Annotated in this window: 53 protein-coding genes and 3 pseudogenes (2 of these 56 running past the window's edge); 18 read left to right on the top strand and 38 right to left on the bottom strand. The window is 71.6% G+C overall.

The annotated features are described in order from the left end of the window. Window positions 1-1,134, bottom strand: the 5' portion of a protein-coding gene (locus IO20_RS0124590; RefSeq protein WP_030553112.1) for an aspartate aminotransferase family protein. It extends 231 nt beyond the left edge of the window; the window shows 1,134 of its 1,365 coding nt (coding positions 1-1,134); its start codon is at window positions 1,132-1,134; the stop codon falls past the left edge of the window. Window positions 1,135-1,268: 134 nt separating this feature from the next. Between IO20_RS0124590 and IO20_RS0124585 the strand changes: the two genes are divergently transcribed. Next, window positions 1,269-1,874, top strand: a complete 606-nt coding sequence (locus IO20_RS0124585) for a DJ-1/PfpI family protein (RefSeq protein ID WP_030553113.1) — start codon at window positions 1,269-1,271, stop codon at window positions 1,872-1,874. Next, window positions 1,871-2,344 (top strand): MarR family winged helix-turn-helix transcriptional regulator, encoded by a 474-nt coding sequence (locus IO20_RS0124580; RefSeq protein ID WP_030553114.1) that lies wholly within the window; start codon window positions 1,871-1,873, stop codon window positions 2,342-2,344. The genes IO20_RS0124585 and IO20_RS0124580 overlap by 4 nt, the downstream gene beginning before the upstream one ends. 25 nt (window positions 2,345-2,369) lie before the next feature. Here IO20_RS0124580 and IO20_RS0124575 read toward each other — a convergent pair whose 3' ends face one another. The 4 genes from IO20_RS0124575 to IO20_RS0124560 form a co-directional block, all read right to left on the bottom strand. Continuing rightward, complete coding sequence (locus IO20_RS0124575) at window positions 2,370-2,768, bottom strand: type II toxin-antitoxin system VapC family toxin (RefSeq protein ID WP_030553115.1); 399 nt, start codon at window positions 2,766-2,768, stop codon at window positions 2,370-2,372. Next, the gene (locus IO20_RS0124570; RefSeq protein ID WP_030553116.1) at window positions 2,765-3,031 is read right to left on the bottom strand and encodes a hypothetical protein; all 267 of its coding nucleotides are present in this window, start codon (window positions 3,029-3,031) and stop codon (window positions 2,765-2,767) included. Before IO20_RS0124570 ends, IO20_RS0124575 begins: the two co-directional genes overlap by 4 nt. A 43-nt stretch (window positions 3,032-3,074) precedes the next feature. Beyond that, complete coding sequence (locus tag IO20_RS0124565) at window positions 3,075-3,575, bottom strand: VOC family protein (protein ID WP_030553117.1); 501 nt, start codon at window positions 3,573-3,575, stop codon at window positions 3,075-3,077. A gap of 85 nt (window positions 3,576-3,660) precedes the next feature. Further along, the gene (locus tag IO20_RS0124560) at window positions 3,661-4,077 is read right to left on the bottom strand and encodes a hypothetical protein (protein WP_030553119.1); all 417 of its coding nucleotides are present in this window, start codon (window positions 4,075-4,077) and stop codon (window positions 3,661-3,663) included. Between the two features lie 157 nt (window positions 4,078-4,234). Here IO20_RS0124560 and IO20_RS0124555 point away from each other — a divergent pair, with 157 nt between their 5' ends. After that, window positions 4,235-5,071 (top strand): helix-turn-helix domain-containing protein, encoded by an 837-nt coding sequence (locus IO20_RS0124555; protein ID WP_030553121.1) that lies wholly within the window; start codon window positions 4,235-4,237, stop codon window positions 5,069-5,071. Next, a complete protein-coding gene (locus IO20_RS0124550) occupies window positions 5,068-5,256 on the top strand; it encodes a DUF397 domain-containing protein (RefSeq protein ID WP_030553123.1) in 189 nt (62 codons plus the stop codon). Before IO20_RS0124555 ends, IO20_RS0124550 begins: the two co-directional genes overlap by 4 nt. On the opposite strand, the gene IO20_RS0124545 is transcribed toward IO20_RS0124550, so the two are convergent. Next, a complete protein-coding gene (locus tag IO20_RS0124545) occupies window positions 5,257-6,147 on the bottom strand; it encodes a glycoside hydrolase family 19 protein (protein WP_030553125.1) in 891 nt (296 codons plus the stop codon). A 227-nt stretch (window positions 6,148-6,374) separates the two neighbouring features. Next, a complete protein-coding gene (locus tag IO20_RS0124540; protein ID WP_030553126.1) occupies window positions 6,375-7,316 on the bottom strand; it encodes an NADP-dependent oxidoreductase in 942 nt (313 codons plus the stop codon). Window positions 7,317-7,512: 196 nt separating this feature from the next. Here IO20_RS0124540 and IO20_RS0124535 point away from each other — a divergent pair, with 196 nt between their 5' ends. Together IO20_RS0124535 and IO20_RS0124530 are read left to right on the top strand one after the other, a co-directional pair. Further along, window positions 7,513-9,081 carry a substrate-binding domain-containing protein gene (locus IO20_RS0124535; RefSeq protein WP_030553128.1) on the top strand — a complete coding sequence of 523 codons (1,569 nt, stop codon included), beginning with the start codon at window positions 7,513-7,515 and terminating at the stop codon, window positions 9,079-9,081. A 118-nt stretch (window positions 9,082-9,199) separates the two neighbouring features. Continuing rightward, window positions 9,200-11,110 (top strand): serine/threonine-protein kinase, encoded by a 1,911-nt coding sequence (locus IO20_RS0124530; RefSeq protein ID WP_030553130.1) that lies wholly within the window; start codon window positions 9,200-9,202, stop codon window positions 11,108-11,110. 8 nt (window positions 11,111-11,118) lie between these two features. Here IO20_RS0124530 and IO20_RS0124525 read toward each other — a convergent pair whose 3' ends face one another. The 3 genes from IO20_RS0124525 to IO20_RS0124515 form a co-directional block, all read right to left on the bottom strand. Beyond that, window positions 11,119-11,481, bottom strand: a complete 363-nt coding sequence (locus tag IO20_RS0124525) for a hypothetical protein (protein WP_030553132.1) — start codon at window positions 11,479-11,481, stop codon at window positions 11,119-11,121. Next, window positions 11,478-12,062, bottom strand: coding sequence for a DUF6232 family protein (locus tag IO20_RS0124520; protein ID WP_030553134.1), 585 nt, complete (start codon window positions 12,060-12,062; stop codon window positions 11,478-11,480). Before IO20_RS0124520 ends, IO20_RS0124525 begins: the two co-directional genes overlap by 4 nt. Window positions 12,063-12,137: 75 nt before the next feature. After that, the gene (locus tag IO20_RS0124515; RefSeq protein WP_030553136.1) at window positions 12,138-13,043 is read right to left on the bottom strand and encodes a LysR family transcriptional regulator; all 906 of its coding nucleotides are present in this window, start codon (window positions 13,041-13,043) and stop codon (window positions 12,138-12,140) included. A gap of 102 nt (window positions 13,044-13,145) precedes the next feature. On the opposite strand from IO20_RS0124515, the gene IO20_RS0124510 reads away from it, so the two are divergent. Next, a complete protein-coding gene (locus IO20_RS0124510; RefSeq protein ID WP_030553138.1) occupies window positions 13,146-13,976 on the top strand; it encodes an oxidoreductase in 831 nt (276 codons plus the stop codon). Between the two features lie 65 nt (window positions 13,977-14,041). Here the strand turns inward: IO20_RS0124510 and IO20_RS0124505 are convergent, their stop codons facing one another. Continuing rightward, entirely contained in the window at window positions 14,042-15,325 is a 1,284-nt protein-coding gene (locus IO20_RS0124505) for an adenylosuccinate synthase (RefSeq protein WP_030209822.1), read from the bottom strand. Between the two features lie 142 nt (window positions 15,326-15,467). On the opposite strand from IO20_RS0124505, the gene IO20_RS0124500 reads away from it, so the two are divergent. Both IO20_RS0124500 and IO20_RS0124495 read left to right on the top strand, forming a co-directional pair. Beyond that, window positions 15,468-16,277: a diacylglycerol kinase family protein gene (locus IO20_RS0124500; protein WP_030553140.1), complete on the top strand. Its 810-nt coding sequence runs from the start codon at window positions 15,468-15,470 to the stop codon at window positions 16,275-16,277. Between the two features lie 28 nt (window positions 16,278-16,305). Next, a complete protein-coding gene (locus IO20_RS0124495; protein ID WP_157850801.1) occupies window positions 16,306-17,577 on the top strand; it encodes a hypothetical protein in 1,272 nt (423 codons plus the stop codon). Here IO20_RS0124495 and IO20_RS0124490 read toward each other — a convergent pair. After that, on the bottom strand, window positions 17,550-18,077 hold the full coding sequence (locus IO20_RS0124490) for a GbsR/MarR family transcriptional regulator (RefSeq protein ID WP_245685021.1): 528 nt from the start codon (window positions 18,075-18,077) through the stop codon (window positions 17,550-17,552). The two genes, IO20_RS0124495 and IO20_RS0124490, sit on opposite strands and share 28 nt — an antisense overlap. Window positions 18,078-18,171: 94 nt before the next feature. On the opposite strand from IO20_RS0124490, the gene IO20_RS0124485 reads away from it, so the two are divergent. Continuing rightward, window positions 18,172-19,068 carry an ABC transporter ATP-binding protein gene (locus IO20_RS0124485; protein ID WP_030553144.1) on the top strand — a complete coding sequence of 299 codons (897 nt, stop codon included), beginning with the start codon at window positions 18,172-18,174 and terminating at the stop codon, window positions 19,066-19,068. Beyond that, window positions 19,065-20,639 carry an ABC transporter permease gene (locus IO20_RS0124480; RefSeq protein ID WP_030553146.1) on the top strand — a complete coding sequence of 525 codons (1,575 nt, stop codon included), beginning with the start codon at window positions 19,065-19,067 and terminating at the stop codon, window positions 20,637-20,639. Before IO20_RS0124485 ends, IO20_RS0124480 begins: the two co-directional genes overlap by 4 nt. 33 nt (window positions 20,640-20,672) lie before the next feature. Here IO20_RS0124480 and IO20_RS0124475 read toward each other — a convergent pair whose 3' ends face one another. The 18 genes and pseudogenes from IO20_RS0124475 to IO20_RS40815 form a co-directional block, all read right to left on the bottom strand. Further along, window positions 20,673-21,869: a cytochrome P450 gene (locus IO20_RS0124475; protein WP_030553148.1), complete on the bottom strand. Its 1,197-nt coding sequence runs from the start codon at window positions 21,867-21,869 to the stop codon at window positions 20,673-20,675. A gap of 28 nt (window positions 21,870-21,897) precedes the next feature. Further along, window positions 21,898-22,563: a response regulator gene (locus tag IO20_RS0124470; protein ID WP_030553150.1), complete on the bottom strand. Its 666-nt coding sequence runs from the start codon at window positions 22,561-22,563 to the stop codon at window positions 21,898-21,900. Further along, the gene (locus IO20_RS0124465; protein WP_030553152.1) at window positions 22,560-23,909 is read right to left on the bottom strand and encodes a sensor histidine kinase; all 1,350 of its coding nucleotides are present in this window, start codon (window positions 23,907-23,909) and stop codon (window positions 22,560-22,562) included. The genes IO20_RS0124470 and IO20_RS0124465 overlap by 4 nt, the downstream gene beginning before the upstream one ends. A gap of 83 nt (window positions 23,910-23,992) precedes the next feature. Further along, window positions 23,993-24,862 (bottom strand): alpha/beta hydrolase, encoded by an 870-nt coding sequence (locus IO20_RS0124460; RefSeq protein WP_030553153.1) that lies wholly within the window; start codon window positions 24,860-24,862, stop codon window positions 23,993-23,995. 103 nt (window positions 24,863-24,965) lie between these two features. Then, window positions 24,966-26,192, bottom strand: coding sequence for a kynureninase (gene kynU / locus IO20_RS0124455; RefSeq protein ID WP_030553155.1), 1,227 nt, complete (start codon window positions 26,190-26,192; stop codon window positions 24,966-24,968). Window positions 26,193-26,241: 49 nt separating this feature from the next. Continuing rightward, on the bottom strand, window positions 26,242-27,096 hold the full coding sequence (locus tag IO20_RS0124450; protein ID WP_030209848.1) for a tryptophan 2,3-dioxygenase family protein: 855 nt from the start codon (window positions 27,094-27,096) through the stop codon (window positions 26,242-26,244). Between the two features lie 124 nt (window positions 27,097-27,220). Further along, complete coding sequence (locus IO20_RS0124445; protein ID WP_030553157.1) at window positions 27,221-28,117, bottom strand: DUF3152 domain-containing protein; 897 nt, start codon at window positions 28,115-28,117, stop codon at window positions 27,221-27,223. 105 nt (window positions 28,118-28,222) lie between these two features. Beyond that, entirely contained in the window at window positions 28,223-28,636 is a 414-nt protein-coding gene (locus tag IO20_RS0124440; protein WP_030209858.1) for a DUF3151 domain-containing protein, read from the bottom strand. A 14-nt stretch (window positions 28,637-28,650) separates the two neighbouring features. After that, a complete protein-coding gene (locus IO20_RS0124435; RefSeq protein ID WP_030553159.1) occupies window positions 28,651-30,117 on the bottom strand; it encodes an MFS transporter in 1,467 nt (488 codons plus the stop codon). 88 nt (window positions 30,118-30,205) lie between these two features. Then, window positions 30,206-32,167: a YncE family protein gene (locus IO20_RS0124430; RefSeq protein WP_030553161.1), complete on the bottom strand. Its 1,962-nt coding sequence runs from the start codon at window positions 32,165-32,167 to the stop codon at window positions 30,206-30,208. A gap of 171 nt (window positions 32,168-32,338) precedes the next feature. Continuing rightward, a complete protein-coding gene (locus IO20_RS0124425) occupies window positions 32,339-33,499 on the bottom strand; it encodes a MalY/PatB family protein (RefSeq protein ID WP_030553164.1) in 1,161 nt (386 codons plus the stop codon). Between the two features lie 79 nt (window positions 33,500-33,578). Further along, window positions 33,579-34,535 (bottom strand): annotated as a pseudogene (gene fbaA, locus IO20_RS0124420) (class II fructose-bisphosphate aldolase); the annotation flags it as partial. A gap of 222 nt (window positions 34,536-34,757) precedes the next feature. Beyond that, complete coding sequence (gene pyrE, locus IO20_RS0124415) at window positions 34,758-35,297, bottom strand: orotate phosphoribosyltransferase (protein ID WP_030209870.1); 540 nt, start codon at window positions 35,295-35,297, stop codon at window positions 34,758-34,760. Between the two features lie 49 nt (window positions 35,298-35,346). Continuing rightward, window positions 35,347-36,132, bottom strand: coding sequence for an aldose epimerase family protein (locus IO20_RS0124410; protein WP_030553170.1), 786 nt, complete (start codon window positions 36,130-36,132; stop codon window positions 35,347-35,349). 84 nt (window positions 36,133-36,216) lie between these two features. Beyond that, on the bottom strand, window positions 36,217-37,092 hold the full coding sequence (locus IO20_RS0124405) for an SRPBCC family protein (RefSeq protein ID WP_030553171.1): 876 nt from the start codon (window positions 37,090-37,092) through the stop codon (window positions 36,217-36,219). 74 nt (window positions 37,093-37,166) lie between these two features. Further along, window positions 37,167-38,900, bottom strand: a complete 1,734-nt coding sequence (locus IO20_RS0124400; protein WP_030553173.1) for a spermidine synthase — start codon at window positions 38,898-38,900, stop codon at window positions 37,167-37,169. A 75-nt stretch (window positions 38,901-38,975) separates the two neighbouring features. Continuing rightward, window positions 38,976-39,494: a DUF2617 family protein gene (locus IO20_RS0124395; protein WP_030553175.1), complete on the bottom strand. Its 519-nt coding sequence runs from the start codon at window positions 39,492-39,494 to the stop codon at window positions 38,976-38,978. Between the two features lie 551 nt (window positions 39,495-40,045). Continuing rightward, complete coding sequence (locus IO20_RS40815; RefSeq protein WP_030553178.1) at window positions 40,046-40,234, bottom strand: hypothetical protein; 189 nt, start codon at window positions 40,232-40,234, stop codon at window positions 40,046-40,048. Between the two features lie 241 nt (window positions 40,235-40,475). Between IO20_RS40815 and IO20_RS0124385 the strand changes: the two genes are divergently transcribed. Continuing rightward, on the top strand, window positions 40,476-41,645 hold the full coding sequence (locus tag IO20_RS0124385; protein ID WP_245685020.1) for a pyridoxal phosphate-dependent aminotransferase: 1,170 nt from the start codon (window positions 40,476-40,478) through the stop codon (window positions 41,643-41,645). A gap of 81 nt (window positions 41,646-41,726) precedes the next feature. Here the strand turns inward: IO20_RS0124385 and IO20_RS0124380 are convergent, their stop codons facing one another. Both IO20_RS0124380 and clpB read right to left on the bottom strand, forming a co-directional pair. Then, window positions 41,727-42,260, bottom strand: a complete 534-nt coding sequence (locus tag IO20_RS0124380) for a type III secretion system chaperone family protein (RefSeq protein WP_030209899.1) — start codon at window positions 42,258-42,260, stop codon at window positions 41,727-41,729. 125 nt (window positions 42,261-42,385) lie between these two features. After that, window positions 42,386-44,977, bottom strand: a complete 2,592-nt coding sequence (gene clpB, locus IO20_RS0124375; RefSeq protein WP_030553181.1) for an ATP-dependent chaperone ClpB — start codon at window positions 44,975-44,977, stop codon at window positions 42,386-42,388. A gap of 123 nt (window positions 44,978-45,100) precedes the next feature. On the opposite strand from clpB, the gene IO20_RS0124370 reads away from it, so the two are divergent. Further along, the gene (locus IO20_RS0124370; protein WP_030553183.1) at window positions 45,101-45,505 is read left to right on the top strand and encodes a pyridoxamine 5'-phosphate oxidase family protein; all 405 of its coding nucleotides are present in this window, start codon (window positions 45,101-45,103) and stop codon (window positions 45,503-45,505) included. A gap of 134 nt (window positions 45,506-45,639) precedes the next feature. On the opposite strand, the pseudogene IO20_RS41520 reads toward IO20_RS0124370, so the two are convergent. Continuing rightward, window positions 45,640-45,945 (bottom strand): annotated as a pseudogene (locus tag IO20_RS41520) (hypothetical protein); the annotation flags it as partial. Between the two features lie 8 nt (window positions 45,946-45,953). Next, window positions 45,954-46,199 (bottom strand): hypothetical protein, encoded by a 246-nt coding sequence (locus tag IO20_RS0124365; protein WP_030553184.1) that lies wholly within the window; start codon window positions 46,197-46,199, stop codon window positions 45,954-45,956. Window positions 46,200-46,332: 133 nt separating this feature from the next. Between IO20_RS0124365 and IO20_RS0124360 the strand changes: the two genes are divergently transcribed. Together IO20_RS0124360 and IO20_RS0124355 are read left to right on the top strand one after the other, a co-directional pair. Then, window positions 46,333-47,316 carry a hypothetical protein gene (locus tag IO20_RS0124360; RefSeq protein ID WP_030553186.1) on the top strand — a complete coding sequence of 328 codons (984 nt, stop codon included), beginning with the start codon at window positions 46,333-46,335 and terminating at the stop codon, window positions 47,314-47,316. 5 nt (window positions 47,317-47,321) lie between these two features. After that, window positions 47,322-47,795, top strand: coding sequence for a hypothetical protein (locus IO20_RS0124355; RefSeq protein WP_051874620.1), 474 nt, complete (start codon window positions 47,322-47,324; stop codon window positions 47,793-47,795). 66 nt (window positions 47,796-47,861) lie between these two features. Here the strand turns inward: IO20_RS0124355 and IO20_RS0124350 are convergent, their stop codons facing one another. From IO20_RS0124350 to IO20_RS36865, 4 genes and pseudogenes are all read right to left on the bottom strand, one after another. After that, complete coding sequence (locus IO20_RS0124350) at window positions 47,862-48,305, bottom strand: heat shock protein transcriptional repressor HspR (protein WP_015034631.1); 444 nt, start codon at window positions 48,303-48,305, stop codon at window positions 47,862-47,864. Between the two features lie 3 nt (window positions 48,306-48,308). After that, window positions 48,309-49,493, bottom strand: coding sequence for a molecular chaperone DnaJ (gene dnaJ, locus IO20_RS0124345; RefSeq protein ID WP_030553188.1), 1,185 nt, complete (start codon window positions 49,491-49,493; stop codon window positions 48,309-48,311). Between the two features lie 30 nt (window positions 49,494-49,523). Beyond that, window positions 49,524-50,195, bottom strand: coding sequence for a nucleotide exchange factor GrpE (grpE, locus tag IO20_RS0124340; protein ID WP_030209916.1), 672 nt, complete (start codon window positions 50,193-50,195; stop codon window positions 49,524-49,526). Continuing rightward, a pseudogene (locus IO20_RS36865) lies at window positions 50,192-51,926 on the bottom strand (Hsp70 family protein). Before IO20_RS36865 ends, grpE begins: the two are co-directional and overlap by 4 nt. A 202-nt stretch (window positions 51,927-52,128) precedes the next feature. On the opposite strand from IO20_RS36865, the gene IO20_RS0124330 reads away from it, so the two are divergent. The 3 genes from IO20_RS0124330 to IO20_RS0124320 form a co-directional block, all read left to right on the top strand. Further along, window positions 52,129-52,608, top strand: coding sequence for a sugar transferase (locus IO20_RS0124330; protein WP_030553190.1), 480 nt, complete (start codon window positions 52,129-52,131; stop codon window positions 52,606-52,608). A 107-nt stretch (window positions 52,609-52,715) separates the two neighbouring features. Continuing rightward, complete coding sequence (locus IO20_RS0124325; protein WP_030553192.1) at window positions 52,716-54,974, top strand: (Fe-S)-binding protein; 2,259 nt, start codon at window positions 52,716-52,718, stop codon at window positions 54,972-54,974. Window positions 54,975-55,146: 172 nt separating this feature from the next. Further along, window positions 55,147-55,746, top strand: the 5' portion of a protein-coding gene (locus IO20_RS0124320; RefSeq protein ID WP_030553194.1) for a Yip1 family protein. Its footprint extends 276 nt past the window's final position; only the first 600 of its 876 coding nucleotides appear in the window; it begins with the start codon at window positions 55,147-55,149; its stop codon lies off the right edge, out of view.

The raw sequence follows: 55,746 nt of genomic DNA, 5'->3' as shown, positions 1-55,746 counted from the left end.
CAGGTCGAGCGCCCAGAAGACGCCCATGCCGCGGACCTCGCCGACGGACGGGTGGCGCTCGGCGAGCTCGCGCAGGCCGGGGCCGAGGACGGTCTCGCCGATGTGGGCGGCGTTCTCGACGACCTTCTCGTCCTCCATCACCTGGATGGTGGCGACGGCGGCGGCGCAGGCGAGCGGGTGACCGGAGTAGGTCAGTCCGCCCGGGTAGGGGCGCTTGTCGAAGGTGGCGGCGATCTCGGCGTTGATGGCGACGCCGCCGAGGGGCACGTAGCCGGAGTTCACGCCCTTGGCGAAGGTCATCAGGTCGGGCACGACGTCGAAGTGCTCGGCGGCGAACCACTTGCCGGTGCGGCCGAAGCCGGCCATGACCTCGTCCAGGACGAAGACGATGCCGTACCTGTCGCAGATCTCGCGGACGCCGGCGAGGTAGCCGGGCGGCGGGGTCATGATGCCGGCGGTGCCGGGCACGGTCTCCAGGATGATCGCGGCGATCGTCGCCGGACCCTCGAAGGCGATCGTGTCCTCCAGGTGCTGGAGGGCCCGTGCGCTCTCCTCCGCCTCGGTGGTGGCGTAGAAGGGCGAGCGGTAGAGGAAGGGCGCCCAGAAGCGCACGACGCCGGCGGAGCCGTTGTCGGAGGCCCAGCGGCGCGGGTCGCCGGTCAGGTTGATCGCGGTCGAGGTGGCGCCGTGGTACGAGCGGTAGGCGGAGAGCACCTTCGTACGGCCGGTGTGCAGCCGGGCCATGCGGACGGCGTTCTCGACGGCCTCGGCGCCGCCGTTGGTGAAGAAGATCTTGTCCAGGTCGCCCGGGGTGCGCTCGGCGATGAGGCGTGCGGCCTCGGAGCGGACGTCGATGGCGAAGGCGGGCGCGAAGGTGGTGAGCTTCCCGGCCTGCTCCTGGATCGCGGCCACGACCTTGGGGTGCTGGTAGCCGATGTTCGTGTAGACGAGGCCGCTGGTGAAGTCGAGGTAGCGGTTTCCGTCGTAGTCCCAGAAGTACGAACCCTCGGCGCCGGCGACGGCGAGCGGGTCGATCAGGCCCTGGGCGGACCAGGAGTGGAAGACGTGCGCGCGGTCGGCTGCCTTGACGGCTGCGCCGGCCTGCGGATCGGGTTCGATGACATGAGGGGTCATGGGGTCGAGGGTAAGGAACCGCAGGTGGGGCGGGCCATGGCCATCTTGTCCACCGAGACCGGGGCGGACGCGACACGTTGTTCCACCCACCACCCCCTCTTGACAGCTTGCTGTCGAAATGACAGCCTTCTGTCATGGGAACCGAGACTGAGACCACGACCGTCCACCTCGCCGTCTACGACACCCTCGCCGACTGGGAGACCGGACACGCCACCGCCTGGCTCGCCCGCGCCGGATACACGATCAGGACCGTAGGCCCGGTCGCCGGGGAGCCCGTCACGACCCTCGCGGGCATCCGGATCGTGCCGGACCTCGCGCTCGCCGACCTCCGTCCCGAGGACAGCGCCCTGCTGATCCTCCCGGGCGCCGAGAAGTACGACGAGGGCGACGAACTCGCCCCCTTCACCGCGAAGGCCCGCGCCTTCCTCGACGCCGGGGTCCCGGTCGCCGCGATCTGCGGCGCCACGGCGGGACTCGCCAGGGAGGGCCTGCTCGACGACATCCCGCACACCAGCGCCGTCTCCTTCTACCTGGCCGCCACCGGCTACAAGGGCGGCGAGCACTACGTCGACGCGGACGCGGTCCGCGACGGCGACCTCATCACGGCGGGCCCGACCGAACCCGTCGCCTTCGCCCGCGAGATCTTCGCCCGGCTCGGCGCGTACGAGGGCAAGAGGGACGCCTGGTTCCGGCTCTTCCACGACTCGGACCCGGCGGCCTTCGAGGAGCTCAACGCGTGAGCCGCGCCCAGCAGGACGCCCTCTCCCGCACGGCCCTCGGCGTCTTCCGGCTCAACGGCCAGTTCCTCGCCGTCTCCGAGAAGCTGGCCGAACCGGCGGGCCTCACCGCCGCCTGGTGGCAGGTCCTCGGAGCCGTGCTCCGCGAACCCCTGCCGGTCGCCGGGATCGCCCGCGCCATGGGCATCACCCGGCAGAGCGTCCAGCGGATCGCGGACCTGCTCGTACGGGAGGGCCTGGCCGCCTACGAGCCGAACCCGGCCCATCGTCGCGCCAAGCTCCTCACCCCCACGGAGGCCGGCCGGACGGCGATCCGCCGCATCGACCCCGGCCACGCGGAACTCGCCGCCCGCCTGAGGGACGCGCTGGGCGGCCAGGAGGCCTTCGACGAGACGGTACGGGTGCTTGAACGGCTGTCGGCGGCGATGGAGGCGGTGGAGGCGGGGGAGGCCGCCCAGGCGGGTCACCAGTAAGTGACCTGCCGGAGCGCCGGGCCGGTCAGCCGCCGATCACGTCCACCGGGCAGCGGATGCCGGAGGCGCGGGCCAGGCGGCCGTCCGCGGTGACCAGCGCACAGCCGTACGCCTCCGCCGCCGCGACGTAGGCCGCGTCGTACGTGGTGAGGTTCCCCCGCAGTTCCCAGATGCGCGGCAGGAGCACGCGGGACAGCGGAACGACCGGCTCCAGCTTCGCGAGGGCGGCGACGGCATCCTCGGCGTGCGCCTTGGAGATCTTCCCGCCGAGCAGATTGCCCCGGATCACCGAGAGCACCTCGATCGTCCAGTGCTCCGGCGCGATCCATCTGCTGTCGGCGGCGAGCGCGGCGCGGCACCGACCCCCGGCCGTCCCCTCGTCGAGCAGCGAGAACGCGAAGACGGAGGCGTCGACGACGATCACTCGTCGCTCCCTGGCACGCCGAGGGCGGCGTCACGCTCCTCGCGCCCCGCCCGCAGGGCGTCCAGCACATCGGCGGTGTCGAGCCGCGCCTTGAACCGGCCGGCGGAGAACCCCTCCAGGACGGCCAGGTTGTCACGGCGCCGCACTTCGTCGGCCAGCACGTCGAAGAGGTACGCCTGCAACGACTGACCGCGCTCGCCCGCTATGGCCGCGAGCCGGTCACGCATGTCCTCGGGCACGTCACGAATCTGCAATGCCACCATGCATGCATGGTTGCATGCACGCAGGTGGGCCGCAAGACACCCCCTAGGGGGCGAGCGGCCCGTCAGGGCCGCCCTTCAGTGCCCCCGACACGTACTCCATCGCTCGGGTGAACCCGGGGTCGCCCAGCCGCCGTGCCATCTCCTCCTCGGAGACGTCCTCGATGTGGGTCTGGATCCACCAGAGGTTCCCGTACGGGTCGCGGACCCGACCGACCTCGTCGCCGAAGAACAGGTGCGTCACCTCGGTGACGGACGTCCCGCCCGCCTCGACCGCCCGCCGGTGCACGGCCCTGGCGTCCTCCACGTACAGCCGCACGAAGGCCGGCGTCGGCCCCCAGCCGGGCGGGCTGTCGAAGGCCATGATCCGCCCGGTCCCGATCCGCAGCTCCGCGTGCCCGATGGTGCCGTCCTCCATGACGAACCGCCCCAGCTCCTCGGCACCGAAGGCCCGCTCCAGGTAGTCGATGAGCCCGGCGGTGTCGCTGCCGATGACCCAGGGCGTGATGGTGGTGTAGCCGTCGGGGACGGCCTTGACGTCGCTCATGGGGCCGAGGCTAGGCAGCAAGTAGGTCGGACCACGGCCTATATGCGCGGGGGCGCGCCGAGGGCGCCGATCACCACCCGGGTCGTCACGACACGCCGCTGAACAGCTCGCTCACCGCGCTCCGCAGCAGCAGCGGATGCACGAACCGGTCGGCGGCCGTCGGCGGGCACCGCCAGGACAGGGGCCAGGTGCGGCCGGACAGCGCGGGCACGGGCACGAAGCTGACGTGCGCGGGGCCCGCGTTGAACCTCGTCACCCCGCGCGGCCACGGCCGACGCGCCGTCGACCCCGGCGGGACGAGGAAGTAGACCCCTCGCCGGCCGCTCGCCTCGATGACGACCGGGCCAGGGTCGCCTCCCGTGAGCACCTCCATCCAGTCGGCCAGCCGGCGCCCCTCGTCGCCGTCCACCCGGACGGCGTCGAATTGCACTCCGGCCTTACGGAGTTGGAATCCGGAGAGTGGGATCCAATTCACATGTACTTCCCGATTCTCTTCATTCACGGGGACATGCTCCCGCGTCGGCGCTAGCGTTTTCCACGACTGCTGACGGTGCGTCGGTATCCCCTCGACCTGCGTCAACGCACCTTGAGAGCAGTTGAATTCGGCGGGGAGCAGTTGAGACCGGTTGAGATCGGTTGAGTCCGAATGGGGACCGCGAATGGCGCGAGAAGAGAACAAGGAAACAGTAGGCCCTGCGGCCAGGATGGCAGCGGCAGTGGCAAAGAGACTGCGCATGAAGAAGGGCCTGACACAGGAACAACTGGGCACCCAGATGGGCTTCACCGGTGCGGCGATCAGCGCCATGGAACGGCTCCTGCACCCGGTGAGCGACGACATGCTCGTCCAGCTCGAACGCGTCCTCGGCGGCGGAACGGGCATCTTCGAGGAGATGCGGGAGCTCGTACGGCTGGAGAAGCTGCCGGAGCAGTTCCGCGGGTACGCGCCGATCGAACAGAAGGCGGTGGCGCTGTGGCTGTACGCGAACCACGTCGTCCACGGCCTCTTCCAGACGGAGGCGTACGCGCGGGCGCTGATCGCGGGCGGCCACCCGGAGCCGACTCCGGAACGGGTGGAGGAGCTGGTCCTCGCACGGATGGCCCGCAAGGCGCTCTTCGACCGGAAGGTGGTGTGCGAGATCGAGGTGATCCTCGACGAGTCGGTGCTGCGGCGCCCGATCGGGAGCGAGGAGGTCATGCGGGAGCAGCTGGAGTACCTGGCGGAGTGCGCGCGGAGAAGGAACGTGAACCTGCAGGTGCTGCCGCTGGATGCGGGGTTGGGGGGTGAGTACGCGGGCGATCGAGGAATGATGAACCTCGTCGAGACCCCGGCCCATGACCACGTGGCCTTCCTGGAGATCCAGGGCGAGAGCCTGCTGATCACCGACCGAAGGAAGGTCAGTACCTATACACAGCGGTATGCGAAGATCCGGGCACAGGCCCTGGATCCGCGCAGGTCGCTGGGTCTCATCGAGGAGTTGGCGGGAGTACGGAGATGAACGACACCCTGCAGTGGTTCAAGTCCAGCTACAGCGACAGCGGCGGTGGGGACTGCGTCGAAGTGGCCTTCGACCAGGTCGCCGCCCCCCGCGCCGTCCACCTCCGTGACTCCAAGGTCGGTGACGGGCCCACGTTCGTCGTAGGGCCCGCCGCCTGGACCTCGTTCCTCGGCTGGCAGGGCTGATCAGCAGTACAGGTTCGCCCCGGTGGGGACGCCCAGGATCTGGGTGAACTGCTGGTACTTGGTGACCCGGCTCTGGACCTGGGCCGGGTTCTTTCCGTCGCACTCCAGCGAGCCGTTGATGGAGCGGATGGTCTGGCCGAAGCCCGCGCCGTTGACCATGGCGTTGTGGGCGGTCATCGTGCCCGGACCGTTCTGGGTGTTCCAGTACCAGAGGCCCGTCATCATGGCCACGGCCGGTTCGCGCTCGACCCGCCAGGGGTTGTTGAGCAGGTCGATGCCGAGGGCCTCACCCGCCGCCTTGTAGTTGAAGTTCCAGGAGAGCTGGATGGGGCCGCGGCCGTAGTAAGCGGCCTGGCCGGCGGGGCAGCCGTAGGGCTGGCCCCAGTCGCAGTAGTGCGGGTAGTTGGCGGTGTTCTGCTCCACGATGTGGACCAGGCCGCCGGTCTCGTGGGAGACGTTCGCGAGGAAGGCCGCGGCCTCCTGGCGCTTGACCGTCTCGCCGCCGGTGGTGGCGAAGGCGGGGTACGACTTCAGGGCGGCGGTGAGGCCCGCGTACGTGTAGAAGGGGTTCCGGTTCGGGAACATCTGGTTGAACTGGGCCTCGGAGACGACGAATCCGGACGGGTCCGGGGTGCCACCGCCGCCGCCCGTGCCGCAGACGCCCTCGTCGCGCCAGACGTCGGTGGTGCCGGGGCGCTCGTTCTGCGTCCACCACTTCGCGTACCAGTTGTGGCCGTTGTACGAGGCGGTCATGCCGCCGGTGTAGACGCTGCCGGAGCTCCAGGCGCCCACGCAGGCGGGGGCGGCTCCGGCGGAGGCGGTGGGGAGGAGTACGGCGATTCCGACGGCCGTACAGAGCGCGGCCATCAGGGTGAGCAGCTTGCGCAGCATGCGTGCTTCCTTCCGGGTGGGGACCGGGTGGGGGAAGCCCACAGCGAAGCGCGATTGGTCTGAACCTGTCAAGGTCTAGACCAGAAACCGTGACGGACGGACCGAAGGACCGACGGACCGACTACGGGGAGCCGGACCGACGGACCGACCGACTACGGGGAGCCGGACACGACAAAGCCGCGCGTGACCGTCTTTCAGTCACGCGCGGCTTCGTCCCAAAGCCTTCTTCAGATCAGCAGCACGATCCGGCCAGGCCTGTGGCCCGCCTCCGCCCGGCGGTGGGCCTCCGCGACCTCCTCCAGGGGCATGACGTCGGCCACCCGGGTGATGAGCTCGCGGTTCGCCACCTTCTCCAGGGTCTCCTTCAGGCGGGCAGCGTCGGGCCTGGCCCGGACGGTCTCGACGCGGATGTTCCGCTCCCCGGCCGGGACCCGGTCGGGGGCGAGGGCGACGAAGACGCCGCCGTCCTTCACGACCCGGAGGAGCCCCTCGCCGACGAGCCCTCCGTCGAAGATCGCGTCCACCCGGTACGGGTCGCCCTCGACCACCCGCGCGGCCACCTCCTCCGCGGGACCGCGGGTGACGACGTGGTCCGCGCCGAGGATCCTCAGTTCGTGCTCGTCGCCCTCGTGGGCGACGGCCACCACCCGCAGCCCGGCGGCGTGGGCGTACTGCACCGCCAGCCGGCCCACCACGGCACTCGCCCCCGTCACGAGGAGCGTCGCGCCCTCCTGGAGCCGGAGCCGGTCCAGGCCCTGCTGGGCGGTCGCCGACGCCAGGGGAACGGACGCGGCCACGGTGAATTCCACGTCGTCCGGGATCGGGGCCAGCCACTCGGGGGCGACCCGTACGACCTCCGCGTAGGTGCCCTCGCCCGTCAGCTCGTCGTACCAGGGGATGTAACCGGCCACCCGGGTGCCCTCCGCCATCCCGGGCACGGGATCGAGCAGCCTGCCCGCGAAGTCCGTCCCGATGACGAAGGGGGGCCTGAGGTCGCCGACCGCGTCGGCGTAGCGGCCCGCCCGGATCCGCAGGTCGGCCTGGTTCACTCCGGCCGCCTTCAGCCTGACCCGGACCCGCCCGGGGACGTCCCCGGCCTCCGGCTCTGGCCGGCGGGCCATTCTGAGGACCTCGGGTCCGCCGTAGGCGGTCACTTCGACGACACGCATGGGGTTCTCCTCAGACGGAAGGCCCCCTCGTGGCCATTACACCCACGCTCCCCACCCCCGGCAACCCCGGAGGGACCGGCCGGGACCGGCCGCGACCGGCGGGTCTCCCCGGGACCGGTTGAAGGAAGGACGAACTCCAGGTGGCGGGAAGCGACGTACCTCCCGTAACCGCACACAGGTCCGTACCGTCGCGCGGGTGGACTGGCTGACCGCTGAGAACCTCATCGCCGTGGGCACCGCGCTCATGGGCGTCCTCGTGTCGATCGTCGCCATCGGGATCGAACGGTGGGTCCCGCGCCAGCGCCGGATCGGCTACCGCGTCCAGCTCGACACGGCCATCGGCGCGGGGGCCGCCCACACCAGCGTCCTGACCGGCCCCGGCGCGACCGTGCGGCGCGGGCTCTTCGTCACCGACCAGGAGCTCGCCGAGGCCAACGCCACCATCGTCCTGCTCCGCATCGAGAACGACGGCGGCCTGGCCGTCAGCGGCGACCACTACACGGACGGCGGCAACACCGGACTCACCGTGGTGTTCGGCAGCACGGAGGACGCCGCCAGACGGCGGCACATGAAGGCGATCGTCGTGACCGCCCCCGACCACCCCGGGCTCCTGACCCACTTCGACGCCGCCTGGCAGCCGCAGGTCGGCGCCACCTCCCTCGTCCTGCCCAAGGTGCCGCTCAACCGGGGCGCCCACTACAAACTGCTCGTCCTGCTCACCGGCGGGCCCATCGGCAGCCCCGTCTCGGTTCACGGCAACGTCGCCGAGGGGGTCGTCCACCTCAACCGCAGCACGACCCCCGACGACAAGCCGCCCGTCTTCAGCCGGGCCGCCAGGACCGTCACCGTCGCCCTCAGCCTCTGCGTGATCGCCCTCGCCGTGATCATCGTCCGCGAGCAGACCCCGCCGCCCATCGGCTGCGCCAAGGGCACGCTCACCGTCACCGGGTCGACCGCCTTCGCGCCGGTCGTACGGGAGCTCGCGAAGAAGTACGAGAAGGACTGCGCGGGCTCCACGGTGCACGTGAACGCGCACGGCTCGACCTCCGGGATACGGCAGCTGGAGACGGCCGGGACGAAGGCGTCCAAGGGCTCGCCCGCCGTCATCGCCCTCTCCGACGGGCCCAAGCCGAGCGGCTATCCGCAGCTGCGGGAGAGCATGGTCGCGGTCTCCCTCTTCACCCTCGTCCTCAACGACGGGATACCCGTGGAGAGCCTCACCCTGGACCAGATCCGCCGCCTCTACCGGGGCGAGATCACCAACTGGAACGAGCTGGCGCCCGGCGTCGACCAGCCGGTCCGGCTCATCAGCAGGGACGCCAACTCCGGTACCAGGGAGGTGTTCCAGCGCCGGGTCCTCGACCGCAACGAACTGGCCAACTCCTCCCTCAACTGCGAGTCCCTCGACGACCCCGCGTCGACGGTGGTCCGCTGCGAACTCGACTCCACCGAGCAGGTCCTGTCGGCCGTCGCCAAGCTCCCCGGCGCCATCGGCTACACCGAACTGCGCAGCGGCAGCGACCTGAAGGGGCTGCACAGGGTCGCCATCGACGGGCGCAGGCCCGTCGTCGAGGAGATCGGCGAGTCGAGCTATCCGTACCGGGAGATCGAGTACGCCTACACGTGGGGACAGCCGCCGGCCGACTCGCTGACCTCCAGCTTCCTGAACTACCTGATCCGTGGCAGCGGCCAGGACGTCATCCTCACCCACGGCCATCTGCCCTGCGCGACGCCCAAGGGCCTGAAGGTCTGCGGGGACGGCTGACGCGCGGTCGTCAGAGGCGTCGCTCCGAGGAGCGGCGGAGACGGGTGACGGCCGGTTGTCAGGGGCGCTCCGAGGAGCGGCGGAGACGGCTGACGCGCGGTCTGGCATGCTCGTCGCCGTGGAGCCATTGAACCCGGAAGACCCGGTCAGCATCGGCCCGTTCCGTCTGCTCGGCCGCCTCGGGGTCGGCGGGATGGGCCGGGTGTTCCTGGCGCGTTCGGCGGGCGGCCGGACCGTCGCCGTGAAGGTGGTGCACGCCGAGCTGGCCGCCCAGGACGAGTTCCGGCGCCGGTTCGCCCGCGAGGTCCACTCCCTCGAACGGGTCGGCGGGACGGGCACGGCGCCCGTGCTCGGCTCCGACACCACCGCCGAGTCGCCGTGGGTGGCCATCGGCTATGTACCGGGGCCGTCCCTGCGGACGGTGGTCGGCGACGAGTTCGGGCCGCTGCCGCCCGCGAGCGTGAAGGCGCTGGCCGGCGGGCTCGCCCGCGCCCTCGTCCACATCCACGCCGCCGGGCTCGTCCACCGCGACCTCAAGCCGTCGAACGTCCTGCTCACCGTCGACGGGCCCCGGATCATCGACTTCGGCATCGCCCGCGCCGTCGACACGATCGCCGAAGGCGGCGGACTGACCACCACGGGCGCCGTGGTCGGCTCCCCCGGGTTCATGTCGCCCGAGCAGGTGCGCGGCGATCACCTCACGCCCGCGTCGGACGTCTTCTGCCTCGGCTCGGTCCTCGTGTACGCGGCCACCGGCCGTTCCCCCTTCGGTACGGCGGACAGCGGCGTCCACGCCACCATGTTCCGCATCGCCCACGACGAACCCGACCTGACGGATCTCCCGCCCGAGCTGTCCGGTCTGATCCGGGCCTGCCTCGCCAAGGACGCGGCGAGCCGCCCCTCGGCCGCCGAGATCGCCGAGACCCTGCCGGTGCCGGACGCCTGGCTCCCCGCGGATGTCCTGGCCCGGCTCGGCCGGCACGCGGCCCGGCTCCTGGAGGCGGAGCCGAAGGGCACCGATCCCGTCGGACCGGGGGCCGTCGGTTCCGAAGCGGGGGCCGTCGGTCTCGGGTCCGGGGACCCGACGCCGCCGACGCCGCTGCCGGCCACCCAGCCCTCGGCGCCGGCCCCCGCGCCCCGGCGTCGCCGTGCCGCCCTGATCGCCGGCGTCCCCGCCCTCGCGGTGGCGGCCGTGGCGGGGCTCACGTACACCTTCTGGCCCGACTTCGGCACCGGCGCCGACGGGCAGAAGGACAAGGCGCGCGGCGGCACGGGCAACGTCTCCGCCCGCCCCTCCGGCATCGTCCCGGCCGCGTTCCTCGGCGCCTGGGAGGGCGTCCTGCAGGGCTCCCCCTTCGACCCCAGGGAGACCACCAGGATCGAGATCAGCCAGGGCGCGGCCGGTGCCAAGAACGCCGTCTACGTCCAGGTCGCGGAGAACCGCCTGTGCATGGGCCGCTCCCGGCTCGTCTCCGCCGACGAGGACAAGGTCGTCCTCGGCGAGTCCGACGTGACGACCAGCGTGCCCGCCGAACGCTGCGTCCCCGCCGCCCACCAGACCCTCACCCTCCGCTCCCCCGACGTCCTGGAATGGACCTCCGGCACCGCGAAGGCCACCTTCCGCAAGGCCCCCACCGGCACCGAGGTCGTCCCCGCCAAGTTCCTGGGCACCTGGTCGCGGGTCCCCGCGCCGGAGATCTACGGCGACAGCGACGACCGCTACACCTCACGGGTGACCATCACCCAGGGTCCCGTCGGCTCCCCGGTGATGAGCACCCTCGACGGCTATCCGCGCACCGTCGACGGCGTGACCACCGACGAGGACTGGTCCTGCGCCACCACGTCGGTCCTCGCGGGCGTGGGCAACCTGCTGGTCGTCGGCCCCGCCACCCGGGACGCCGCCGCCTGGGACCGCGAATGCCAGGAGGGCCTCTCCCGCTACCTGGTCGTCGACAAGCTGAACGGCAAGGACCGGCTCCGGGTCTACCCGATGCTGGACGGCGAACCGAACGACTACTACCGGTCGTAGGGGGTGTCCTAGCCTCCCAGCAGTGTCAGGATCTGGTGGATCACGGCGAGTACGGCGGCGCCGGCCGGGCCCGCCGTCTCGGCGATTCCGCCGATCCGCTCCAGGGCCGTGCGGCAGGTCTCCGGCTCGGCGGTGGCGGTGATGTCCGCCTCCGCCGCCTCGACCGTCCGTACGGCGAGGGGGCGGGCTTCCTGGCCCAGTTGCCGACGGAGTTCCTGGAGGAGTGGCAGCAGGGTCGCCAGGGCCTGTTCGAGGTCCGGGGGTGTGGTGGGAGGCGGGCCGGCGGCCATCGTGCGCTTGTCGATGCCGACGCTGTCCGTGGTCTGGTTCATGTGCACCACGTCGCCGTGGAAGTGGTCCCCTGCCGTCATTTGGTGATCCCCACGTTCCCGGTGCCGCCGTTGATGTTGACCTTGTCGCCGAAGTCGTAGTTCTTGTGGTTGATCGTCAGGCTGTCGATCCGCATGCGGAAGTCGGCCTCCGGGTTCTCGATCGCGTGGGCGATCTTCTCGACGAGCTCCGCGAGCACGACACCGCTCTTGCTGACGAGCACGGCCTTCGCCAGGCCGGTGGTCTCGACGACCAGGACGGAGTACGAGGACCCGAGGAGGACGACCGTCAGGTCGACCACGGCGTAGCCCAGGACGAGCACGCCCAGCATCACTCCGGTCTGCGCGGCTCCCTCGTCCCTGAAGGCGTTGGACACGGCGAGGACCACCAGGACGAAGCCGAGCCACTTGAGGAACCGCGTGAACGCCTTGCCCCGGTCGGGGGCCACCTCGTGCGTCCGCACCCGCGCGATGCTCCGCAGCGGGTAGCAGGCCATGTTCACCCACAGGAGCCGCCCGCTGACGCTCACGTCGACCTTGCTGATGTCGGCCCCGGGCTCCTCGGGCGGGTACGAGGGCGGCGGGGGCGGAACGGGCGGTACGAGTGGGCCTGCCGGTGCCATGGTTCCCCCTGACGTGGTCCAGCGTGCGACGGAGGACCCATTAGGCACCCAACTCCTGTGACTGACAAGGCGAGTTCAGGACTCCGGTGCTACGACTTCGGCCGCCGCGCGGACGCAGGAGCGGACCAGGGGGCGGGGGTCGTCGGCCCGCCACGCCAGGGCCAGGTGGCTGGGGGTGACGCCGCTGACGGGCCGGATCGCGACGCCCTCGCGGGCGAGCAGCGGCACGTTTCCCTTCGCGACCAGGCAGATGCCGAGGCCGCCGACGAGGGCTTCGTACGTCTCGTCCACCCCGCCGATCACGGCGCCGATGACCGGCGGGCGTCCGCCCCGGCAGTCCAACGCCAGCCAGTGGTCCCGCAGTTCGGGGCCGATGTCGGGCAGCGCCAGGAACGGCTCGTCGAGGAGGTCGACGAAGTCCAGGCTCTCGCGGGCGGCCAGCGGATGGGCCTCCGAGAGGGCGACGAGCCGGGGCTCGGCGGCCACGACGACCCAGCGGAAGCGGTCCGCTCCGGCCAGCGGCAGCCAGACGAAGGCGACGTCGGTGGTGCCGTCGGCGAGGCCGGCCGTCGGGTCGTCCCAGGCCACCTGGCGCAGCGTGAGCCGGGCCTCCGGGTGGGCCTCGGTGAGGCGGGAGCGGATCGCGGGCAGCAGCCCGCCGCGCCCGGGACTCGTACTCATGCCGATGACCAGGGTGGCGTCGGCGGCCTCCCGGGCGCGCCGTACGGCCTCGTGGCCCTCGTCCCAGGCGGCGAGCACGGCCCGGGCGTGCGGCAGCAGGGCCTTACCGGCGGCGGTGAGGGCAACGCCCTGCCGGTCGCGGTCGAAGAGAGGGGCGCCCAACTGCCTCTCCAGGGCCCGTATCTGCTTGCTGAGCGCGGGCTGCGAGACGTACATCCTCTCGGCGGCCCTCGTGAAGTGGAGCTCCTCGGCGACGGCGACGAAGTACCGCAGGTCCCGTCCGTGCACGTCCGTGGTCATGGCGGTCATGCCCATGGGTTATCACGACAGATCTTGGACGGCCAACGCCCCTCGCTCACATGCTGGTTGAGCACCGACCGGTACGAGCGAGGGAGCAGGGACATGAGCAAGGTCTGGCTGATCACGGGCGCGAACAGCGGTTTCGGGCGCGCCTTCACCGAGGCGGCCGTCGCGGCCGGTGACGTGGTCGTCGCCGCCGCCCGCCGGATCGGGACCCTGGACGACCTGGTCGCCGCCCACCCCGACCAGGTCGAGGCCGTCGCCCTCGACGTGACCGACACGGCGGCGATCGACGCGGTCGTACGGGACGTCGCGGCCCGGCACGGCCGTATCGACGTCCTCGTGAACAACGCGGGCCGCACCCACGTCGGTTCGGCCGAGGAGACCTCCGACGCCGAGCTGCGCTCCCTCTTCGACCTGCACGTCTTCGGCCCGGCCGCCCTCACCCGGGCCGTCCTGCCGCACATGCGGGCCCGCCGTTCGGGCGCGATCGTGCAGCTCAGCAGCGTCGGCGGCCAGGCGTCGATGGCCGGCTTCGGCGCCTACAGCGCGACCAAGTTCGCCCTGGAGGGCATGTCCGAGGCGCTGGCTGCGGAGGTCCGCCCGCTGGGCATCGACGTCCTGATCGTGGAGCCGGGCGCCTTCCGCACGAGCCTGTTCGGCAACCACAGCCTGAGCGGGGACGGCGTCGCCGACTACGCGGACACGGTGGGCGCGACGCGGGCCTTCGTGGAGACGGGCGGCGGCACGCAGGCCGGGGACCCGGCGAAGGCCGCGGCGGCGGTCCTGGCGGCGCTGAACGCGGAGGAGACGCCGCTGCGGCTCGCCCTCGGCGACGACTCGATCGACACGATCCTGACGCACCTGGAGATGGTCCGCGGCGACCTGGCGGCGTGGGAGAAGGTCGGCCGGGACACGAAGCTGGACGACTGACGGCATGGCGAAGGGCCCGCAACCCGGTTCGTCGCCGGTGTGCGGGCCCTTCGTCGTGCGCGCTCCTACAGGAACGAGTTGATCTCGATCGTCTCGGTGCGGCCGGGGCCGACGCCGATCGCGGAGATCGGGGCGCCCGACATCTCCTCCAGGGCCTTCACGTACGCCTGCGCGTTCTTCGGCAGGTCGGCGAAGGTCTTGGCCTTGGTGATGTCCTCGGACCAGCCCGGCAGCATTTCGTAGATCGGCTTCGCGTGGTGGAAGTCGGTCTGCGAGTAGGGCAGCTCCTCGACGCGCTTGCCGTCGATCTCGTACGCGACGCAGACCGGGATCTGCTCCCAGCCCGTGAGGACGTCGAGCTTGGTGAGGAAGAAGTCGGTCAGGCCGTTGACCCGGGTCGCGTAGCGCGCGATGACCGCGTCGAACCAGCCGCAGCGACGGTCACGGCCGGTGGTCACACCGCGCTCGCCGCCGATGCGCCGCAGCGCCTCGCCGTCCGCGTCGAACAGCTCCGTCGGGAACGGGCCGGCGCCGACGCGGGTCGTGTACGCCTTGAGGATGCCGATGACGCGGCTGATCTTCGTCGGGCCGACACCCGCACCCGTGCAGGCGCCGCCCGCGGTCGGGTTCGAGGAGGTGACGAAGGGGTACGTGCCGTGGTCCACGTCCAGGAGGGTGCCCTGGCCGCCCTCGAAGAGCACGACCTTGTCCTCGTCGAGCGCGTTGTTGAGGATCAGCGTGGTGTCCGCGACGAACGGCTTGATCTGCTCCGCGTACTGGAGCATCTCCTCGACGATCTGGGCGGCGTCGATCGCGCGGCGGTTGTAGAGCTTGGCCAGCAGCTGGTTCTTGCCCTCGAGCGCCGCCTCGACCTTCTGGTTCAGGATCGACTCGTCGTAGAGGTCCTGGACGCGGATGCCGACGCGGTTGATCTTGTCGGCGTAGGTCGGGCCGATGCCGCGGCCCGTGGTGCCGATCTTGCGCTTACCGAGGAACCGTTCCGTCACCTTGTCGAGGGTGACGTTGTACGGAGTGATCAGGTGAGCGTTGCCGCTGATCAGGAGCTTGGACGTGTCCACGCCGCGCTCGTTCAGCCCGCTCAGCTCGGAGAGCAGGACCGCCGGGTCGACGACGACACCGTTACCGATCACCGGGGTACACCCCGGCGACAGGATTCCGGAAGGGAGGAGGTGGAGCGCGTACTTCTGGTCGCCTACGACGACCGTGTGGCCGGCATTGTTGCCGCCCTGGTAACGCACCACGTAGTCCACAGAGCCACCGAGGAGGTCGGTGGCCTTCCCCTTGCCCTCGTCACCCCACTGAGCACCGAGCAGCACAAGTGCGGGCACAGGCGTACACCCCTTCCGGGTGGGGCATGTCCAAGGTCAGGGGCCGAGGCCGCCTCACCGGTGTGCCCCGGAATAGACGAAGCCCCTGGCGCAATAGCGCAAGGGGCTCTTGCACAAAGATGCTACCCGAGGAAGGACCGAGGTGTCGGATCACGACCAGCTGCTGGTCATCGTCGACCCGGTCGCCCGCCGAAGTGACGGCGAGTCCGTGCGGATCGCGAAAGATGTCCTGTCCGCGGGCGCGGAGACGAAGATCTGCCTGCCGGACAGCCCGGAGGAATTCTCCCGCGCCCTGGCCCGGCGCGGCTCCCGGCGCCCCGTGGTGCTCGGCGACGACCGCGCGCTGCTGCGCACGGTGGCCCTGCTGCACCGGGAGCGGGGCCTCGCCGACGGCGTCCTGTCCCTCGTCCCGATCGGCTCCCCCGACGCCTTGGAAATCGCGCACGCGCTCGGCGTGCCGCGCTCCACGCCCGCGGCGGCGCGCGCGGTCCTTGCCGGAACGGTTCAGCGCCTCGACCTGCTCGTCGACGACAGCGACGGGGTCGTCCTCGGCGACCTCCGCATCCCCGGCGTACCGGCCGACGCCGCCCTGTCCCCGGGCCCGTCGGTCTGGGGCACCTGCCGCTCCCTGGTCCGCACGCTGGTGCGCCCGGCCCCGACGGCCCTCGCGGTCCGCACCCACCGGCTGCGGGTGGAGGCGGACGGGGTGCTGCTCAGCGACGTCGACACCCCGCTGGAGAGCCTGACGGTCCGCTCGGTCGCCGGAACGGCCGAGGTGACCGTCCACCCCTCGGCCGCCCCGCCCCGCCACACCACGGCCCGCATCCTCACGGTCTCGGGCCCGGACTTCCGCTACCGCGCGGACGGCCGCCTGACGGGACCGGTGCGGCGACGGACGTGGACGGTACGGGAGGGAGCCTGGGGGCTGACGCTGCCGCGGGCCGCGTCCTAAGGTTCCTCGCAGACGACCTGGGGGGCGGATGAGCGCGTTGGAGCGGGCCGGAACGGCCGAGGCACTGGACCGGTACCGGCGGAGGGCCGCCCTGTGGGTGAAGGCCGGCGCCGCCGTCCTCGCCGCGGGCGTGGCCCTGGGCGTGCTGTCGGCGGACTCCCCCGCCGCCGGCTGGGTCCCGGAGATCCTGCCGTACCCGCTGGCCGGCGGCGCCTTCGCGCTGCTGCTCGGCCTCGGCGCGCAGCGCTTCGCCCGCCGGATGCGGCGGGTCCTGGGCGCCGGGGACTGGTCGGCGCACGCCGTGGTGGCCCTGCCCAAGGGCGTGGTGGTCCTGGCCGGTCCGGAACCCGGCGTGCTGCTGCCCCGGCAGGTGGTCGCCGCGAAGGAGCGGTACGCGCGCGTGGAGCCCGGCCCCGACGGGGTCCTGTGGTGGTGCGGCGACCCGCGCGGCGGCGGGGTGATCGCCCCGCCGGGCGGGGGCGAGCTGGTCTGGACCCGGCCCGTACGGAGGACCGGGGCCCGTCGCAGGGCCGTGGCCCTCGCGGAGCTGCGGGGCCTCGCGGAGCGCCCGGCGATCGGGATGCCGCTCCCGGCGGCCACCTCTCCCGCCCTCCCGTACGCGGCCCTGGCCGAGGCGGCCCGGCGGCAGGCGGTCTCTGCGAAGCCCCGGCGGTGGACGGTCGCGGCGAAGCTTCGGCGGCGCCGTGGGAACCGTCCCGAGCCGGACGTCCGGGCCGTGGCCTGGTGGCGGGTGCGGGGGCTGCGGGAGATCTCGGGGCTCTCGTGGACCGCGGGAACCTGCGCCGTCTCGGCCGCCCTGCTCGGTGTCACCTGGCTCGGCGGCGAGGACGTGGGGATGCTCGGCGTCTTCGGCCTCTTCATGGCCGCGGGGGCCTGCATCAACGTGTTCCGGCTACTGACGTCGGGCGTGTCCGCCGCCCGGCTCCTCGCCCGCACGGCGACCGCGCCCGTGGCCGTACCCAAGCGGTACGTGGTGCTGGCCGACCCGTACAGCGGGAGCCCCGTCCTCCTCGTCTTCGCGCCGCACGGCGGGCCGGAAGAGCAGCCCGAGGGCGCCCTGCCGCTGCTGCGGTCCTCCGCGCCGGGCGAGCCCGCCGGGGAGGTCGAGCTGCACGGATGGCTCGACGTGGACGCGCACGGGCGGCCCCTCGTGGTCGCCCGGTCCGGCGGCCGGGTGCTGTGGCCGCGGGAGCCGTACCTGGAGGCGGGCACGGCGGAGTTCGCCGAGGTGGCGCAGTGGCTCGCGCCGCCTCAGGAGGAGGACGTCGCCGCCTTCTGAGCCGCCTTGTGGGCGCTCCAGCGGTCCATGACCTGCAGTATCTCGCGCTGGAGGAACGCGAAGAAGTCGGCCGTCTCGGCGGTGCGCGCGCCCGCCGCCGTGTCCGGGCCGAGCGTCTCCGCGCCCTCTCTGAGGACCTTCTCCCAGCGGGAGAGGACCTGGTCGCGGCGGGTGAAGGTCTCGTACCAGAGCTCGTTGTGGAGGACGTACCGCTCGCGCCGGGTACCCGGCTCGCGTTCGCGGCTGACCATGCTGACCTGACTGAGGTAGCGGATCGCGCCGGAGACGGCCGCCGGGCTGATCTTGAGCTGTTCGGCGAGTTCGGCGGAGGTCATGGAGGCGGTCTCGGAGGCGAGGAGGGCCGCGAAGACGCGTGAGGCCATGCGCTGCATGCCGGCCTCGGTCATCTCGGCGGCGAAGCGCTCGACGAAGCGGGAGGCGGCGTCCTGGGCCTCCTCGGTGGCCCGGGCCCGCGCAGTGGTGCCTTCGGGGGTGCTCATGCCGCTCATCGTCTCCCTCGCTCGCCTGACGACTCCGGAGTTTATACGCTTCCTTAACTTCACAACTTTGTGAAATGAGCGTACGTTCCGAAACATGACGAAGGCAATCAGCGTCGCCGGACTGCACAAGTCCTTCGGGCGGACGCACGCGCTCGACGACCTCGACCTCACCGTCGCCACCGGCGAGGTCCACGGCTTCCTCGGCCCCAACGGCGCCGGCAAGTCCACCACCATCCGCGTCCTCCTCGGCCTCCTGCGCCCCGACTCCGGAGCCGCCGCCGTCCTCGGCAAGGACCCCTGGCAGGACGCCGTCGCGCTGCACCGCCGGATCGCGTACGTCCCCGGCGACGTCACCCTCTGGCGCAACCTCTCCGGCGGCGAGGTCATCGACCTGTACGGCAGGCTCCGGGGCGGCCTCGACAAGGCCCGCCGCGCCGAGCTCATCGAGCGGTTCGAGCTCGACCCCACCAAGAAGGGCCGCACCTACTCCAAGGGCAACCGGCAGAAGGTCGCCCTCGTCGCCGCCTTCGCCTCCGACGTCGACCTCTTCGTCCTCGACGAGCCGACGAGCGGCCTCGACCCGCTGATGGAGGAGGTCTTCCAGAGCTGCGTCCGAGAGGCCCGCGACCGGGGCCGGACCGTCCTCCTGTCCTCGCACATCCTCAGCGAGGTCGAGACCCTCTGCGACCGGGTCAGCATCGTCCGCAAGGGCCGGACCGTGGAGTCCGGCTCGCTCGCCGAGCTGCGGCACCTGACCCGTACCAGCGTCACCGCCGAACTCGCCGCCCCGCCCGACGGCCTCGCCCACCTCCCCGGCGTCCACGACGTGTCCGTGACCGGCCTGCGGGTGCGGCTCCAGGTCGACACCGACAAGCTCGACGCGGTCCTGCGCGCCCTGACCGCCTCGGGCGTACGCAGCCTCACCAGCACCCCGCCGACCCTGGAGGAACTGTTCCTCCGGCACTACGCGACGGACGAGGTGACGTCATGAGCACGGTCACGCTCGCCGGCACCGGAACCCTCACCCGGCTCGCCCTCCGCCGCGACCGGCTGATGACCCCCCTCTGGGCGCTCGTCACCGGCGGCATGGTCGCGAGCGGCGCGAGCTCCCTGGAGGGCCTGTACGACACGGCCGCCGCACGGGCCGAGGTCGCCGCGTCCATGACCGCCAACAGCTCGATGCGCGCCCTGTACGGGCCCGTCTTCGACGACTCCGTCGGCGGGCTCGTCGCCTGGCGGTTCGGCACCTTCGCCGCCGTCCTCGCCGCCGTCGCCAGTCTGATCGTGGTCGTCCGGCACACCCGCGAGGAGGAGGAGACGGGCCGCCAGGAGATGCTGTCGGCCGGCGCGGTCGGCCGGCGCGCCCCCCTCACCGCCGCCCTCCTCGCGGCGCTCGCCGTCAACACCGCCGTCGCCCTCATCGTCACGGCGGGCCTCGCCGGCCAGGGCACGGCCGGGGCGCTCGCCCTCGGCCTGGCCATCGGCGGCACCGGCATGGTCTTCGCGACGACGGCCGCGCTCGCCGCCCAGCTGACGGAGAGCGCCCGCCTCGCCAAGGGCCTGACGGCCGCCGCCCTCGGCCTCGCCTTCGCCCTGCGGGCGGCGGGCGACTCGGGCACCGCCGACGGCTCGTCGCTCCTGACCTGGCTCTCCCCGGTCGGCTGGGCCGAGAACGTCCGCGCCTTCGCCGGCGAACGCTGGTGGGTGCTGCTCCTGACCGCCGGAGCGATCCTGATCCAGACGGCGGCGGCGTACGCGCTGACAGCGCGCCGGGACGTGGGCGCGAGCTTCCTCGCGACGCGACCTGGCCCGGCGGAGGGACGCCTCGGGTCGGCGGGCGCGCTGGCCTGGCGGCTCCAGCGCGGCGCGCTGCTCGGCTGGTCGCTGGGCTTCCTGCTCGGCGGGCTCGTCTTCGGCGGGATGGTCGAGGGCGCGGCGGACCTGGTGGGCGACAACGAACAGGCCCGAGAGATCTTCGAACGGATGGGCGGCCAGAGCGCCCTCACCGACGCCTTCCTGGCCACGATGGTCTCCCTCTTCGGCATGATCGCGGCCCTCTTCGCGGTCGGCTCGGTGCTGCGGGCACACGGCGAGGAGACCTCCGGCCGGGCGGAACCCCTCCTCGCGAACGCCCTGGGACGGCTCCGCTGGGCGGCCGGCCACCTGGTGATCGCCTTCGGCGGCTCGGCCCTGATCCTGCTCCTCGCCGGCCTCGGCCTGACCCTCTCGTACGGCCGAGACCCCGCCCCGATCCTGGGCGCGGCCCTCGCCCAACTCCCGGCGGTATGGACCCTCGCGGGCCTCGCGGTCCTCCTCTGGGGCGCCGCCCCGAAGGCCGCGACCGCCGCGTGGGGCGTGGCGGGCCTGTGTCTGGCCCTCGGCTGGATCGGCCCGGCCCTCGACCTCCCACAGGCGGCCCTGAACCTCTCCCCCTTCACCCACCTCCCGAAGCTCCCGGGCCCGGAGCCGACCTGGCCCCCGATCCTGCTCCTGACGACCGTGGCGATGACCCTGACCACGACGGGCCTGGCGAGGCTACGCCGCCGCGACCTGCTGACCTGAAACCGGCTTCTACGAAGCGGTGCTCGACGGCTCTCAGATCTCCACCAGGAGCTCCTCGAAGCCCCTGATCACGTACCCCGGCTTTCTTGTCGGCTCGGACGTGAGCTTCAGGGTCGGCGCCTGCTTCAGCAACTCCTCGAAGAGGGAGGTGAGTTCGAGGCGGGCCAAGGGGGCGCCCAGGCAGTAGTGGATGCCCGCGCCGAAGGTGACGTGGGGGTTGTCGGCGCGGGTCAGGTCGAGGGTGTCGGCGGTGGGACCGAAGCGGGCGGGGTCGCGGTTGGCCGAGCCGAAGAGGAGGGCGACCTCGGAGCCGCGCGGGAGGGTGACGCCGTCGAGTTCGATGTCGTCGAGGACCCAGCGCTCGAACATCTGGAGCGGGGTGTCGTAGCGCAGAAGTTCTTCCACAGCTGTGGACAACTTTTCGGGATCCGGCCGGACGCCCTGCCTCAACAGGGTCCACCAGCCGTTGACCGCCGTGTTCACGGTCGCCTCGTGGCCCGCGTTCAGGAGGAGTACACAGGTGGAGATCATCTCCTGTTCGGTCAGCTCCTCGACCGCGATCAGGGACGAGATCAGGTCGTTCCCCGGTTCCCCGCGCCGACGCGCGATCAACTCCCTCAGGTAGTCCGAGAACTCGATCGACGCCTCCACCGCCCGCCGGGCCGTCGCCTCCGACGGGTTGAGCTCGAACATCCCGCAGATCGCCGCCGACCAGGGCCGTAGCCGCCCCCGCTCCTCGTCCTCCTCCGGCACGCCGAGCATCTCCGCGATCACCGCGACCGGCAGCGGCTCCGCGACCACGGCCTGGAGGTCGCCGCCGCCCGCCGACACCAGGTCGCCGACGAGGCCGGCGGCGAGCCGCCGTACCGTCGGCGCCAGGTTCTCCACCGTCCTCGGCGTGAACGCCTTCGACACGAGCCGCCGGATCCGCGCGTGATCGGCCGCCTCAAGATCGAGCAGCCCGTGGTCGTTCAGCGTGTGGAAGGGCTCGTACGCGGCGGCCGGCGGCTCCTGCCCGAACTCCTCGTGCGTGAAGCGGTGCGTGTACGTACGGCCGAGCCGCCGGTCCCGCAGGAGCGCCGACACGTCCTCGTAGTGCGGGATCAGCCACTGCCGGGTCGGCGCGAACCAGTGGGCGCGGCCGGTGGCGCGCAGCTCGGCGTACGCCGGGTAGGGATCGGCGACGAACTCGGGGGACCAGGGGTCGAAGGCGGCGTCAACAGCGTCCATGGGCGGACGCTACCCCCCGTGGAGACCGTCAGCCCCCGACCCGCACCAGACCCGCCTCGTACGCGAACACCGCCGCCTGCGTCCGGTCCCGCAGCGCCAGCTTCACGAGGATCCGGCTCACATGCGTCTTGATCGTGGACTCGGCGACGACGAGATGGTCGGCGATCTCCGCGTTCGACAGGCCCTGGGCGATGAGGACGAGGACCTCCGTCTCCCGTTCCGTCAGCTCCCCGATCCGCGCCATCGCCGGCGGGCGCGGCGAGCCCGCCGGCGCCTTCGCGAACTCGGTGATCAGCCGCCGGGTGACGGTCGGCGCGAGCAGCGCCTCGCCCGCCGCGACCACCCGCACGCCCTCCGCGAGCTGCCGGGCCGAGGCGTCCTTTAGCAGGAAGCCGGAGGCCCCGGCGCGCAGCGCCTGGTACACGTACTCGTCCAGGTCGAAGGTGGTCAGGACCAGCACCTTCGCGTCCGCGTCGGCGGCGACGATCTCCCGGGTGGCGTCGATGCCGTTCAGCTCGGGCATCCGGATGTCCATGAGGACCACGTCGGGACGGAGGGCGGCGACCTGCGCGACGGCCTCCCGGCCGTTGACGGCCTCCCCGACGACGTCGATGTCCGGCATCGCGCCGAGCAGCACGGAGAAGCCCTCGCGGACCATCATCTGGTCGTCGACGATCAGCACCTTGATGCTCATTCCGCGCTCTCCTCACGGCCGGCGGACTCCCCACGGCCGGCGGACTCCTCGCGGCTGACAGGAATGAACGCGGCCACCTCGTAGCCGCCGTCGTCCGTCGTCTCGGCCGTCATGTCCCCGCCCAGCATCGACACCCGCTCCCGCATGCCGGTGATGCCGTGCCCCGCGCCGGGCGAGGGCTTCACGAGGCCGCGCGCCGGACCGTTGGCGATCCGCAGCCCGAGGCCGCCGAGGACATAGCTGACCTCGACCTTCGCCGCCGCGCCCGGTGCGTGCCGCAGCACGTTCGACAGGGCCTCCTGGACGATCCGGTACGCGGACAGCTCCACGCCCTGCGGCAGCTCCCGTACGGCGCCGGTCACCGTCTTCTCGACGACGAGCCCGGCCTCGGTGACGTTGCGGACGAGCGAGTCCAGGTCGGCGAGGGTCGGCTGCGGGGCGTCGGGCGCCTCGTAGTCCTCGGCCCGTACGACGCCGAGGATGCGGCGCAGCTCGGTCAGCGCGGCGACCGCGTTCTCCCGGATGGTGCGGAACGCCTGCTCCAGCTCCGGCGGCGGGTTCTCCACCCGGTACGGGGCGGCCTCCGCCTGGATGGCGACCACCGACATGTGGTGGGCGACGACGTCGTGCAGCTCGCGGGCGATGGTGGTGCGCTCCTCCAGGACGGTCCGCTTGGAGATCTCCTGCGCGGTGACCGTCTGCTGCGCGGTGACCTCGCGGGTGGCCTGGCGGCGGACCTGGATCATGGAGACGGTGAGGAGGGAGAGGGCGGAGACGAAGAGCAGCGGGAGGGAGTCGGAGCCGTGCCCGACCCCGAGGAACATCTCGGCGAAGAGCGCGTAGGCGGCCGTTCCGGCCCACATCCAGCCCGCGGTACGGGGCCCGGTGCGGGCGGCGACCACGGTGAGGACCACCAAGTGGGCGGCGAACATGTTCTCCGGCCAGGGCCAGCCGCCCCAGTTGCCAGCGACGAACGCGAGGAAGGGCGTCGAGCACAGCGAGGCCCAGTAGGCGAAGACCGGCCTGATCAGCGTGGCGAGCACGATGACGGCCGGCACGCAGGAGAAGACGAGCCCGAGCGGGCCGACGGCGCCGTCGATCCGGTCGGTGCCCAGCAGGAAGACGATGAAGGCGAGGAAGAAGACGATCGCGTGCGGGAGCAGCCCCGCGTAGACGCGTATCCCCTTCGGCAGCCGCCGCACCGGCCCGCTGTTCACGTCCATGCGCGGCAGCGGCCGGTAGGCGAAGGCGTCGTGGAAGAGTTCCTGGCGCAGCCCCCCGAGGGCCACCTGCACCAGGCGGAACTCGGGGCTGCGGCTCGTCTCGGAGGACTGTGTCTGGGTCACCCGACCACGGTACGGGCGTCGGCGGGACCCGGTCGTCCCGCTGGATGCGGATCCTGCGGGGTCCCCCCTGAGTACTAGAAGTCCTAGAAGGCCAGCTGGGTGATCTCCTCCGCCACGACCGCGCACGCGTCCGCCGACGGGTCGATCAGGGGGAAGTGGCCGATGCCTTCCAGGAGCGTCAGGCCGGGTTCCTCGCCCGCCTTCGCCGACGCTTCCGCGTAGGCCTCGGCGACGGTGTGCGGGACGACGACGTCCTCGCGCCCCTGGACGACGGTGGTCGCGATGCCGGTCGGGAGGAGGGCGGCCGGGTCGGCGTGGGCCGCACGGGCCTCGTACTCGGTCTCGCCGCCGAGGAGTTCGGTCACCGCTCCGCCGCACACGCCGAGTTCGACCGCCGTCGCGAAGTGGGCGATCGGGGCGAGGGCGACGACCCCGCGCAGCGCGGGCGGGGCGGGGAGCCGCCAGGGGGAGCCGGCGGGGAGGACGTGCCGGGCGGCGGCCCACAGGGCGAGGTGGCCGCCCGCCGAGTGGCCGGTGAGCACGATCCGGCCGGTGTCGGCCTGCGGCAGGTGCGCCGCGGCCAGTTCCGGTACGGCGTCCAGCGCGGCGGCCACGTCGTCGAAGGTCTCCGGCCAGCGCCCGGCGACCGGGGCCGTGCCACCCTGCCGGGGGATGTCGCTGCCGCGCCGGTACTCGACGTTCGCCACGGCGAAGCCCCGGCGGGCCAGGAAGTCCACGAACGGGGTCAGGTGCCGGCGGTCGTACGGTGCCCGCCAGGCGCCGCCGTGCAGGGCGACGACGAGCGGGACCCGGGTGCGGCCGTCGCGCGGGGCGTAGAAGTCGATCACCTGGTCGGGGTGGTCGCCGTACGCGGCGGAGGCGTCGGGGGCGACGGCCGGGTGCGAGAAGGCGGACGCCTCTTCGGCGGCATCGCGCGCGGCGGGGTCCGGCATGCTGTTCCAACCTCTCGGGTACGGGGCCGAATTGGCCTGACCTGCGGGGACGGTACCAGTACCGGGGCCCCCGCAGATCAGGCGATCATCGGACCGTACGGCCTCAGGCCAGGTCGGTCAGGACGTCCGCGAGGGTCCGCGCCGCGCGCTCCGCGTCCGCGAAGCCGACGTACAGCGGCGTGAAGCCGAACCGCAGGATGTCCGGGCGTCGCAGGTCTCCGACGACCCCGCGCCGGATCAGCTCCGCCATCACGGCCGGGGCCTCGGCGCAGCGCAGCGCCGCCTGGCTGCCGCGCTCGCCGTGCTCCTCGGGCGTCACGGACTCGACGCGGCCCTCGGGCACGTACGCCCGTACGCACTCCAGGAAGAAGTCCGTGAGCGCGAGGGACTTGGCGCGCACGTCCTCGATGGCGACCCCGTCCCAGACGTCGAGCGCCGCTTCGAGGGCCAGCATGGAGAGGATGTCGGGCGTCCCGACCCGGCCGCGGAGCGCACCGGACGCCGCCTCGTAGCCGGGGGTCATCGCGAACGGGTCCGTGTGCGAGTTCCAGCCCGGCAGGGGCGAGTCGAAGGCGGCCTGGTGGCGCTCGGCGACGTACAGGTAGGCGGGCGAACCGGGGCCGCCGTTCAGGTACTTGTACGTGCAGCCGACGGCCAGGTCGACGCCGTGCGCGTCCAGGCCGACGGGCAGGGCGCCCGCGCTGTGGCACAGGTCCCAGACGGCGAGCGCGCCCGCCTCGTGCAGCGCGGCGGTGAGACCGGGCAGGTCCTGGAGCCGGCCGGTGCGGTAGTCGACGTGGTTGACGAGCGCGAGCGCCGTGCGGTCGCTCACCGCGTCCGCCATGTCGGCCGGGTCGCAGGCCACGATCTCGTGGCCCGTCATCCGTGCCGCGGACTCCGCGATGTACCCGTCCGTGGGAAAGGTCGTCGCGTCGACGAGGATCTCGTCCCGGTCGTCGCCGTTCAGGCGGGCTGCCGCGACGACCGCCTTGAAGACGTTCACGCTGGTCGAGTCGCCGACGACGATCTGGCCCTGGGCGGCGCCGACGATCGGCGCGATCCGGTCGCCGATCCGCTCGGGCGCGGTCCACCAGCCGGACTCGTCCCAGGAGCGGATGCGCAGCTCGCCCCACTGGCGGGTGATGACGTCGGCCATGCGGGCGGGGACGTGGGCGGGAAGCGCGCCGAGGGAGTTGCCGTCGAGGTAGACGGTCTCCTTGTCGAGGGCGAACTTCTCGCGGTGCCCGGCGAGGCCGTCGGCCGCGTCGAGCTCCAGGGCCCGTTCCTTGAGGCGGTCCGCGCGGCGGTCCTTGAGGCGGTCCTTGAGCATGTCCTTCAGCCGGCCGTCGCCACGGCCGCCGAGACGGTCTCCGAGGCGGTCAGACATGGCTGCGCGCCGTCCAGAGCTCGGGGAACACGTTCTTCTGGGCCCGCTTCTCCAGCCAGGCCACACCGGCCGAACCGCCGGTGCCGGTCTTCGCGCCCATCGCGCGCCGGGTCGCCACCAGGTGGTCGTTGCGCCATCGCCAGACGAGTTCGGCGACGTCGCTGAGGGCCTCGCCGAGCCGGACGAGCTCGCTGTTCTGGTCGGCGTCCGCGTAGATCCCGGCCCAGACCGCCTCGACCTCGGAGGAGGGCTCGTACCGCTGCGCCAGGTCACGGCCGAGGACCGTCTGCGGCACGGGCAGGCCGCGGCGGGCGAGGAGCGCGAGGACCTCGTCGTACAGGCTCGGCTCGTGGAGCGCCTTCTCCAGCTCGGCGTGGACGCGGGGCGCGCCCCGGTGCGGGACGAGCATGGACGCGGACTTCTCGCCGAGCAGGAACTCCATCCGCCGGTACATCGCGGACTGGAAGCCGGAGCCCTCGCCGAGCGCGGCCCGGTAGGCGTTGAACTGGGCGGGGGTGAGCTGGGCAAGCGGCCGCCAGGAGTGGTTGAGGGCCTCCAGCTCGCGCACGGAGCGCTTGAGCGCGTCCATGGCGACGGGGACGCGGTCCTCGCGCAGGGCGCGGCTCGCGGTCTCCCACTCGTGGACGATGACCGTGAACCACAGCTCCATGACCTGGGTGGTGACCAGGAAGACCATCTCGCCGGGGTCGTCCGAGCGGAGGTGCTGGAGGTGGGTGAGGACGTCCGCCTGGACGTAGTCCTCGTACGGCGTGGTACCCGCGAAGTCGAGGTTCGGGTCGACCGAACCGGCTCCGGAATCGGGAGAACCCGGGAGGGTGGGTGACATTTCTGTCTCCTCGATACGAACTACCGGGTAGCGGTCTGCTCCACCGTGTCCACGTCGTTCCGTGTGGCACGGGAGCCCCGGTCCCCTCGGGAGGCACGCTTCGTCGCGCGTCGTCCCAAACGCATCATGACACGATCGGGCCGGTGATGTAGATCCCGTCTTCGTCATACGGATACGCGTTCGATCGACAGCCGTTGAGGCCCTTGATCTGCTGCATCATCGCGGGGGCGAGCTTGCCCGGACCCGGGCAGCCCATGTGCGTCCGGATGCCGATCTCGTGCCCGACCTCGTGGTTGATGATCAGGTGCCGGTACTCCGCGGGCGGCCCCGCGAAGGTGGGCGAGCCGAGCATCCACCGCTTGAGGTTCACCACGACGCCGTCGACGGTCTCGCAGTTCAGCTCACCACGGGTGTTCAGACCCTGCCGGGCGCAGAGCGCGTCCGCCGTGTCCGGGGTGGCGATGCGGATGACGAAGTCCGCGTTCTCCGAGACCAGCTGGAAGCGGCCCCTGTCGTGCGCCGCCCAGCTGCGCGGATGGGCCAGGATCCGCTGGATCTCGACGGCCGCGTCGCGCGCCGAGAGATCGATGCCGTCCTCGACCTGGACCCGGTAGCGACGCAGGACGCCGCTGTCGCCGACCGGATCGCCGGAGGCCTGGGCGGTGGTGAAGGTCCCGACGCCGGTCTGCGGGACGGTGGCGGTCTTCGGGGTGGTGGCCTTCGGCTTCGGCGACGGCGTGGGCGTCGGCGTGGGTTTCGGTTTCGGTTTCGGCTTCGCCGTCGTGGGCCGGGGCGTGGGCGCGGCGGTCGTCGTCACCGGGGGCTCGGCCGTCGGGTCCTGCGGGCTCAAGGGGGCCGCCGTCGTCGGGGCGTCCGCCGGCGGGCCGTTGAAGTGGGCGAGGGCGACACCGGTGCCGAGCGCGACCGTCATCAGGGCCAGCGTCGGCAGCACGAGCCGGGGGCCGGTCCTGCGCCTCTTCCTCGTTCGTCGTCGTCCTGCGGGTACGGCACGTTTGCCCACGACAGACTCCCCCCTCGGTCCTGCGTCTCCGGGATCGTACCGGCCACGTCGAACACCCTTTCCCCCTCGCGCGGGGGAAAGGGTGTCGAAGGGTGGCGGGAGACGTCAGCCGAGCGTCTCGGCCGCCGTCTCCGAGGAGTCCCGCAGGAAGGTGGTGCAGCGCTCGTACTCGTCCTTCTCGCCGATCTCGCCGGCCGCGCGGGCGAGCGCGTGCAGGGCGCGGAGGAAGCCACGGTTCGGCTCGTGCTCCCACGGCACGGGGCCGTGGCCCTTCCAGCCGTTGCGGCGCAGCGCGTCGAGACCGCGGTGGTAGCCGGTACGGGCGTAGGCGTACGACTCGACGACCGAGCCGCGCTCGTACGCGTCGTCGGCGAGCTGGGCCCAGGCGAGCGAGGACGTCGGGTACTTGCCGGCGACCTCCGCCGGAGCCGTACCGTTCGCGAGCAGCTCGCGCGGACCCGGATCGTCGGGCAGGTGGGTGGGGGCCGGTCCCCCCAGGAGGTTCTCATGCATGGCCATGGGCCCAGTCTGCCTCAGCCCGCGGGTCCCGGGCGCTCCCGCTCCCCCGGGTCGAGCGGCGGCGACGTCACCCCGCAGTGCACCCGGCACTCGGGATGGCAGTCCGCCCGCGCGGCCGGGGTCCGCATCGTCGTCCAGGCCAGCACCGCCCCGACCACCAGGATCCCCGCGCACATCGGCATCGCCCGCCGGAACGTCTCCCCGAACTCCTCCGCCGAGCGGTACGACTCCGGCCCCATCCCGGCCAGCAACGGCAGCGCGGCCACCGCGAGCAGCCCGGCCGCCCGCGCCGCCGCGTTGTTGATGCCGCTCGCGAGACCCGCCCTGGACACGTCCACCGAGGCCAGGACGGTCGCGGTCAGCGGCGCGACCAGGGCCGTCATACCGAGCCCGAGCACCAGGAGGGCGGGCAGCACGTCCCGTACGTACGAGGCGTCCTCGCCGACCCGCAGCATCAGGAGCATGCCCGCGGCGCACAGCAGCGGCCCCACGGTGAGCGGGATCCGGGGGCCGATCCGCTCCCCCAGCTCCCCGGACTTCGCCGAGAGCAGCAGCATCAGGACGGTCGTCGGCAGCAGGGCCGTACCGGCGCCGAGGGCCGAGTAGCCGGACACCACCTGGAGCTGGAGGGCCGCCAGGAAGAAGAAGCCGCCGAAAGCCGCGTACACGCACAGGGTCACCAGGTTGACCGCCGTGAAGGTCCGGGACGCGAAGATCGACGGCGGCACCATCGCCGACTCGCGGCGCCGCCGCTCCACCGCCACGAAACCGGCCCCGACGACGAGCCCCGCCGCCCCCGCCCACCAGGCCTCACCGATCAGCGCGTACGTCACGAAGCCGAGCGCCGCCGCGCCCAGGAAGGCGCCGAGGACGTCGAAGCGACCCCGCGCGGTCTCGTCCCGCGACTCCGGCACGTGCCGGAGGGCGACCGGCACGCAGAGGGCGGCGAGCGGCACGTTCAGGAAGAAGACCCACCGCCAGCCCGGCCCGTCCACCAGCCAGCCGCCCACGAACGGCCCGATCGCCGCGCCCACCCCGCCGAAGCCGGACCAGAGGCCGACCGCCTTCGCCCGGTCGTCCGCGTGGAAGCTCGCCTGGATCAGCGCGAGCGACCCGGGCGTGAGCAGCGCCCCGCCGACGCCCTGGAGGGCGCGGGCGGCGATCAGGACCCCGGCGTTCGGCGCGAGCCCGCACAGCAGTGAGGCGAGCGCGAACCACACGACGCCGATCACGAAGACCCGCCGCCTGCCGTACCGGTCGCCGAGCGACCCGCCGAGCAGGATCAGCCCCGCCAGGGTGAGCATGTAGGCGTTGACCGTCCACTGGAGCGCGCCGAGGTCGGCGTCGAGGTCCTCGCCGATGTGCGGCAGGGCGACGTTGACGACGGTCGAGTCGAGCAGCGCCATCCCGGACCCGAGGACGGTCGTGAACAAGATCCATCGCCCGGTCCCTGAAGCCATCCGTACGTCCTGCTCACCCATGCCTGCATGGTCCCGCGAACGCCGGAGCCCCGCCCGCCGGAATGGGACGGCGGACGGGGCAGCGGTGGCCTGGGGCCTGTCGTTCGGATCAGCGGGTGAAGGTGAAGTACTTCCACGCGCCGTGGACCGTCGTGTTCACGGTGTCGCCGGACGTGCCGTCCACGTACGACGTGCGGACCCGGGCGCGGACGCCGGCCGCTCCGTCGCCGTCGAACGCGATGTACGCCATGCCGCCGCTGCTCAGCGGGACGTACTCCTCGCCGCCGGTGCGCCAGGCGCCGTCGTACCAGACCTGGACCTGGTACCGGGTCTTGCGGCCCGGGTACGGGTTGTTCCACGCGGTGACCAGCGGGTCGGTGGTCTGGTGGTACGTCTGGTACCAGATGGTGCCGATCTTCGACCACTTGTAGTGCCGGGACAGGGCGGTCGTCAGACCGGCCCGCGTGTACACGGTGGACCCGACGTGGGCCCTGCCCGAGCGGGTGTCACCGGCGAAGTCGGCGGTCACCCAGGTGTCGCGGGTCATCGTCATGGTCACCGACAGCTTGCCCGCCGAGTCGACCGTTCCGCGCTTGAGCAGCCGCTTGGGCTCAGAGCCGTACGGGTCGGCCCAGATCTCCACGACCCGGTTCCGGTAGGTCCAGCCGAGGGAGGCGGTGTACGTCACGGCGGTGCGGTAGTCGACGGTGCGACGGTTCTGGTTCAGCGTCAGGTAGGTCGGGAAGGGCGCCACCTGCACGACGGCCGTCCCGGTGGAGTACGCGTGCCTGGCGTCGCCCCTGTACGCCACCCGGTACGAGACCTTCCCGGCCGCGGCCGGGGTGTCGGGGAACGAGAAGAACGTGCCGTTCGACGTCGTCCGCGTCCCGAGCGCCTTGCCGGCCGGGTTCTCGGCGTCGAACCGCGTCACGGTGAGCGGAGTGCCGGTCGGCAGCGGCAGCGTGGAGGCGATCGAGCCCGACACGGTCAGCGGCTTGTTGATCGGCGCGGTGGCCGGGGCCTTCACCGTCACGGAGACGGTGTGGAGCTTGGGCGACGTGTAGGTCCGCAGCGTGTACGCCGACTGGCCCGGCTCCTGCACCGGGACGAACAGCCGGGTGCTGTCGGGCGCCCACTCCATCCGGCCGTACGCCAGCCAGGCCTGCGTGTCCCGGACGCTCGGCGGGGTCGCGGAGCCGCCCGCGAAGACGAAGAGGTCGCCGACGTCGTCACGGTCCCACGTCCCGCCGGCCACGGTGCCGTCCGGGGCGACGGCCACCTGCTCCGCGTTCCAGGACACCGGGAAGTGTTCCTGCTCGGAGAGGTCGGTCAGGCTGAGCCGGGTGAGCGAGGTGACCCGGTCCGCCGCGACGACGCTCTTGCCGTCGGGGGCGATCTCGATGTCCTTCACGAACCCGTCGCGCCGGGTGGACGCGCGGACCACCGGCGTGCCCGACCCGGTGTCGTACACGACGATCGGGCCCGAGCTGATGGTGCCGTCGGCGGCGACGAGCGTGTCCGGCGCCGCCGGGTCGGTGCGGAGCGTGGGCGGATGCGACCAGTCAGCGCCCGTCGTGAGGGCCAGAGACACGCTCGGCGTGGCCGTGGTCAGATCGACGGACCCCAGCTCCGCGTCCCAGTTCTCGCCGTAGCCGAACCAGATCCGGTCGGCGGCGGCCGCGACGGTCGACGGCTTGGTGCCCTCGCCCGTGGGGTACTCGGTGGTGACGGCCAGCCGGACCGTGTCGATGGCGACGATCTTGTCCGCGTTCTCCAGGGCCGCGTACAGCGTGCCCGAGTCGGCGGAGAGGTCGAGGTCACGGACGTAGGGCAGATCGGCGATGTTCGTGACGACCTTGCCCGCGAAGTCGGTGACGACGACCCGGTTGTTGTACGTGTCGCTGAAGTACAGGCGCTGGTGGACGCCGTCGACCACCATGTCCCCGATGGTGCTCACGGTCAGCGGTACGACCGAATCGGCGGCGGCGGGCGCCGCCGTGCCCGCGACCAGCGCCGCGGAGCTGACGAGGACCGCGAACGAGGTCGCGGCCGAGAGAGTGCGCTTGCGCACGATGAAGAGACCCCCCAGAAAACATGGTCTCCGGCCCACGGAATCGGGGCTCGGTCAGCGCAGAGTAGACCAAGCCGCCGACGGCCCGCCGCTGGGCTCCCGGTCGGCAGCCGCTGCGGAGACGGGCGGTCGCCCTCCCGTGGCCCGCCCGTCCCCGGGGCGCCCGCCCGGTCAGTCGCGGCGCAGCCGGTTCGCCGCCCGGACCAGCGCGTCCACCCCGCGCTCGGCCTTCTCCCGCGGGCAGCCGACGTTCAGCCGGACGAAGCCGGGCGTCCCGTACACCCCTCCCGGCATGATCGCGACCTTCTCCACGGACACCAGCTCCTCCTGGAGCCGGGTCTCCTCGATGCCGAGCGGCCGCAGGTCGATCCAGGCCAGGTAGCCGGCCTGCGGGGGAGCCCAGTCGACCTCGGGAAGGCCCTTCGCGAGGCGCTCCCGGATGACGCCCATCGTGCCCGCCACGTATCCGCGCAGCTCGTCCAGCCAGGGCGCGCCCCGCCGGTACGCGGCGATGTGCGCGGTCAGGGACAGGACGGCGGGCGAGGCGAGCCCCTCTCCGGTCTCCATCCGCCGGATGAAGGCCGTGCGCTCGTCGGGGTCGCCGATCAGGCCGTACGAGCCGGAGAGCGCCGGGAAGTTGAAGGCCTTCGTGCCCGAGGTGACCAGGGCCCAGCGGCGGCCCCGGCCGGGCTCCGCGATCCGGGTCCACGGGATGTGGCGGTGTCCTTCCGTGGTCAGGTCGGCGTGGATCTCGTCGCTCACGACGGCCGCGCCATGGCGCTCGGCCAGCCGGGCGAAGGCGGTGAGCTCCTCCTCCGTCCACACCCGCCCGGTCGGGTTGTGCGGGGAACAGAGCAGCAGCATCCGGCTGTCCGGCCGGGCCAGCTCCCGTTCGAGGGCGTCGAGGTCCCCGAGCGGGACGCCGCGCAGCTCGCGCCCGAGTCCGGTGACGGCCTTGCGGAAGCCGTCGTACGTGGGGGTGTGCACGACGACGCCGTCGCCGGGTTCCGTCCACATCCGCAACAGCTGGGAGAGTTGGTTGAGCACCGAGGGCGCGTACACCAGGGACTCGGGGTCGATCTCGGTGGCGTACCGGCTCGCGTACCAGTGCCGGATCGCGTCCCGGAACTCGCCGAGCCGCCAGTCGGTGTAGCCGAACACCCCGTGGTCGACGCGCTCGCGCAGGGCGGCGAGCACCTCCGGCGGGGAGGCGAAGTCCATGTCGGAGATGGTGAAGGGCAGCAGATCGGGGACGCCGAAGCGATCCGCGATCCCGTCCCACTGCACCGACCAGGTTCCGTGCCGGTCTATCTCGCGGTCGAAGTCGTACATCAGGCCCTTCCCGTCCCTTGTCCGTGGACGCGCGAAGGGCCCGGCACCCCACGGGTGCCGGGCCCTTCGCTCACCGTGCTTACTTCAGCTTCGTGCCGGTCGAGCGCAGCGCCGCGCACGCCTCGGTCACGCGGACGGCCATGCCGGCCTCGGCCAGCTTGCCCCAGGTGCGCGGGTCGTAGGTCGACTTGATGCCGACCTCGCCGTCGACCTTCAGGACGCCGTCGTAGTTCTTGAACATGTGGTTCGCCACCGGACGCGTGAAGGCGTACTGGGTGTCGGTGTCGAGGTTCATCTTCACGACGCCGTTCTCCAGCGCGGTGGCGATCTCCTCCGCCGTGGAGCCCGAGCCGCCGTGGAAGACGAAGTCGAACGGGGACGCCTTGCCGTACTTCTCGGCGACGCCCGCCTGGAGGTCCTTGAGCAGCTCGGGGCGGAGCACGACGTTGCCCGGCTTGTAGACGCCGTGCACGTTGCCGAAGGAGGCGGCGAGCAGGTAGCGGCCCTTCTCGCCCAGGCCGAGGGCCTCGGCGGTGCGGAGGGCGTCGTCGACGGTGGTGTACAGCTCGTCGTTGATCTCGTGGCTGACGCCGTCCTCCTCGCCGCCGGTCGGGGTGATCTCGACCTCAAGGATGATCTTGGCGGCGGCGGCCTTCGCGAGCAGCTCCTGGCCGATGGCCAGGTTGTCTGCGAGGGTCTCGGCGGAACCGTCCCACATGTGCGACTGGAACAGCGGGTTGCGGCCGGCCTTGACGCGCTCGGCGGAGACCTCGAGCAGCGGGCGGACGTAGCCGTCCAGCTTGTCCTTCGGGCAGTGGTCGGTGTGCAGCGCGACCGTGATGTCGTACTTCGCGGCGACGATGTGCGCGAACTCGGCCAGGGCAACGGCGCCCGTGACCATGTCCTTGTTGTACTGGCCGCCCAGGAACTCGGCTCCGCCGGTCGAGATCTGGATGATGCCGTCGCTCTCGGCCTCAGCGAAGCCGCGCAGGGCGGCGTGCAGGGTCTGGGACGAAGTCACGTTGATGGCCGGGTAGGGGACCCCGGAGAGAACGGTCCTGACCTGCATTTTTGACTAGGGGCGGGGGGTTTTTCGTGAAAAAACCCCCCCCCCCTCCTTCCCGGCCCCCGGGGGGGCCGGCGGGGGGGTGGGGGGGGGGGGGTTTTTTCAAAAAACACCCCCCCCGCCCCTAGTCAAAAATGCAGGTCAGGACCGTTCTCTCCGGGGTCCGGGACCTAAGTCACGACTTCGCGGCGGTTACGCCAGTTCGAGATCGGTCAGCTGGTAGCCGGTGAGGTACGTCAGCCCCGCCCCGGCGATGGCGTCGGCGGCGCCCCGGTCCACGATCGTGGCCACGGCGACGACCTCGCCGCCGGCCTCACGGACGGCCTCGACCGCGGTCAGCGGCGAACCGCCGGTGGTCGAGGTGTCCTCGACGACGAGGCAGCGACGGCCCTTGACGTCCGTGCCCTCGATCCGGCGCTGCATGCCGTGGGCCTTCTGCGCCTTCCGCACCACGAAGGCGTCGAGGCGCTGTCCCCGCGCGGCGGAGGCGTGCAGCATCGAGGTCGCGACCGGGTCGGCGCCCAGGGTGAGGCCGCCGACGCAGTCGAAGTCCAGATCGGCGGTGAGGTCGAGCATGACCTGCCCGACCATCGGCGCGGCCTCGCCGTCCAGCGTGATCCGGCGCAGGTCGATGTAGTAGTCGGCTTCCAGACCCGAGGAGAGGGTCACCTTGCCGTGCACCACGGCCTTGTCCTTGATCTGCTGGAGCAGCTCAGCGCGTACGTCAGTCATGGTCAGCAGCTTAGGTCCTGTCGGCGGGACAGGGCCTGGCGGCGTCCGCTCAGAGCCGCCGCCAGCTCCAGGTGGACTCGATCTCCAGCGGGTCGATCGGGGTGACCAGGCGCGGGTGGGTGTTGAGGCCGTTCGGCGGGCCGGACTGCGGCTCCACGCAGACGGCCTCCTCGGGCTCGTCGTAGATCACGACCCACTCGGTGCGGCCGGCGACCTTCAGCTCCAGCTCCTCCGGCCAGGTGAGGGTGACGTCGACGCCGTCGGGCATGCCGAAGCAGTCGTCCCAGGGGCCGGGCAGAGGGTCGATCCGGCGGCCGGTGGGGAGGTGGTCGTCGCCGCGCTCCTCCTGCCAGGCGGCGGTGAAGTCGAGCCGCACGTCCTGACCGCCCTTGCCGAGGTTCCGCAGGAACCAGGGGTGCCAGCCGGCCTGCGCCGGGAAGGACGCGTCGTACGTCTCCACCCCGAAGCGGAGGGTGAGGGAGTCCTCGGCCAGCTCGAAGACCTGGGTGACCTTGCCGGTGTACGGCCACGGGTCCCCGAGCTCGCAGGTGAAGACGGCCTCGGTCGCCGAGACCCGGGCGGTCTTCCACGGAACGTCCCGGACGGTGCCGTGGATGGCGTGCGGGGCCGCGTTGACCGGCAGCTGGTGGGTGGTGGCCCCGTTGCGGAAGATGCCGTTCTCGGTGCGCCCGCACCAGGGCACCATCGGGAAGCTCCCGAACCGTTCACCCTGGCGCAGCAGCTCGGTGCCGCCGATCCGCAGGCTCTCGATCCGGCAGCCGTTCTCGGGGCTGATGGTCAACTCGGCGTCGCCCGCCGTCAGTCGCGTCTGCATGCTCACGCCCCGACCTTAATCGTGCGGCCCCCCGAACGCCCCCGGCCCCGCGGAGCACGTTCGGGGGCACCTGCGAGGGCACGGTCAGCGGCGGCGGCGCAGCGCCCTGCCGACGACGACGGCGGAGGCGAGCGCGAGGGCGGCGGCCGGCGCGATCCAGCGGAGGGTGGCACCGGCGCTCGACGCCTCGGGGGCGGGAACGGGGGCGTACCGGCCGCGCGGCGGGGCGTGGTCGACCTCCTCGGCGCTCCGCCCGATCATCGTCCGGCGGGCGTGGGCGGCCTCGACGGCGGGCTGCGGGGCGGGGAACGCGATGGGGATGTCGCCCAGTCCCTCGCCCAGGCCGCCCGCGGTCACGTCCTCGTCCTCGTCCTCGTCCTGGAGGGGATCGAGGGAGGGCGGCGGGACGGGCGCGTCGAAGAGGGAACCGCGGCGGGGCTCCTCCACGCCGTCGTCGACCCCGTCGTCGTCGGTCTCGGTCTCGGGGTCGGTCTCGGGCCCCGGCTCGGCTTCGGTGTCAGCCGCCGCCTCTGCCTCCGCCAGGTCGGCCAGGGCCTCCACGAACTTGTCGAGGAGCCGTGTGCCCGCCGACGACCGTGCCTCTTCCGGCGCCTCGGCGAGGCGGCCGGTCGCGGTGAGGGCGCCGGTGAAGCTCAGGCTCGTGCCCTCGGCCACCGGAGTGAGGACGACGGTGAGCGACAACTCCGCCGAGCCCTTGCCCCGGGCCTCGCTGCCCTGGCCCTCGTAGGTGATGGCACCGTCCCGCTCGACGACCTTCAGGGCGCCCCGGTAGGTGATGGTGTTGCCGCCGACCCGCACCTTGAGCCGGCCCGCGAGGGGGCCCGCCTCCGCGTCCGCGTCCCGCTGGAGGCCGGGTACGCAGCGCACCACCCGGCCAGGGTCCGTGAGCGTCGCGCGCAGGACCTCGGCCGAAACGGGAACGAACACCTCATGCTCCATGGAAGCCGAGCCTACTCAGGCCGAGGCGCGGCGTCGCCTGTTCGGCACCGGCCCGCCCCGGCCGGCCGTCCGCCTCAGCCGCCGTACCGCGGGTGCACCAGGGTCGAGGGCGGCAGCTCGTCGCCCCGGCCGCGCTCGGCGCGGCGCGCCGCGGCCTCCAGGGTCCCTTCGCCGAGCGAGCGCAGCCGGGGCGCGTCCGCGGCGAGGCCGAGGGCGGGGGGCCGGCCGCCCGGGACTGCGAGGAGGAACCCCCAGTCGGCGGGCCCCTGCCCCGCACCGCCGGAGCGGTCGGCGCGGTCGGGCCCCGCGGCGAAGCCCGGGGTGCGGCCGCTCGCGCTGTACGGGCGGGTCGCGAAGCCGGCCGCGCGCAGGGTGGCGTCGACGGTCCAGTAGGTGCGCGGCCGGTCGGCGACGGACCCGGCGTGCACGGCGAACCGTCCGGAGGGGGCGAGGACCCGGGCCACGAGTCCGTAGAACTCCTGTGAGTACAGCTTGGTGCTGGGGGTGATTCCGGGGTCGGGCAGATCGGAGATCACCACGTCGTACCGTTCCTGCACCTGCGACGTGGCGCCCCTGAGCCAGTGGAACGCGTCCGCGTGGACCACCCGGACGCGTGGGTCCCTGAACGCCTGTGCGTTGAGCGTGGCGAGCGCCGGGTCCGTACGGGCGAGGCGGACGACCCCGGGGTCGAGTTCGACGACGGTGACGGCGCGGGCCCCCGGGTAGCGCAGCACTTCGCGGGCGGCCATGCCGTCCCCGCCCCCGACGATCAGGACGCGCGCGTGCGGGCCGTTCATCGCGGGGTGGACGAGGGCCTCGTGGTAGCGGTACTCGTCCTGTCCCGCGACCCGGAGGCGCCCGTCGAGGAACAGGTCGGGCGGGCCCTCGGGGCCTCCCGTCACCACCACCTCCTGGAGCTCGGTCTGGACGGCGACCCGCACCCGCTCCCCGTACACGGCACGGCGCGCCGCCGCTTCGAAGTCGTCGACGAGCATCGTCGCCGTGGCGAGGACGGCGAGGACCGACACGTTCGCGGCCACGAGCAGGGCCCGGGAGCGGGCGGTCAGGTCGCGGCGGAACACCCAGAGGACGAGGCCGCCGCCCGCCACGACGTTCACCGCGCCGGTGACGAGGGCGCCGGTGAGCTGACCGAGCCAGGGCAGCAGCAGGAAGGGGAAGGCGAGACCGCCGACCAGCGCGCCGACGTAGTCGGCGGCGAACAGGTCGGCGACCGTCCCCGCTGCGTCGTCGTCCCGCTCCCCGAGCGGGGCCTGCCGGCCGGAGCGGGCGGAGCCGCCCGCACGGGAAGCGGAACGGGAAGCGGAACCGGAACCCGCGCCCGCGGGCCCGGTGGCCCGCTGTATGAGCGCCATCAGGAGGGGGATCTCCGCGCCGATGAGCACCCCGATGGCGAGCGAGAACGCCACGACGACGTACCGCGATTCGCCGAGCCAGGCGAAGGCCGCGTACAGCACCATCGCCGAGCAGCCGCCGATGAGCGCGAGCCCGGCCTCGACCAGGCCGAAGCCGACGGCGGCACGGCAGCGCAGCCGCTTGGCGAGGAGTGAGCCCACGCCCATGGCGAAGACCATCACGGAGAGCACGACGGAGGCCTGGGTGACCGAGTCGCCGATCAGGTAGGAGGCGAGCGCGACCAGTTCGAGTTCGTACACCAGACCGCAGGCGGCGCAGACGAAGACCACGGCGAGCACCGGGAACCGCACCGTCGTGCCGCGCGGCGGCTCGGACCGCCGCACGGGCGCCCGCCGGACCCTCTTGGGTGGCATGGTCACGGTCGGCTCGATCATGAACGTAACGCTACGTCACGGCCCGCCCACCCCTTGTCACCCACACGAGTGCACCTGAGGCTCCGGGAGGGCGCATCAGAGCGTTGCGGGCATACGTGCGCCGATACGTGTCCTGGTGACCACCAACTGCCCTTCCTGGGGGTAGGCGTGCCAGGTGCGCCAGCGCACCTGGCCCTCGTGGCGCTGCGCCAGCATCGCCGTGAAGGCGTGCGGGGAGCCGGGGAAGGTCCCCGCGAGTCCGTTGGGGTGGTCCGCGACGAGTGCGAGCAACTCCTGCGCACGGCCCGCGAAGGAGCCGTGCGAGAGCGTCTCGACGCGTGCGGCGAATTCGTATTCCCATTCGCCGACGCGCTTGGAGACGCCGAGCGGGAGCGGGGTACTGCTGCCGGGCATGCATGCGACGGTCTCCGAGCAACTGCGGCCCTCCTCCTCCAGGAGAACCTGGTGGGAGGCGCCGAGCAGCCTCAACTGGAGGCTCGCACCTGCGAGTTCGAGGTCGAGCACGGCGAGGGCAGGGAGCGGGTCGCGCCCCAGGGCCCAGGCCAGATCGGCCGCGCGCGTGTCGGTGTAGGAGGTTTTCAGGGTGGTGAGCATGGGTCGGCTCCGCAAACACGGTTTGACGGGTGGGCCGGGGGCGCCCCGGTGAAGGGTTCAACGGGAGTGGGGAATCGCCGGCTCGGGTCCACACACGGTCCGAGGGCTGTCTCTGTCAGGAGCGAGAGAACCACGGACGCCGGACGACTCGCAGCGCTTTTACCCAACTTGCTGTGTTTTCCAACCCCTTCGGGGACCCCACAGTTCAATTGTTCAATCAGAATCGATCGACAAGTACGCGCGAACTGCCCACGGCATGTGCTCAGCTACCGCCCCCACAGCCGCCACCCCCACAGCTGGAACCGGAGCTGCAGGAGCTGCCGCCCCCGCCACAGCCCCCGCCGCCACCGCCGTCGGCCCAGCTGCGGCCGCTGCTCCGCCCGCCGCGATGCCCTCCGCGGTGCCCGCCGCGACGCCCGCCGATACCGGTGAGGCGGAGGACGGTGGAGACCAGGCCGATGAGGATGACCGCCCCCATGAAGACGATGAAGATTTCCATCTGTACTACCCCCGTTCTTCTGTGCGAGGGGGATGCCCGGTCCGACATCCCGTCAAAGCCGACTTGAGCGAGTCCAGAGCTTCAGCTGCACGAGGACGAGGAGCTGGAGCAGCTCGACGACGACGAGCAGGAGGAGGAGCTCGAACACGAGGACGTGGAAGAGGAGTCCGAGGAGGACGAGGACGACGAGCAGGAGGTGGTGGACGAGGAGGAGGACGACGACGAGTCCGTCCCGGCCCACCAGCTGTCGCCGCCCCGGCTCACCCGCGCCGTTCCCCTGAGCGAGTACGCGACGACCGACACCACGACCGCGATCACCAACGCGATCCCGAGGATGAAGAGTGCGATGTTCATGCCAGGGCGATCCCCGCCACGCCCGCGCGCCAAAGCGCACTTGAGCAACTCCAGAGCTTGGCTCCGGGATGGGTTCGGCTCCGGGATGGGCTTGGCTCCCCGATGCGCTTGGCTCCAGGATGGCCGTCATGACACGACCGCCGCTCAACCGCCGCCTCGCCGAGTTCGGGACGACCATCTTCGCCGAGATGTCCGCGCTCGCCGCCAGGACCGGGGCGATCAACCTCGGCCAGGGTTTCCCCGACACCGACGGCCCCGAGGAGATCCGGGAGGCCGCGGTCCGCGCGCTGCGGGACGGCCGCGGCAACCAGTACCCACCGGGCCCCGGCGTCCCCGAGCTGCGCTCGGCCGTCGCCGACCACCAGCGGGACCGGTACGGCCTCGCGTACGACCCGGACACCGAGGTCCTCGTCACCGCGGGCGCCACCGAGGCCATCGCCGCGGCCCTGCTCGCCCTGGTCGAGCCGGGCGACGAGGTCGTCGCCCTGGAGCCGTACTACGACTCGTACGCCGCCTGCGTGGCGATGGCCGGCGGGACCAGGGTCCCCGTCACCCTCCGCCCCCACGAGGGCGCCTACGTCCTCGACCTGGACGAGCTGCGCGCCGCCGTCACCGACCGGACCCGCCTCATCCTCCTCAACACCCCGCACAACCCCACCGGCACCGTCCTCACCCGGGCGGAACTGACCGCCGTCGCCGAACTCGCGATCGAGCGGGACCTGCTCGTCGTCACCGACGAGGTCTACGAGCACCTGGTCTTCGACGGCGCCGAACACGTGCCGATCGCGAGCCTCCCCGGCATGCGGGAGCGCACGGTCACCATCGGCTCCGCCGGCAAGACCTTCTCGTTCACCGGCTGGAAGGTCGGCTGGATCACCGCGAGCCCCGAGCTGACCTCCGCCGTCCGCTCGGCCAAGCAGTTCCTCACGTACGTGTCCTCGGGGCCGTTCCAGTACGCGATCGCCGAGGCGCTCCGCCTCCCCGCCACGTACTTCGACACCCTCCGCGCCGACCTCCAGGCCAAGCGGGACCTGCTGAGCGAGGGCCTCGCGCAGGCGGGCTTCGAGGTCTACCGGCCGGCGGGCACCTACTTCGTCACCACCGACATCCGGCCGCTCGGCGACGAGGACGGCTTCGCCTTCTGCCGGTCGCTGCCGGAGCGCGCCGGGGTCGTCGCCATCCCGAACGCCGTCTTCTACGACCACCGCGAGGCCGGCGCGCCCTTCGTCCGCTTCGCCTTCTGCAAGAAGACCGAGGTCCTGGAGGAGGCCGTCTCCCGGCTCAAGCGGCTGGCCTGAGGGCGCCCCCGGAACGACACGAGAGCCCGGCGCCCCCTCGGAAGGGGGGCCGGGCTCTCGTGACGGTGCGGACGAGGTGGCTCAGGCCTCCTCGTCGCCCGCCTTCTGCTCGGGGGTCTCCAGGCCGAACTGCTCGACGACCCACTTGTCGAACTCGATGGAGGCGCGGACCCAGCTGACCGTGGAGGACACGAAGTGCTCCAGGGCGACGCCGGTGCCGATCAGCATCTGGGCCTCACCGATGAGACGGAGGGTGGCGGAGCCGTCCTCCTCCTCGTGCAGGTGCGTGTAGACCTTGGGCCACAGGGTGCGGCGGTTCCAGTCGTCGATCGCGTCGAGGACCTTGGCGCGGTCGTCGGCGGAGTGCGGGCGGTCGTAGAACGTCCGCACCGAGAAGACCTGCTGCTCGTCCTCACCGCGGAACATGAAGTACGTGCGGAATTCCTCCCACGGCGCCGCGAGGTCACCCTCGTCGTCGATGACGTACTTCAGTTCCATCTGGTCGAGGAGCTGCTTGACGAGGTCCTGGTCGGGGACGACGGGGCCCGCCGGTCCTGCGGCCTGAGGCTGGGGCTGGCCCCCGAAATTCGGAATCGAGGACGGGTCGATGCTCACCGTGTATTTCCCTTCGTACGGATGCTCGCCATCCTCCCCCATGCCGGGCGGTACGTGGCAAGTCCCACCTCCCGCGATCCGCTGCGGGCTGACAAGAACTCGTGCACATGGGGGAGAAAAGGGGGCTACCTGGCCGGTCCCACGATCAGGCCGTCCTCGAAACGGTCCACCCTGACCGTGTCGCCGTCCACGATCTCGCCCGCGAGGATCTCCTTCGCGAGCCGGTCGCCGATCGCCGTCTGGATCAGACGGCGCAGCGGCCGGGCACCGTAGGCGGGGTCGTTGCCCTCCTCGGCGAGCCACTCCAGGGCCGCCGGGGTGACGTCCAGGGTGAGCCGCCGCTCGGCGAGCCGCTTCGCGAGCCGGTCGATCTGGAGCCGGGCGATCCGGCTCAGCTCGGCCCGGTCGAGGGCCGAGAAGACCACCAGGTCGTCGAGCCGGTTGAGGAACTCCGGCTTGAAACTGGCCCTGACGACCTCCAGGACCTGCTGCTTCTTGACGTCCTCCGGGGTCAGCGGCTCGACCAGGTACTGGCTGCCGAGGTTCGACGTCAGGATCAGGATGGTGTTGCGGAAATCCACCGTCCGGCCCTGGCCGTCGGTGAGGCGGCCGTCGTCGAGGACCTGGAGCAGGATGTCGAAGACCTCCGGGTGGGCCTTCTCCACCTCGTCGAGCAGCACCACGCTGTACGGGCGGCGGCGGACCGCCTCCGTGAGCTGGCCGCCCTCCTCGTAGCCGACGTAGCCGGGAGGCGCGCCGACCAGGCGGGCGACGCTGTGCTTCTCGCCGTACTCCGACATGTCGATGCGGATCATGGCCCGCTCGTCGTCGAAGAGGAAGTCCGCGAGCGCCTTCGCCAGCTCGGTCTTGCCGACACCGGTCGGGCCGAGGAAGAGGAAGGAACCGGTGGGCCGGTCGGGGTCGGCGATGCCCGCGCGGGTCCTGCGCACGGCGTCGGAGACCGCCTGCACGGCCTCGGACTGGCCGATCAGCCGCTTGCCGAGCTCGTCCTCCATCCGGAGCAGCTTCTGCGTCTCGCCCTCCAGGAGGCGTCCTGCGGGGATGCCGGTCCAGGCGCCGACCACGTCCGCGATGTCGTCGGGGCCGACCTCCTCCTTGACCATCGTGTCCTTGCTGGACTCCTGCTGGGCCTCGGCCTCGCTCGCCTCCTCCAGCTCCCGCTCCAGGGCCGGGATCTCCCCGTACAGCAGCTTGGAGGCGGTGTCGAAGTCGCCGTCGCGCTGGGCGCGCTCGGCCCGGCCGCGGGTCTCGTCGAGACGTTCCTTCAGTTCGCCGACCCGGTTGAGGGACTGCTTCTCCTTCTCCCAGCGGGCGGTGAGGCCGCGCAGCTCCTCCTCGCGGTCGGCGAGGTCGCGGCGCAGTTTCTCCAGGCGCTGCCTGCTCGCCGGGTCCGTCTCGTTCTTGAGGGCCAGCTCCTCCATGCGGAGGCGGTCGACGGACCGCTGGAGCTCGTCGATCTCGACGGGCGAGGAGTCGATCTCCATACGGAGCCGGGACGCGGCCTCGTCGACGAGGTCGATGGCCTTGTCGGGGAGGAAACGGGAGGTGATGTACCGGTCGGAGAGGGTCGCGGCGGCCACCAGGGCGGAGTCGTTGATCTGCACCTTGTGGTGGGCCTCGTACCGGCCCTTGAGGCCGCGGAGGATCGCGATGGTGTCCTCGACGGTCGGCTCGGCGACCAGGACCTGCTGGAAGCGGCGCTCCAGGGCGGGGTCCTTCTCGATCCGCTCGCGGTACTCGTCGAGGGTGGTCGCGCCGACCATGCGCAGCTCGCCGCGGGCCAGCATGGGCTTGAGCATGTTGCCCGCGTCCATGGCGGAGTCGCCGCCGGCGCCCGCGCCGACGACCGTGTGCAGCTCGTCGATGAAGGTGATGATCTGGCCGTCGCTCTCCTTGATCTCGGAGAGGACGGTCTTGAGGCGCTCCTCGAACTCGCCGCGGTACTTGGCTCCGGCGACCATCGCGCCGAGGTCGAGCGAGACGAGCCGCTTGTTCTTCAGCGACTCGGGGACGTCGCCCTTGACGATCCGCTGGGCGAGGCCCTCGACGACGGCGGTCTTGCCGACGCCGGGCTCGCCGATGAGGACGGGGTTGTTCTTGGTGCGGCGGGACAGCACCTGGACGACGCGCCGGATCTCGTGGTCCCGGCCGATGACCGGGTCGAGCTTGCCCTCGCGCGCGGCGGCGGTGAAGTCCGTGCCGAACTTCTCCAGTGCCTTGTACTGACCCTCCGGGTCGGGTGTGGTCACCCGGCGTCCTCCCCTGCTCTTCTCGAAGGCGTCGAGCAGCTTCGGTGCGCTCGCGCCCTGCTTGCCGAGGATCTCACCGGCCTGGCCGCCCTTGGCCGCGATCCCGATGAGGAGGTGCTCGGTGGACAGGTAGTCGTCGCCGAGCTCCTTGGCCTGCCGGTCGGCGTCGGCGATCACCGCGAGGAAGTCGCGGGTGGGCTGTGGGGGCGCGACCGTGGACCCGGTGACGCTCGGCAGGGCGGCGAGCAGTCGCTCCGCACCCGCGCGTACGGCCGCCTGGTCGGCCTCGACGGCGGCGAGCAGGTCGGTGATGTTCTCGTTCTCCTGACCCGCGAGAAGTGCCAGGAGAAGGTGGGCGGGGGTCAGGTCCGCGTGCCCTTCGGACACGGCGCGGCTGCTCGCCGCGTTGATCGCGTCCCGGCTCCTGTTGGTCAGTTCGGCGTCCACGTGCGGTGCTCCTCCTCGGACGTCGTGGGTGGTCTTCTCCTTATGACTCCTCCAGAGTACACAAAGTTGAGTCGGTGCGGCTCAAGGTGTCGGGGAGGGCTCGGCCCCGGGTAGTTTCCGGGCATGGCCACAGACCCCAGGAACCCCTCCGACTCGTACCTCAGCTTCTGGCGCGAGTACCACATGTGCACCCTGACCACCCCGCGCCCGGACGGCACGCCGCACGTCGTCGCGGTCGGCGTCACGTACGACCCCGAGCAGGGGTACGCGCGCGTGATCACCAACAAGCACAGCCGGAAGGTCGCCAACGTCCTGGCGGCGGGCGCGGACGGGGCGCGGGTCGCGGTCTGCCAGGTCGACAAGGGGCGCTGGGCCACCCTGGAGGGCATCGCCCGCATCCGGACGGAGGAGGAGGTCGTCGCGGACGCCGTCGGGCGCTACGCGGACCGCTACGGACGTACGCCGGCCCCGAACCCGGACCGGGTCGTCATCGAGATCGCCCTCACCCGGGCGATGGGCCGCGCCTGACGCGCGGGACACCCTGGGGGAGCGACGGCGAACGCACAGCGGCACCATCGCGTTTCAGGTCCGCGATGGCGCCGCTGTGTGGGGGAAGTGCCTGAGCGATCTACAACGACGGGGGAATCGCTCAGGCACTGCGGGGGGGTGGCGGTGATGGTCTCGGGTTCGATCAGCTGGTGGTCCCGCTGGTCGAGGTTGACGAAGATCATGCCGTACCGGATGGCACAGCGGATGGGCTGTGGGGCGCCCCGGGGACGTCGGAGGCAGCGGTAGGCGCGGACGTCCTCGTCCTGCTCGCGTGCCACGACGATCGGCTCCCCGAAGAGGGATACCTTCAGCGAGTCGCCACGATGGGGGATGGCCGTGGCGAGATCGACGAAGTGCCAGCCGGAGCGATAGGCCGAGGCCATCTCCCGGCGGAACCTGGGGTCATCGGGTACGTTCATGCGCCCCTCTAGCTCCAGCCGGGATCCTGCGCGGGGGCCACGCTCCAGCCGGGATCCTCCGCGGGGGCCACACTCCAGCCCGGGTCGGCGAGCTGCGCGGCGGGGGCCACGCTCCAGCCCGGGTCGAGCGGAGCGGCCTGCACCTCGGCCGGCGCGGTGTGCCAACCGGGGTCCTGGGTCACGCCCACGGCCCCCACCGCTGCGGCCGCGACAAGAGCGAGTCCGGCCACCGCGCGTATGAGCTTCTTCATCATCACCGAACAACCTCACTTGAAGGCAACGTCTCTTTACCAACCCCCGCGACTAAGACGATGGCTTACTCTCTGCACCTGCACCACCAAACCCAGGCATCATGTTCCTGAGATGCAGGAGCCTGGGGGTGTACATATGCGGAAAGAAGCGGACGAGACAGGTCACCCTCATTCGCATGCCGAGCTCTGCAAAGCCGGCTCCGAGCTGTACGCATCCGCCCTGCGGACCGGACGAATAGCCCGGTCAGAGACTGTCGAGGCCCCCTGCCTCCTCGATCTGTCGCTGCTGCACCCCGACCCGGACGACGCCCGGTGGCTCCGTCCGGTTCCTCCGTCGGCGGCCCTCGCCCAGCTCCTCCAGCCGATCGAGCGGGAGATACTCGACCGCCGCCGGCGCACCGTCGCCCTCTCCGACGCGTTCGAGCCGTTCATGGCCATCGGCGCCCACGACTCCCCCACCACCCACGCCATCACCGTCCTCGAGGGCATCGACCGCATCAACTCGACCCTCGACCGGGTCGTCGCCAACTGCCGCCAGGAACTGCTCACCGTGCAGCCCGGCGGCGGGCGCCCCGCACAGGCCCTGACGGAGGCCCTCGACCGCGTCTCGCCGCTCCTCGGCCGCGGCATCAGCATGCGCACGCTCTACCAGCACACGGCCCGCCACACCGAACTCACCCTGACCTACCTGGAGCACGTCGGCCCCGAGGTCCAGGTCAGGACCCTCGAAGAGATCATCGACCGGCTGATCATCGTCGACCGCGAGGTCGCCTTCATCCCGGCCCGCAGCGACCGCCAGGTCGCCCTGGAACTGCGCCACCCGGGCCTGGTCGCCTACCTCGGCGGCGTCTTCGACCAGTTCTGGCAGCTCGCGGTGCCGATCCGGGAGGAGATTCCGTACGACATCAAGACCGACGGCATCGGCGGCGTCCAGCGGACCATCGCCCGGCTCCTCGTCGAGGGCCACGTCGACGAGGCCATCGCCCGCCGCCTCGGCATGAACGTCCGCACCTGCCGCGCCCACATCGCCAAACTGGCCGCCGCCCTCGGCAGCGGGAGCCGGGCCCAGCTCGGTTACCTCATCGCCCAGTCAGGCATTCTGCAGCAGGACGACGTCTGACCACCGTGTACACACAGATCGATCTCGACGGGCCCGCGGGAACCCTCCGGGTGTCCGGCCACGGCCTGCCCACCGTGGAGCTCGTACGGGCCCCCGGCACCGCCCCGGACGCCCACACCCCCATCGGCACCCGCAAGGCCGCCCTGCTGGCCCTCAGCGCCGACGGGGAGCCCGCCACGATCCGGCCCGCGCGCGGACGGCTGCTGCGCTCCTCGTACCGCGTGGACGCCCGGGTCGCCGGCGTCCGCTACCGGCTCATGCCCTGCTCCCACGTCGACAGCCGGCTCAGCCGTGACGGGCGGGTACTCGGCACCCTGGAGTCAGCGGGCGACGGCCGGGTGGACGCCGACTGGGCCTCCGGCGCGGACCTCACCCCGCTCGACCACGCCCTCGGCACGGCACTCGCCGCCGCGTTCGGGACGGGGGCCGCGCCCTGGTGGGAGACGGTCGGCGACATCGTGGGCGAACTGATCCCGTAGACGGGGGCCGGACACGCGTGAGGCCCCCTCCACAGCTGTGGAGGGGGCCTCACGTCGCCTGCTCGGCTACTCGCCGCGCTTCGGGCGCCACACCACCAGGGCGCTCGCCTGCTGCACGTCCTGGTACGGCACGAGATCGCGCCGGTAGGAGGCGTGCACCTGGGCCTCGCGCTGCCGCATCGCCGCCGCCGCGCCGTCGACCGCGGCCGACAGCTCCGCGATCCGGCTCTGCAGCGCCGCGACCTGGTTCTCCAGCTCGATGATGCGCTTGATCCCCGCCAGGTTGATGCCCTCGTCCTGCGACAGCTGCTGCACCTGACGGAGCAGCTCGATGTCACGGGCCGAGTAGCGCCGGCCCCGGCCCGCCGTGCGGTCCGGGGAGACCAGACCGAGGCGGTCGTACTGCCGCAGTGTCTGCGGGTGCAGACCCGAGAGCTGGGCCGCCACCGAGATGACGTACACCGGCGACTCGTCGGTCAGTTCGTACGGATTGCGTCGGCGCCCGTCCACGGGTCACGCTCCCTTCGCGGCCTGGAACAGCTCCGCCCGGGGGTCCTCGGAGGCCGTCGCCTCGCGGTAGGTCTCCAGGGCCTCACGTGCCTTGTCGTCCAGCTCCTGCGGCACCGCGACCTCGACCGTCACGAGGAGGTCGCCGCGGGTACCGTCCTTGCGGACAGCGCCCTTGCCCCGGGCGCGCATGGTCCGGCCGTTCGGGGTGCCCGCGGGCAGCTTGAGGGTGACCGCGGGGCCGCCGAGGGTCGGCACCTTGATCTCGCCGCCGAGCGCCGCCTCCGTGAAGGAGACCGGCACCGTGACGGTGAGGTTGTCGTCCTTGCGGCCGAAGACCGGGTGGTCGTCGACGTGCACGACGACGTACAGGTCGCCGTTCTGCCCGCCGCGCTCGCCCGGCGCTCCCTTGCCGCGCAGCCGGATCTTCTGGTTGTCGCTGACGCCCGCCGGGATGCGGACCTGCATGGTGCGGGAGGACTTGGCCCGCCCGCTGCCCTTGCAGACCTCGCAGGGGTTCTCGGCGATGAGGCCGCGGCCCTTGCAGTCCACGCACGGGTCGGTGAGCGAGAAGCCGCCGCCGCTGCCGCGCGAGACCTGCCCGGTGCCGACGCAGGTCGGGCACACGCGGGGCGTGCCGTTCTTGTCGCCGGTGCCCGAACAGGCCGTGCAGGGCTGCTGGCTGGACATCCGCAGAGGTACGGTCGCGCCCTCGATGGCCTCGGTGAAGCTGAGCGTCACCTCGGACTCGATGTCCTGGCCGCGGCGCGGCTGGGTGCGTGCGCCGCCACCCGCCCCGCGGTTGAACAGGCCGCCGAAGACGTCCCCGATGCCGCCGCCGCCGAAGCCGCCGGCTGCACCGGGGCCGCCCTGGGCGCCGCCGAAGAGGTCGCCCAGGTCGAAGTTGAACGAGCCGCCGCCCGCCCCGCCGGGACCGGCCCTGAAGCCGCCGTTCCCGAAGAGGGCGCGGGCGTCGTCGTACTCCTTGCGCTTCTTGGGGTCGCCGAGGATGTCGTTGGCCTCGGAGATGTCCTTGAAGCGCGCCTCGGCGCCGGCGTCGCCCTTGTTGGCGTCCGGGTGGTTCTCGCGGGCGAGTTTCCGGTACGCCTTCTTGATCTCGGCCTCGGTGGCGTCCTTGGGGACGCCGAGAACCTTGTAGTAGTCCTTCTCGACGAAGTCCTTCGTGCTCATCGACGTCCCTCCTTCCGGACGATCACTGCGTCACCCCTCTTCGGGGGCACCGCTCTCCTCGTCGGCCGACTTCTCTTCCTTGGTGCCGGACGCGGCACCGGGCGTGGCGCCCGGCTGCGGCTCCGCCACCGCGACCCGGGCGGGCCTGATGGTCCGCTCGCCGATCCGATACCCCGGCTGCAGGATCGCCACGCAGGTCGTCTCGGTGACGTCCGGCGCGTACGAGTGCATCAGGGCCTCGTGGATCGTCGGGTCGAAGGGCTCGCCCTCCTTGCCGAACTGCTGGAGTCCCATCTTGGCGACGACGGTCTCCAGCGATTCGGCCACCGACTTGAACCCGCCCACGAGCTCACCGTGCTCACGGGCCCGGCCGACGTCGTCGAGCACGGGCAGGAGCTCGGACAGGAGGGTCGCGACGGCGATCTCCTTGACCGTGACCCGGTCCCGCTCCACGCGGCGGCGGTAGTTCTGGTATTCGGCCTGGAGCCGCTGGAGGTCCGCGGTGCGCTCGTCGAGCGCGGAACGGACCTGGTCCAGCTGGGCGGTGAGGCCCGCGGTACCGGCCGACTTCTGGCTGCTTGCGTCCCCGGCCGGGGCCGTCGCGTCCTCCTGGGAGGGCTCGACGGCCTCGGCGGCGTCGTCAGGGGTGGCGCCGGAGGGGACGTCGGGCTTCTCCTCGAAGCCCGGGGTCTCCTCGGTCACGCCTGACCACCCTTCTTGGGCTCGTCGTCGATGATCTCGGCGTCGACGACATCGTCGTCGGCCTGGGCCTGACCGGCGTCGCCGGCGGCCTGGGCGCCCTGGGCGTCGGCGTACAGCGCCTGGCCCAGCTTCTGGGAGACGGCCGCGACCTTCTCGGTGGCGGTACGGATCTCGGCGGTGTCCTCGCCCTTGAGCTTCTCCTTCAGCTCGACGAGCGCGGCCTCGACCTCGGCCTTGACGTCACCGGGGACCTTGTCCTCGTTGTCCTTGAGGAACTTCTCCGTCTGGTAGACGAGCTGCTCGCCCTGGTTGCGGGACTCGGCGGCCTCGCGGCGACGGTGGTCCTCGTCCGCGTACTGCTCGGCCTCCTGGCGCATCCGGTCGACCTCGTCCTTCGGCAGCGAGGAGCCACCGGTGACGGTCATCTTCTGCTCCTTGCCCGTGCCGAGGTCCTTGGCCGTGACGTGCATGATGCCGTTCGCGTCGATGTCGAACGCGACCTCGATCTGCGGGACGCCACGCGGGGCCGGCGGGAGACCGGTCAGCTCGAACATGCCGAGCTTCTTGTTGTACGCCGCGATCTCGCGCTCGCCCTGGTAGACCTGGATCTGCACGGACGGCTGGTTGCAGCGGGGTCACGTCGAGGAGCAGGACGTCCTTGACCTCACCCTTGAGGACACCGGCCTGGAGCGCGGCGCCGATGGCGACGACCTCGTCCGGGTTGACGCCCTTGTTGGCGTCCTGACCGCCGGTCAGCTCCTTGACGAGCTCGGCGACGGCCGGCATACGGGTCGAACCACCGACGAGAACGACGTGGTCGATCTCGGAGAGGTTGATGCCCGCGTCCTTGATGACGTTGTGGAACGGCACCTTGCAGCGGTCGAGCAGGTCCGAGGTCAGCTGCTGGAACTGGGCGCGCGTGAGCTTCTCGTCCAGGTGCAGCGGGCCCTCGGCGGAAGCCGTGATGTAGGGCAGGTTGATCGACGTCTCGGTCGAGGACGACAGCTCGATCTTCGCCTTCTCCGCGGCCTCGCGGAGACGCTGGAGAGCCATCTTGTCCTTGGCCAGGTCGACGCCGTGGCCGTTCTGGAACTGCGTCACCAGGTAGTCGACGACGCGCTGGTCCCAGTCGTCACCACCGAGGTGGTTGTCACCGTTGGTGGCCTTCACCTCGACGACGCCGTCGCCGATCTCCAGGAGGGACACGTCGAAGGTGCCGCCACCGAGGTCGAAGACGAGGATCGTCTGGTCGTCCTTGTCGAGGCCGTAGGCCAGGGCGGCCGCGGTCGGCTCGTTGACGATGCGCAGGACGTTGAGGCCCGCGATCTCACCGGCCTCCTTGGTGGCCTGACGCTCGGAGTCGTTGAAGTACGCCGGGACGGTGATGACCGCGTCGACGACCTTCTCGCCCAGGTACGCCTCGGCGTCGCGCTTCAGCTTCTGCAGGATGAAGGCGCTCATCTGCTGCGGGTTGAAGTTCTTGCCGTCGATCTCGATCTTCCAGTCGGTGCCCATGTGGCGCTTGACCGACCGGATGGTCCTGTCGACGTTGGTGACGGCCTGACGCTTGGCCACCTCGCCGACGAGCACTTCGCCGTTCTTCGCGAAGGCGACGACGGACGGCGTGGTCCTGGCGCCCTCGGCGTTGGTGATGACGGTGGGCTCGCCGCCTTCCAGAACGCTGACGACGGAGTTAGTCGTGCCCAGGTCGATGCCGACCGCACGTGCCATTTCGATTCCTCCAGCTGACGTACTTGAGTGGAACTGACTCAAGGATGCATGACGTGTCGGCGCGCGTCAACAGACCTGAGTGGAGGTGGCTCAACTCTTCGTCCGCCCATCCGCTCAATGGGCGCGTCGCTCCCCCACCCTTCCAGGTTCACATGAGAGAGTCCGGACATATCACAGGATTCCCGCCGGAGGGTGTGGGCGCATGACGGCGAAACGCGCGTTCGACATGGTGGTCGGGGTCGTCCTGCTCCTCGCACTCGCGCCTCTGATCGCCGGCGTCGCCCTGTCCGTCACGCTCGGCGGCGACGGCGCGGTGCTGCGCCGCCGCAGGATCGCGGGCCTGAACGGGCGGCCCTTCACGATGCTGACCTTCCGCACGAGGAGCCCGCTGGCCGCGCTGCCGCTGCTGCTGCACGTCGCCGCCGGCCAGATGTCGCTGGTCGGACCGTGCCCGCTGACCCCGACCCACCGCGAGTGCGCGGGCGACGGGCGCCGCCGACTCTCCGTACGCCCCGGGCTCACCGGCCTGTGGCAGATCAGCGGGCGCTCCGACCTGCCGTGGGAGGAGCGCGAGCTGCTCGACCTCCACTATGTGGACCACCACTGGCTCGGAATGGATCTGGCGGTCCTGGCGCGTACGCTTCCAGCAGTACGCAGGCGTCGTGCGGCAAGGTTTGCCTGAGCGACACATATCACCGCGAGCGCCGCTACAGCGCGGGGCCGCGACCGGGTAATCTCAGCAGGAACTCAATAAGTTACCGCTTAGTAGGCCCGCCCGAGGAGCCCTTCATGCAACTCGCCGCGATCATCGTGTCGATCGCCATCACGGTGGTGGCCGTCGCGCTGTTCGGCCGCGCCACCGCGCAGATCTACCGCTTCGTGCGGCTGGGTCAGCCGGTGCCCGCCGGCACGCGCACCGGTGACCCCAAGCAGCGCACCATCACGCTGGTCAAGGAATTCCTCGGCCACACACGGATGAACCGCTGGGGCATCGTCGGCTTCGCGCACTGGTTCGTCGCGGTGGGCTTCTTCTCGCTGCTCCTGACGATCGTCAACGCCTTCGGCCAGCTCTTCCAGGCCGACTGGCTGATCCCGATCATCGGCGACTGGCTGCCGTACGAGATCTTCACCGAGTTCCTCGGTCTGATGACGGTCCTCGGCATCGTGACCCTCATCGTGATCCGGCAGCTCAGCAGGCCGACCAAGGCGGGCCGCAAGTCCCGCTTCACCGGCTCCAAGACCGGCCAGGCCTACTTCGTCGAAGCCGTCATCCTCATCGTCGGCCTCTGCATCATGACGCTGCGCGCCCTCGAAGGCGTCCAGCACCACGTGACGAGCTGGGAGCCGGGCTTCTTCGCCTCGTACCCGCTGATCGCGCTGCTCGACGGCCTGGACCTGAGCACGATCCAGCACCTCACCTACTTCGTCGCGGCGCTCAAGATCGTCACGTCCTTCACCTGGATGATCACGGTCTCGCTCAACACGAACATGGGTGTCGCCTGGCACCGCTTCCTCGGCTTCCCGAACATCTGGTTCAAGCGCAACGCCGACGGCTCCACCGCCCTCGGCGCGCTCCAGCCGATGAGCACCGGCGGCAAGGAGATCGACTGGGAGGACCCGGCCGAGGACGCCGTCTTCGGCGTCTCCCAGGTCGAGCAGTTCTCCTGGAAGGGCATCCTCGACTTCTCCACCTGCACCGAGTGCGGCCGCTGCCAGTCGCAGTGCCCCGCCTGGAACACCGGCAAGCCCCTCTCCCCCAAGCTCCTCATCATGTCGCTGCGCGACCACGCGCACGCCAAGGCCCCGTACCTGCTCGCGGGCGGCGGCAAGGACATGGAGGGCAACGAGAAGGCGACGCCCGAGCAGCTCAAGGACGTCCCCGCGTCGGCCATCGCCGAGGCCGAGCGCCCCCTCATCGGCACCGCCGAGGAGAACGGCGTCATCGACCCCGACGTCCTGTGGTCCTGCACCACCTGCGGCGCCTGCGTCGAGCAGTGCCCGGTCGACATCGAGCACATCGACCACATCGTCGACATGCGCCGCTACCAGGTGATGATCGAGTCCGCGTTCCCGTCCGAGGCGGGCACGATGCTCAAGAACCTGGAGAAGAAGGGCAACCCCTGGGGCCTCGCCAAGAAGGCGCGCGTCGAGTGGACCAAGGAGGTCGACTTCGAGGTCCCCATCGTCGGCAAGGACGTCGAGGACCTCTCGGAGTACGACTACCTGTACTGGGTCGGCTGCGCAGGCGCCCTGGAGGACCGGGCCAAGAAGACCACCAAGGCCTTCGCCGAGCTCCTGAACATCGCGGGCGTCAAGTTCGCGATCATGGGCGGCGACGAGAAGTGCACCGGTGACTCCCCCCGCCGCCTCGGCAACGAGCCGCTGTTCCAGCAGCTCGCCCAGGAGAACGTCGCGATGCTGAACATGGCGTTCGGCGAGGACGACGACGATCCGGAGACGAAGAAGCCGAAGTCGGCGAAGCGGATCGTCTCCACCTGCCCGCACTGCTTCAACACCATCGCCAACGAGTACCCGCAGCTCGGCGGCGAGTACGAGGTCATCCACCACACCCAGCTGCTCCAGCACCTCATCGACGAGGGCAAGCTGGTCCCGGTGACCCCGGTCGACGGTCTGATCACCTACCACGACCCCTGCTACCTGGGCCGCCACAACAAGGTCTACACGCCGCCGCGCGAGATCATGTCCGCCGTCCCCGGCCTGCGCCAGCAGGAGATGCACCGCCACAAGGAGCGCGGCTTCTGCTGCGGCGCCGGTGGTGCCCGGATGTGGATGGAGGAGCGGATCGGCAAGCGCATCAACAACGAGCGCGTCGACGAGGCCCTGTCCCTCAACCCCGACATCGTCTCCACGGCCTGCCCGTTCTGCCTGGTCATGCTGACCGACTCGGTCAACGGCAAGAAGAACGAGGGCAAGGCCAAGGAGTCCGTCACGGTCGTGGACGTGGCCCAGCTGCTCCTCGAATCGGTGAAGACCCCGGCCGAGCCGGAGCCGGAACCGGCCGCCGAGGAGCCGGAGCCGGCTGTCTGATCCCGGCATGAGAAGGGCCGCCCCGCGTGATCGCGGGGCGGCCCTTCTTCGCGGGGAGGCCCGCCGCGAGCCCGTCCTGATCGACAGGACGCCCCCTAGGGGATGTCACAGCTCAGTGGCAAGCGTCGTCCCGAGGAGCGCCCGCACGGCGGAAGCGGGTACGTTCGACGACGTGGCTGGATTCAGGAACGGACGCGGCCGGGACAACCGCCCCCCGCAACAACAACCGCAGCAGGCGCCCTACGGGTACAACGCGGCCCCGCCGCCGTACCCGCAGCAGCAGTGGCCCCAGCAGGGCCAAGGACAGGGCCAGGGCCCCGCGCCGTACGGACAGCAGGGGCACCAGCAGCAGCCCTACGGAGAGCCCGAGTACTTCGGCGAGCCGTACGGCCGGCCGCAGCACCCGCACGCGGCGACGGCGAACAACCCGGGCCACACCCAGATGTTCAGCGTCGACGACCCGTACGCCCAGGCCGGCGGCTACCAGGCGCCCCCGCCCCCCACGGGCCCCCGGCTGCGCTGGCAGGCACTCCTGAGCGGCATCGTGCTCCGCCCCGCGGACACGTTCCTGCGGATGCGGGACCACGCCGTCTGGGGCCCGGCGCTGATCGTCACCTTCCTCTACGGGCTCCTCGCGATCTTCGGCTTCGACCAGGCGCGCGAAGAGGCGATCAACGCGACCCTGTCGACGGCGATCCCGTACGTCCTGATGACGGCCCTCGGCTTCGTCGTCGGCGGACTGATCCTGGGCGCGGTCACGCACACCCTGGCG

Source organism: Streptomyces exfoliatus (assembly GCF_000725545.1).
GTDB classification, from domain to species: Bacteria; Actinomycetota; Actinomycetes; order Streptomycetales; family Streptomycetaceae; genus Streptomyces; species Streptomyces exfoliatus.
This window is presented reverse-complemented; position numbering and strand designations above follow the sequence as displayed.

Bases quoted from the DNA above. Each gene is read 5' to 3' on its own strand.
- IO20_RS0124585 (WP_030553113.1), top strand. From the start codon at position 1,269: ATGGGAACCGAGACTGAGACCACGACCGTCCACCTCGCCGTCTACGAC.
- IO20_RS0124570 (WP_030553116.1), bottom strand. From the start codon at position 3,031: ATGGTGGCATTGCAGATTCGTGACGTGCCCGAGGACATGCGTGACCGG.
- IO20_RS0124565 (WP_030553117.1), bottom strand. From the start codon at position 3,575: ATGAGCGACGTCAAGGCCGTCCCCGACGGCTACACCACCATCACGCCC.
- IO20_RS0124555 (WP_030553121.1), top strand. From the start codon at position 4,235: ATGGCGCGAGAAGAGAACAAGGAAACAGTAGGCCCTGCGGCCAGGATG.
- IO20_RS0124550 (WP_030553123.1), top strand. From the start codon at position 5,068: ATGAACGACACCCTGCAGTGGTTCAAGTCCAGCTACAGCGACAGCGGC.
- IO20_RS0124545 (WP_030553125.1), bottom strand. From the start codon at position 6,147: ATGCTGCGCAAGCTGCTCACCCTGATGGCCGCGCTCTGTACGGCCGTC.
- IO20_RS0124540 (WP_030553126.1), bottom strand. From the start codon at position 7,316: ATGCGTGTCGTCGAAGTGACCGCCTACGGCGGACCCGAGGTCCTCAGA.
- IO20_RS0124525 (WP_030553132.1), bottom strand. From the start codon at position 11,481: ATGACGGCAGGGGACCACTTCCACGGCGACGTGGTGCACATGAACCAG.
- IO20_RS0124520 (WP_030553134.1), bottom strand. From the start codon at position 12,062: ATGGCACCGGCAGGCCCACTCGTACCGCCCGTTCCGCCCCCGCCGCCC.
- IO20_RS0124515 (WP_030553136.1), bottom strand. From the start codon at position 13,043: ATGACCACGGACGTGCACGGACGGGACCTGCGGTACTTCGTCGCCGTC.
- IO20_RS0124510 (WP_030553138.1), top strand. From the start codon at position 13,146: ATGAGCAAGGTCTGGCTGATCACGGGCGCGAACAGCGGTTTCGGGCGC.
- IO20_RS0124495 (WP_157850801.1), top strand. From the start codon at position 16,306: ATGAGCGCGTTGGAGCGGGCCGGAACGGCCGAGGCACTGGACCGGTAC.
- IO20_RS0124490 (WP_245685021.1), bottom strand. From the start codon at position 18,077: ATGAGCACCCCCGAAGGCACCACTGCGCGGGCCCGGGCCACCGAGGAG.
- IO20_RS0124485 (WP_030553144.1), top strand. From the start codon at position 18,172: ATGACGAAGGCAATCAGCGTCGCCGGACTGCACAAGTCCTTCGGGCGG.
- IO20_RS0124480 (WP_030553146.1), top strand. From the start codon at position 19,065: ATGAGCACGGTCACGCTCGCCGGCACCGGAACCCTCACCCGGCTCGCC.
- IO20_RS0124475 (WP_030553148.1), bottom strand. From the start codon at position 21,869: ATGGACGCTGTTGACGCCGCCTTCGACCCCTGGTCCCCCGAGTTCGTC.
- IO20_RS0124470 (WP_030553150.1), bottom strand. From the start codon at position 22,563: ATGAGCATCAAGGTGCTGATCGTCGACGACCAGATGATGGTCCGCGAG.
- IO20_RS0124460 (WP_030553153.1), bottom strand. From the start codon at position 24,862: ATGCCGGACCCCGCCGCGCGCGATGCCGCCGAAGAGGCGTCCGCCTTC.
- kynU (WP_030553155.1), bottom strand. From the start codon at position 26,192: ATGCTCAAGGACCGCCTCAAGGACCGCCGCGCGGACCGCCTCAAGGAA.
- IO20_RS0124450 (WP_030209848.1), bottom strand. From the start codon at position 27,096: ATGTCACCCACCCTCCCGGGTTCTCCCGATTCCGGAGCCGGTTCGGTC.
- IO20_RS0124440 (WP_030209858.1), bottom strand. From the start codon at position 28,636: ATGGCCATGCATGAGAACCTCCTGGGGGGACCGGCCCCCACCCACCTG.
- IO20_RS0124435 (WP_030553159.1), bottom strand. From the start codon at position 30,117: ATGGGTGAGCAGGACGTACGGATGGCTTCAGGGACCGGGCGATGGATC.
- IO20_RS0124425 (WP_030553164.1), bottom strand. From the start codon at position 33,499: ATGTACGACTTCGACCGCGAGATAGACCGGCACGGAACCTGGTCGGTG.
- pyrE (WP_030209870.1), bottom strand. From the start codon at position 35,297: ATGACTGACGTACGCGCTGAGCTGCTCCAGCAGATCAAGGACAAGGCC.
- IO20_RS0124410 (WP_030553170.1), bottom strand. From the start codon at position 36,132: ATGCAGACGCGACTGACGGCGGGCGACGCCGAGTTGACCATCAGCCCC.
- IO20_RS0124405 (WP_030553171.1), bottom strand. From the start codon at position 37,092: ATGGAGCATGAGGTGTTCGTTCCCGTTTCGGCCGAGGTCCTGCGCGCG.
- IO20_RS0124400 (WP_030553173.1), bottom strand. From the start codon at position 38,900: ATGATCGAGCCGACCGTGACCATGCCACCCAAGAGGGTCCGGCGGGCG.
- IO20_RS0124395 (WP_030553175.1), bottom strand. From the start codon at position 39,494: ATGCTCACCACCCTGAAAACCTCCTACACCGACACGCGCGCGGCCGAT.
- IO20_RS0124385 (WP_245685020.1), top strand. From the start codon at position 40,476: ATGACACGACCGCCGCTCAACCGCCGCCTCGCCGAGTTCGGGACGACC.
- IO20_RS0124370 (WP_030553183.1), top strand. From the start codon at position 45,101: ATGGCCACAGACCCCAGGAACCCCTCCGACTCGTACCTCAGCTTCTGG.
- IO20_RS0124365 (WP_030553184.1), bottom strand. From the start codon at position 46,199: ATGATGAAGAAGCTCATACGCGCGGTGGCCGGACTCGCTCTTGTCGCG.
- IO20_RS0124360 (WP_030553186.1), top strand. From the start codon at position 46,333: ATGCGGAAAGAAGCGGACGAGACAGGTCACCCTCATTCGCATGCCGAG.
- dnaJ (WP_030553188.1), bottom strand. From the start codon at position 49,493: ATGAGCACGAAGGACTTCGTCGAGAAGGACTACTACAAGGTTCTCGGC.
- IO20_RS0124330 (WP_030553190.1), top strand. From the start codon at position 52,129: ATGACGGCGAAACGCGCGTTCGACATGGTGGTCGGGGTCGTCCTGCTC.
- IO20_RS0124325 (WP_030553192.1), top strand. From the start codon at position 52,716: ATGCAACTCGCCGCGATCATCGTGTCGATCGCCATCACGGTGGTGGCC.